This is a genomic window from Paraburkholderia atlantica (assembly GCF_000092885.1).
Classification (GTDB): domain Bacteria; phylum Pseudomonadota; class Gammaproteobacteria; order Burkholderiales; family Burkholderiaceae; genus Paraburkholderia; species Paraburkholderia atlantica.
Genome location: NC_014117.1, coordinates 1,032,202 through 1,088,067 on the forward strand (window position 1 = coordinate 1,032,202; position 55,866 = coordinate 1,088,067).

Consider the following 55,866-nt stretch of genomic DNA (forward strand, 5'->3'; position numbering starts at 1 on the left):
TAGGCGCCGAGCACGTTGACATCGAACACGCGTTTCAGACGCGCGAAGTCCATGTCGGCGAGTTGGCTCGACGGCGCGACGATGCCGGCGTTGTTGACGAGCGCGTCGATACGGCCGAAGGATTGCTGCAGCGTATCGAACATGCCGGTCACGTCCGCTTCGTTCGCGACATCGCCGGCGATCGGCAGCGCGCGGCCGCCCGCTTGTTCGACCTCGGCGACCGTCTGCTGCGCGGCGGCGAGGTCACGCACGTAGTTCACGCCGACGCACCAGCCGCGCGCGCCAAGCAGCCGCGCGGTGGCTCGGCCAATGCCGCGGCTGCCGCCGGTGATCAAAACAGCTTTCGTCATCGCAACCTCGTCGTTTGGGTGATGCGTGCGCGGCTGTCCGCGCTCGAGTTCGAGTTCGGTGGACCGTGATTCAGATCGCGTCGCTTTGCACCGCCGCCCATTTGTCGCGCGCGGGCGGCGCGTAACGTTGCAGCTTGCCGATCAACGCGAGCGGATCGGCGTCGATCTGCAGCATGTCGAGATAGGTCTTGCGCAGGAAGCCTTCGTCGACCGTGTGCTGGAGCAGGCCGATCAGCGGCTCGTAGAAGCTGCCGGTGTTCAGCAGCGCGACCGGCTTGCCGTGATAGCCGAGCTGCGCCCACGTGAAGACCTCGAACAGCTCCTCGAGCGTGCCCGCGCCGCCCGGCATCGCGACGAACGCATCGGACAGCTCGGCCATCATCTTCTTGCGATGATGCATATCGGGCACCACGTGCAGCTCGGTCAGGCCGTTATGACCCACTTCCTTGCTGACGAGCAGCTCGGGAATCACGCCGATCGCGCGGCCGCCTTCGGCCATCACGGTATCGGCGATCACGCCCATCAGTCCCACTTTGCCGCCGCCGAATACGAGCGCGAGATCGGCCTCGACGAGGGCGCGCCCGAATGCGCGCGCCGCCTGCGCATACAACGGGTTGGCTCCCATAGAGGAGCCGCAATAGACACACACCGACTTCATACTCAACTTTCCTTCGATTCGTTGCGAGGCGCGGCGCCCTCACGCGGCGGCAAGTAGTCGTAGAACTCGCGCTTGGGCAACGTGCCCGATACGAGGTCGTCGAACAGCTGCCGCGAGCGGCCGCGCAGGTAGGGCGCCATCAGCGAGACGATCTGCACACTGACCTGATGCAGTTCCTCGCGGATCGCTTCCTGCTCGTTGTATTTGCGCGGATTCATCACGAACTGATATGACAGCCAGTACGTGCCGATCACGCCGACGTTGGTCGCGATCACCTGCATTTCCTGCGGCGTCGCGACCATTTCGCCGTCGGCGACGAGCTGTTCGCAGAACTGGCTCGCGAAGCGCACCTTGTGGCTGATGATCTGCTTGAAGTGCGTCTCGAGGGTGCGGTTGCGCGCGAGCAGGTCGTTCAGGTCGCGATACAGGAAGCGGTAGCGCCACGTGAAATCGACCATGTACTGCAGATACGACCACATTTCGTCGATGGTCGCGCGATGGTCGTCGGGGAAACGCAGACGCTTCTCGATCTCCTGCTCGAACTGGCTGAAGATGCTGTTGATGATGTCGTCTTTGTTGCGGAAGTGGTAGTACAGGTTGCCTGGGCTGATCTCCATTTCCTCGGCGATCGTCGTCGTCGTGACGTTCGGCTCGCCGATTTCGTTGAACAGCTTCAACGACAGTTCGAGAATCCGTTCGCGCGTGCGGCGGGGAGGTTTGGCTTCCATGTCGTCCGGCCCTGGTTATGCCGGGCTGGGCGCGTGGCGGCGTGCCGCCGCTGCGTGTTCCACCCGGATGCGGTTGGTATATTGAGCTCTTCCGAACCCGCCGACACGCGGCGGACCCCCCGAAAGGGCAGGATGAAACGAGGCGCGGATACGTTTGCGCGAGCACTTTCCTGTCAGATCGTTAAACGATTATAAACCGAGCGTTCCAATACCCAACCGCCTGCGCGGATATTCGTCTTGTTGAACGTGGCAAGGCGTGCGCTGCAACCCGCGTCGAGACTCAAAGCCACGCGCGAACCCAGCCGACGACCAGCGGCCCGACGATCACCACCCACGTCATCACACACATGCCGAGCGCGACCATCACGGCGGCGCTGCCAAGATCCTTCGCGCGGCGCGACAACTCGTGACGTTCGAGCGAGATCCGGTCGATTGCCGCTTCGACGCTCGAATTGAGCAGCTCGACGATCAGCACGAGCAGCACCGAGCCGAGCAGCAGCACGCGCGACACGGGATCGACGGGCACTACGAGACCGCACGGAATCAGGATCGCGGCCAGCGTGAGTTCCTGACGGAACGCACTTTCCTCGCGAATCGCGACGCGAAAACCGGCCAGCGAGTTTTTCATCGCATGCCATGCGCGCGTAAGGCCGCGGTTGCCCTTGTAGGGGTTGAAGGGCAGCGGGGCGAGCGGGTCGTCGGGGCTGAGCGGTTCGTTGAGGGCGTCGTGGCTTGAGGAGTCGCGAGTTGTGTCGTGGCTGGCGTCGTGTTGTACGCCGCCCGAGACGTTGGCGCTGCCGCTCTTAATTCTCGCGCCGTTCACCCGATGCACGCTATCCGCATGCCCGGCGACACCAGGCTCGCGGACATCGTCGAACGGTTCGATGCTTGCGGTGTCGCGGCTGGACTCGACCGCGCGCAGTGCGCCGTTCGACGGGCCTTCGGCGCTGGATCGACTGCTTCGCATGGATAGCTCCGCGCGCCGCATCACGCAGCGGCGCTTTCCTCACGATACGCCGTGCCGCGCAGTGGCTTCAAATGCGCGGCGAATTGTGCGGACGCCGCTGCCCACGAGAAGCGTTCGGCCCATGCGCGCGCATGGGCTCGATCGATCTTCAGTGCCTCCAGACAGGCTTCGCGCAGATCCTCGTGCATCGCACCGGCGCCGCCGTCGCCGAGCACGTCGATCGGGCCCGTGACCGGATAGGCGGCGACCGGCGTGCCGCATGCGAGCGCTTCGAGCAGCACGAGCCCGAACGTGTCGGTGCGGCTCGGAAACACGAAGACGTCGGCGGCCGTGTAGACCTTCGCGAGTTCGGCCTGCGACAGCACGCCCAGATAGTTGACCTGCGGATAGCGCGACTTCAACTCGGCGAGCGCCGGACCTTCGCCCGCGACCCACTTCGAGCCGGGCAGATCGAGTTGCAAGAATGCCTCGACGTTTTTCTCGACCGCCACGCGTCCCACGTACAGGAAGATCGGCCGCGCGGTATTGAGCACCTTCGAGTCCATCGGACGGAAGATCTCGAGATCGACGCCGCGCGTCCACAGCACGACGTTGGTGAAGCCGAACTTTTCCAGGTCGTGTTTGACGACGGGCGTCGGCGCCATCACCGCGAGCGACGGCTTGTGGAACCAGTGCAGAAACTTGTAGGTCGCCGAGAGCGGGATGCGAAAGCGGGCCTGCACGTACTCGGGAAAGCGCGTGTGATACGCGGTCGTGAACGGCAGCTTGTGCTGCAGCGCATACGCGCGCGCGGCCATGCCGAGCGGACCTTCGGTCGCGATGTGCAACGCATCGGGCGCGAAACGGTCGATGCGCTCGCGCAGCCGGCGGCGCGGCAGCAGCGACAGGCGTATCTCCGGATAAGTCGGGCACGGAATGGTGCGGAATTCGAGCGGTGTCAGTAGATCGACCTGATGGCCGAACGCGCCAAGTTCGCGCCGGGTGTTCTTCAGCGTGCGCACGACGCCGTTGACCTGCGGCTCCCATGCGTCGGTGACGATCATGATCTTCATCGCGTTGTTCATCGCTGCGGGCCCTGTGGAAGTGGACAGTGGAAGTGCTCAGGCAGTGGCGCGGGCTTTCTGCGCGCGCGCCTGAGGGGCGCGCAGCGCGGTCCAGAAGATCACCTTGAGTTCGCCTTCATAGGTCTCGACGAGCGCCGACAGACTCTCGACCCAATCGCCGTCGTTGCAATAGAGCACGCCGTCGATCTCGCGCATCTCGGCCTTGTGGATGTGCCCGCAGACGACACCGTCGCAGCCGCGGCGACGCGCTTCGTCGGTCATCACGGTTTCGAACGACGAGATGAAATTGACCGCGTTCTTGACCTGATGCTTCAGGTATTGCGACAGCGACCAGTACGGGAAGCCGAGCTTGCTGCGAATGCGGTTGAACCAGCGGTTCAGCACCAGGATCATCGTGTACAGCGTGTCGCCGAGATAGGCGAGCCATTTCGCATGCTGGATCACGCCGTCGAACAGATCGCCGTGCACGATCCACAGCCGTTTGCCGGCGAGCGTGGTGTGGAACGCTTCGCCGCGCACGTGGATGTCGCCGAACGCGAGGTCGCAGAACTGGCGCGCGGCTTCGTCGTGGTTGCCGGGCACGTAGATGACCTGGGTGCCTTTGCGCGCTTTGCGCAGCACTTTCTGCACGACGTCGTTGTGCGCCTGCGGCCAGTACCAGCCTTTCTTCAACTGCCAGCCGTCGATGATGTCGCCGACGAGGTACAGGTACTCCGATTCGTTGTGGCGCAGGAAGTCGAGCAGATAACCCGCCTGGCAGCCGCTCGAGCCGAGATGGATATCCGACAGCCAGATCGTGCGATAGCGATGCGGATCGTCGTGACCGTCATCGGGATGATCGGCGTGGGCATCGAGTGATGGCGTCGCCGGCAGCGGCAGGCCGTGATGAGTAGAACCCGGGGCGGGCCGGAACGTGACGGGGTCGACGCTCGGTCCGGTTTGACGAAACAGGGAAGTCGCGGACGTATTGGGGTCCATGGCTCACGCGTCGAGTGGCGGTGCCCGTATTGAGCCTGGCGCGAGTGACTCTGCCGTGACAGTCACGAGAAGTTCTTATTACGGTGGGGGCCCCTGGCGGGGCGGTTTTTAGTGTTGTTCTGGCTTTCTTGGTCTTTCCTTGTTGCCTTTTCGGTCTATTGGCGTTGCCCCTGTGCGGGGCGGCACCTACTTTCTTTGCTGCTGTGTATGGACCGGACACATGGGTAACAGGTGTGCGGGGACATGGGTAACACATGATCCGCTCATCGCTGCTGGTTCAGGTTGATGGTTCCAAACCGGTGATGCGCAAAAAACAGGTCATAACAGTTCTCTTCGCCCACGCGTTCGCGAATCGCAACGGGCAGATTGTGCAAGGCGCTCGATACCTTGAAGCGCCGCTTCCTGAAGCGTAGTTCACCGTTCCAGCCCACGCGTTGCACGATATCGTTCTCACCATATTCGATCGGCGGCAGAATCTCGGGGTAGGCGCGCGGACTCGGCCGATAGCGCGTGACTGGCGTCGCCATGTCCAGCGCCTGATGCGGGCGCTGATGGTTGTAGACCGAGCGCCATGCATCGAACGCCCGCTGGGCGCTGGGCAGGTCCTTGAAGTGGTGCCCGGCGATCACCTCGGCCTTCAGTGTGCGGTGAAACCGTTCCTCCTTGCCGTTGGTCTGCGGATGGGCGACGCGACTGTGAGACAGGCTATGCCCAGCCGGATGAGCCAGATCGCCAGTTCGGTCAACTGGCCCGCCTGGCTGGGGCTGCCCCACGGTGAACCGTTGTCCGCGTTGATGCGCAGCGGCAGCCCGTAGCGGCGGAACGTGCGTTCCAGGTGATGTTGCACGGTCCGTGTATCGGTGCCGATGCAGGCATCGAGCGTGACGTTGTAGCGCGAATGATCGTCCAGCATCGTCAATGGCGAACAATGCCGTCCGTCCTGCAGGTCGAACCAGCCCTTGAAATCCATCTGCCAGAGATCGTTGGGCTGCTCGTGCTCGAAACGCTGCCACGGCGTGGCCGCCGCAGAGGCGGCGGCATCGATCAGCCCGTGGCGATGCAGGATGTCCGTCACCGTGCTGGGAGCAGGCACATCCGTATGTCCCAGATCACTCAGGCGCCGGCTGATCTTGCGCCCGCCCCATGCAGGATGGGCCTGACGCAGTTGCACTACCTGCTGCTCGACGCACGGCGCCGTGCGGGCCGGAGTCTGCCGCGGCCGACGGGAGCGATCGGCCAGAGCCATGGCTGTCGAGTCCTGCGCATGACGTGACAGCCACTTGTAGCCCGTCTTCGCACTGATGCCGAAGCGCCGGCACAGCTCACGCCGGTTGGCGCCTTCCTGCAAGGCCAGACAAACGAATTCCAGACGCAGGTTCATGGTCTCTCTCGGGTTCCAGGGCATGACCGGCTCCGGGCGATTCACTCGCCCAAAGTGTTACCCATGTCCCCGCACACCTGTTACCCATGTGTCCGGTCCATACACAGCAGCAAAGAAAGTAGGTGCCGCCCCGCACAGGGGCAACGCCAATAGACCGATAAGAAGGCAAGGAAAGGCCAACAAGGCGAGAACAACGACAGAAAAGGCCTCACCCCGTCCAAGGGGGCAACCCATTCAGCACGCGCGCTAGCGCACAACCTGGACCACCCGCGTCCCCGCGAGCCGATCATGCAAAAACTGCCGCTGCGGACCAAACCGCCCGCTCGCGGCCCACACCACGAACCAGACGCCCGCAACAACAAGCGTCTGCGGCACCCGCAACCCAAGAAGCGGATGCGCCGCCAACGGCGGCAAGAACCACAACCAGGCGAGCAAATACCGCCCAATCGCCCGTCCAATGGAAACCGGCGCGCCATCAGCGCCAACAACCCGTAACCGCCAGGTTTTCATCGGCAGCGTCTGGCCACCATGCGTCCAGAACCAGACGAAGTACACGCCAACCACGAGGCCAATCCAGCCGGCGAGCAGGTTGTGATGCGCGAGCCCGTTGCGCTGCTGCGTGAGCGTGCTGAACAGATAGCCGGCGAAAAACACGACGCCGAACAGAATGACCGCTTCGTAGAGCAGCGCCGCCAGCCGTCGCCGGACGGTGGGCGCCGTGCCGCCGGGCGCGGCGGCGGGCAGGGCGGGAGTGACGAGCGGCTGGGACACGTAAGGGGCTCGGGATTGGAATCAGGAGCCGTGGAAGATCGCCGGCGCTTCGGCCGGCGACACCGGCACCGGCGTCGCCGGCACGAAGCTGCCCGCCGCCGGAATCGCGGGCGTGGCCGGCAGCGATGCCCCAGCCGGTACGGAGGCGGCCGGCGCGGCGCTCGCCGCCGCGGCAGCGCTGGCGCCCGAGCCGTGCTCGCGCGCGTTCACGAACCGGTCGATGCCCTTGATCTCGTTGCGAGCCGACGGCGGCGCGCTGACGATGCTGGGGCGACGCTTGCGCTCACTGGCGGCGAGCCGCTCCTTCGCTTCTTCGGGCAGTTGTTGGTACGCCTTCCACGCGTTCTGGCGCGCTTCGCGCGGCAATTCCTTCGAAACCTGGTAATTCTCGCGCGCGACGCGGCGCTGATCGGGCGTCATGCGCACCCATTCGCTCATGCGCTCATGCAGACGCTTTTGCGCATCCGGTGACATCTTTGCGTATCGCGACGCGATCTTGATCCACTTCCGCTTACGCTCATCGCTAAACGAATCCCACTGCGATGCGAAGGGCGCGAGCGCGACGCGCTCAGCGGCGCTCAGACGTGACCACGCGAGCGGGCTGTTGCTGCCCGGCAGGCCGGGCAAGTCGACGGAAAGTGCGGGGGCGGGCGCGGACGCGGCGACGTTGACGCCGGGCGACGGGTGCCCCGCCGGGGACGGGCTCGGATGAAAGCGCGGATAGGTCGCGACGAACGACACCAGAGCCGCGATCGTGCATCCGAAAACAACGGCCAGGCCGCGTTTGTAACTCACCCGAGGAATCTCCCGCTCAGTGGGCGCGTGAAAGATACGCGTTGAAGCCGTGGTCGAGATAGGCATTGAGCGGCAGGTCGTCGCTAAGCATGGCGGCATCGATATCGGCGAGTTCGGCGGTGCGCTGGTGGTCTTCCCAGTACGCGATGCCGATCAGGCTCACCACCAGCGCGGCGAGCGGCCACGCGAGCGCGAAGCGGCGCAGCGACCAGCGGCGGCGCGGCTCGAAGCTTCGCTGCGGCAGCCCGGCCGGCATGCCGGCGAACGCAGGCACGAACACCGGCGCGCTGACGGCTTCGGGCTTTTTGCGCGCCAACGCGGCGCGCCGCGCGGCGGCGAGCCGGTCGACGGTGGCGGGCGGGAGGCTGGTGGTGTTTTCGTCGAGCGCGCGGCGCAGTTGACGCGCAAACTCGAGTTCTGTGTTTTCGAGGGAGCTCATAGCGTGATTCCTTTCGCCTTGAGCGCTTGCGCCAGCGTGTGGGTGGCCCGGGAGCAGTGCGTTTTCACACTGCCTTCGGAGCAGCCCATTGCGGCGGCAGTCTCGGCGACATCCATATCCTCCCAATAACGCATGAGAAACGCCTCCCGTTGACGTGCCGGTAATTTCTGGATCTCATCGTCGATCAACTGCAGGACCTGCTCGCGCTCGAGCTTCTGCTCGTTGCTTTCGGCGCCAGCCGAACCCGCCTCGGCCTCGAAGGTTTCCAGCGGATCGAATTCGTCGTCGTCGGAATTGCCGAGCGACGAGAACAAACTAACCCAAGTGTTGCGTACTTTGGCACGACGGAAATAGTCGTGTGTCGCATTCTGCAGAATACGCTGAAACAGCAGTGGTAGCTCGGCCGCCGGGCGGTCGCCGTATTTCTCGGCGAGCTTGATCATCGCGTCCTGCACGATGTCGAGGGACGCATCGTCGTCCCGCACGGCGTAGACCGTCTGCTTGAACGCGCGCCTTTCGACGCCCGCCAGAAAATCGGCGAGTTCCTTGTCTGATGCCATCCGTGTGGGGTCGGCGCAGCAAGCGTGCGCGTAATCGGTCGAAAAATGTCGTAAAACCCGCGGATGCTAACAAATTTTTGCTCAGATCGGGGTGAAACCTGCCGAACCTTGCATTTGCATAACAATCGACATTCCGTCCGATCGCGCGCTCCTACGCGCGTGCTAATGGCAATATTTTCTTGACCGCGAGCGCGTCTACAGCTATCGTCGCTGGTTCGCAACATAAGTGAGTTGTCTCAATTGAGGTGTGGCCCAAGAAGCCCGCCTGTCAACTGGACGCGCCGCTTGAACCCGAGCCACAAGCCCGGCAGAGAGCACCCGATCAATTTTTTGCCGAAAATTCGAAAGGTGAATCAATGAATATGCCCAGCGCGGAATTCTCCACGTCGGATACGACCCCCCCTCACGAAGCAGACTCTATCGGCGCCACCGTGCTCATGAAGGCACTGGCCGACGAAGACGTCGAATTCATCTGGGGCTATCCCGGCGGCTCGGTACTCTACATTTACGACGAGCTGTACAAGCAGGACAAATTCCAGCACGTGCTCGTGCGTCACGAGCAGGCGGCCGTCCATGCTGCCGACGCCTACGCGCGTTCCACCGGTAAGGTCGGCGTGTGTCTCGTGACCTCCGGCCCAGGCGTCACCAATGCGGTGACCGGCATCGCCACCGCCTATATGGATTCGATCCCGATGGTCGTGATCAGCGGCCAGGTGCCGACTGCCGCGATCGGTCAGGACGCATTCCAGGAGTGCGACACGGTCGGTATTACGCGCCCCTGCGTTAAGCACAACTTCCTCGTGAAGGACGTGCGCGATCTCGCCGCCACCGTCAAGAAAGCTTTCTACATCGCCCGTACCGGCCGTCCGGGCCCGGTGCTGATCGACATTCCGAAGGACGTGTCGAAGGCGCCGTGCCAATACGAGCCGATCAAGAGCGTGTCGCTGCGCTCATACAATCCGGTCACGAAGGGCCACTCCGGTCAGATCCGCAAGGCGGTGTCGCTGCTGTTGTCGGCGAAGCGTCCGTATATCTACACCGGCGGCGGCATCGTGCTCGCGGATGCGTCGCGTGAGCTGAACCAGTTTGCCGATCTGCTCGGCTATCCGGTCACCAATACGCTGATGGGCCTGGGCGGCTACCGCTCGAGCGACAAAAAATTCCTCGGCATGCTCGGCATGCACGGTACGTACGAAGCCAACATGGCGATGCAGCACTGCGACGTGCTGATAGCCATCGGCGCGCGCTTCGACGACCGCGTGATCGGCGATCCGAATCACTTCGCATCGCGGCCGCGCAAGATCATCCATATCGACATCGATCCTTCTTCCATTTCCAAGCGCGTCAAGGTCGACATTCCGATCGTCGGCGACGTGAAGGAAGTGTTGAAGGAACTGATCGAGCAGTTGCAGACGGCCGAGCATGGCCCCGACACCGCGGCGCTCGCCGACTGGTGGAAGGACATCGAAGGCTGGCGCGCGAAAGACTGCCTGAAGTTCGACCGCAAGAGCGACATCATCAAGCCGCAGTACGTGGTCGAAAAGGCTTGGGAACTGACCGACGGCAACGCGTTCGTGTGCTCCGACGTCGGCCAGCACCAGATGTGGGCCGCGCAGTTCTACAAGTTCAACAAGCCGCGTCACTGGATCAACTCCGGTGGCCTCGGCACGATGGGCTTCGGCTTGCCGGCCGCGATGGGCGTGAAAATGGCCCATCCGGACGACGACGTGCTGTGCATCACGGGCGAAGGCTCGATCCAGATGTGCATTCAGGAGCTGTCGACCTGCAAGCAGTACGACCTGCCGATCAAGATTATTTCGCTGAATAACCGCTATCTGGGCATGGTGCGCCAGTGGCAGCAGATCGAATATAGCAAGCGCTATTCGCATTCGTATATGGATGCGCTGCCGGACTTCGTGAAGCTCGCCGAAGCGTATGGTCACGTGGGCATGCGCATCGAGCGCACGGCCGATGTGGAACCGGCGCTGAAAGAAGCGTTGCGCCTGAAGGATCGCACGGTGTTTCTCGACTTCCAGACCGACCCGACCGAAAACGTCTGGCCGATGGTTCAGGCCGGCAAGGGCATCACCGAGATGCTCATGGGTTCGGAAGATCTTTAACGACGGGACGTTTGGTTAAATCCAGCGCCGGCTTCGTGATGCGCGCCTTCACAAAAGGCGAAAGCAGACGAAGCGGCGCCGCTCCGCTCGCAGACATCGACACTACATCTGGAAGAAGCGAAACATGAGACACATCATTTCCGTCCTGCTGGAAAACGAACCGGGCGCATTGTCGCGCGTGGTGGGTCTGTTCTCGGCACGCGGCTACAACATTGAAACCTTGACGGTGGCTCCGACCGAAGATCGTTCGCTGTCGCGCATGACCATCGTCTCCGTTGGCTCCGACGACGTGATCGAACAGATCACGAAGCATCTGAACCGCCTGATCGAGGTGGTGAAAGTGGTCGACCTTACCGAGGGCGCCCACATCGAACGCGAGCTGATGCTGATCAAGGTGAGGGCGGTCGGCAAGGAACGTGAGGAGATGAAGCGGATGTCGGACATTTTCCGCGGCCGCATCATCGACGTCACCGAAAAGACCTACACGATCGAACTGACGGGGGCGAGCGACAAGCTCGACGCCTTCATCGAGGGGCTCGACTCCACGGCGATTCTCGAGACGGTCCGCACGGGCAGCTCGGGCATCGGTCGCGGCGAGCGCATTCTGAAGGTCTGACGTCCCGATCGAAAGGCCGGGCAACGCGGCACCGCCGTCTGTAATAACAACATTCGCAGTAACTGAATTTCTCTGAATCATCGAATCTAGCCAAGGAACCGACATGAAAGTTTTCTACGACAAGGACGCCGATCTCTCCCTCATCAAGGGCAAGCAGGTCACCATCATCGGCTATGGCTCGCAAGGCCATGCGCACGCGCTGAACCTGAAGGAAAGCGGCGTGAACATCACGGTCGGTCTGCGTAAGGGCGGCGCATCGTGGAGCAAGGCTGAAAACGCCGGCCTGCAAGTCAAGGAAGTCGCGGAAGCGGTGAAGGGCGCGGACGTCGTGATGATGCTGCTGCCGGACGAGCAGATCGCCGACGTGTACGCGAAGGAAGTTCACGCGAACATCAAGCAGGGCGCAGCACTCGCATTCGCGCACGGCTTCAACGTGCACTACGGCCAGGTGATCCCGCGTGCCGACCTCGACGTGATCATGATCGCGCCGAAGGCACCGGGCCACACGGTTCGCGGCACCTATTCGCAAGGTGGCGGCGTGCCGCACCTGATCGCGGTTGCGCAAGACAAGTCGGGCGCGGCGCGCGACATCGCTTTGTCGTACGCAGCGGCTAACGGTGGCGGCCGTGCCGGCATCATCGAGACGAACTTCCGCGAAGAAACCGAAACCGACCTGTTCGGCGAGCAGGCTGTGCTGTGCGGCGGTACCGTCGACCTGATCAAGGCTGGCTTCGAAACGCTGGTCGAAGCGGGTTACGCGCCGGAAATGGCGTACTTCGAGTGCCTGCACGAACTGAAGCTGATCGTCGACCTGATCTATGAAGGCGGCATCGCGAACATGAACTACTCGATCTCGAACAACGCCGAGTACGGCGAGTACGTGACGGGTCCGCGCATCGTGACCGCTGAAACGAAGAAGGCGATGAAGGCCGTGCTGACCGACATCCAGACTGGCGAGTACGCGAAGAGCTTCATCATCGAAAACAAGGCTGGCGCACCGACGCTGCAATCGCGTCGCCGTCTGACGGCCGAGCACCAGATCGAGCAGGTCGGCTCGAAGCTGCGCGCGATGATGCCGTGGATCGCGAAGAACAAGCTCGTCGACCAGTCGAAGAACTAAGCGTCTCGACGTAACGAGGTCCGGCGCGGCGCTTGGGCGCGGCGGCCGGACCAGTCAAAAAGCCGTCCAAGGGTGCTGAACCCTGGGCGGCTTTTGCTATCCTACGGTTTTACAAAAACACAGAAGCCATCCATGAATTACCCTCATCCGATCATCGCGCGAGAAGGCTGGCCATTCATCGCCATCGCGGCCGTCGTTGCACTACTGGTTCACGCCTTCGCGGGGTTCGGCTTTGCGTGGCTCTTCTGGCTGATCCTGATCTTCGTCGTGCAGTTCTTCCGCGACCCGGCGCGTCCGATTCCGACGCAGGCCAACGCGGTGCTGTGTCCCGCCGACGGTCGCATCGTCGCGGTAGAAACCGCCCATGACCCTTATGCGAATCGCGAAGCGCTGAAGATCAGCGTCTTCATGAACGTGTTCAACGTGCACTCGCAACGCTCGCCGGTCGACGGCGCGATCTCGAAGGTCGAATACTTTCCTGGCGCGTATCTGAACGCCGCGGTCGATAAAGCCTCGCTCGAAAACGAACGCAACGCGATCGTGATCGAAATGGCCGGCGGCCAGACGGTCACCTCGGTGCAGATCGCCGGGTTGATCGCACGACGCATTCTTTGCTATGTCCGTGCCGGCGAGCCGCTGACCCGCGGCCAGCGTTACGGATTCATCCGCTTCGGTTCGCGCGTCGACGTGTATCTGCCGGTGGGCAGCCGTCCGCGCGTATCGATCGGCGAGAAGGTGTCGGCGTCGTCCACGATCCTCGCCGAGCTGTAAAGCGGCATACAGGAGGTTGTCCGAATGGCCGCATTCAAACCGCGTCGACCTCGCAGCAGCGGACCGCTGCCGCGTCCATTTCGCCGCAACAAACCGGTGGTCACGGAATCGCCGGCCGCCGACAGCCGGCGCGCGCAGCGTCAGCAGTTCCTCAGAAAACGCGGCATCTACCTGCTGCCGAACGCCTTCACCACGGCCGCGCTGTTCTGCGGTTTCTTCGCCGTCGTGCAGGCGATGAACGTGCGCTTCGAGATCGCGGCGATCGCGATCTTCGTCGCGATGGTGCTCGATGGCATGGACGGCCGCGTCGCGCGCATGACGCATACGCAAAGCGCGTTCGGCGAGCAGTTCGACAGCCTGTCGGACATGGTGTCGTTCGGTGTTGCGCCCGCGCTCGTGATGTACGAGTGGATACTGAAAGACCTCGGCCGGTGGGGCTGGCTCGCGGCGTTCGTCTATTGCTCGGGCGCGGCGCTGCGGCTCGCGCGCTTCAATACGAACATCGGCGTGGTCGACAAGCGTTTTTTCCAGGGCATGCCGAGCCCGGCCGCGGCGGCGCTGATCGCGGGTTTCGTGTGGCTCGCCACCGACAACCGCGTGCCGCTGAAGCTCGTCTGGCTGCCGTGGGTCGCCTTCGTACTGACCATCTATGCGGGCGTGACGATGGTGTCGAACGCACCGTTCTATAGCGGCAAGGCGCTCGACGTGCGGCATCGCGTGCCGTTCGGCGTGATCCTGCTGGTGGTGGTCGCGTTCGTGCTCGTGTCGTCCGACCCGCCGCTGATGCTGTTCGGTCTGTTCGTGCTGTATGGTCTGTCGGGCTACGTGTTCTGGGCGTACCAGGCGATACGCGGCCGGGCCAATCCGGCGCGTTCGATGTCGCACGACCGGTGACGAGTTGAACTTCGCTGCGTTGCAGCGACAGACGAAAAACGGCAGCCTGAGCGCTGCCGTTTTTCGTTGGCTGATGCCGTGACGAGCCCGCTTCGAACCGCGCCGCAGCCGCCTCGGCGCGCATTGCGCGGTGGCTGGAATGCCGCTATAGTCGTCGGATCAGTGCGTTGGCGTGGCCGATTTTGCCGGGTCGGCGACACCGCTCGCTGCGCCGCGTCATCATGCTTCTTTCACGCCCTTATGCGCATTTGCGTTCCGCCCGCATCGGCCGCGATCATCGCGATCGGCCTACCTTGCCGGCGGCGGCGCCCATCGTCCTATTCCAAAACCAAGTCCCACATCTGAACGACTCCCGAGGAGGCCCGACATGTCCGACAAACTGATCATTTTCGACACCACGCTGCGTGACGGCGAGCAATCGCCCGGCGCGTCGATGACGAAGGAAGAGAAGATCCGCATCGCCAAGCAACTGGAGCGGATGAAAGTCGACGTGATCGAAGCGGGCTTCGCGGCCAGCTCGAACGGCGACTTCGACGCGATCCATACGATCGCCGGCCTGGTGAAGGACAGCACGATCTGCTCGCTTGCGCGCGCGAACGACAAGGACATTCAGAAGGCTGCGGATGCGTTAAAACCGGCCGATCACTTCCGCATCCACACGTTCATCGCGACGTCGCCGCTGCACATGGAAAAGAAGCTGCGGATGACGCCCGAGCAGGTATTCGAGCAGGCCAAGCTCGCGGTGCGGTTCGCGCGCAAGTTCACCGACGACGTCGAATTCTCGCCGGAGGATGGCAGCCGCTCGGATATGGATTTCCTGTGCCGCGTGCTCGAAGCGGTGATCGCCGAAGGCGCGACCACGATCAACATCGCGGACACGGTCGGCTACGGTGTGCCGGAGCTCTATGGCCAGCTCGTGAAGACGCTGCGCGAGCGCATTCCGAACTCGCATAAGGCGGTGTTCTCCGTGCATTGCCACAACGACCTCGGCATGGCGGTCGCGAATTCGCTCGCCGGCGTGCAGATTGGCGGCGCGCGCCAGGTCGAATGCACGATCAACGGTCTCGGCGAGCGCGCGGGCAATACGTCGCTCGAAGAAATCGTGATGGCGGTGAAGACCCGCAAGGATTACTTCGGACTCGACGTTGGCCTCGATACCACGCAGATCGTACCGGCCTCCAAGCTCGTGTCGCAGATCACCGGCTTCGTGGTGCAGCCGAACAAGGCCGTGGTCGGCGCGAACGCATTCGCGCATGCGTCGGGCATCCATCAGGATGGCGTGCTGAAGGCGCGCGACACCTACGAAATCATGCGTGCGGAAGACGTGGGTTGGACCGCGAACAAGATCGTGCTCGGCAAGCTGTCGGGCCGCAATGCGTTCAAACAGCGTCTGCAGGAGCTCGGCATCGCACTCGACAGCGAAGCCGAACTGAACACCGCGTTCGCCCGCTTCAAGGAACTCGCTGATCGCAAGGCGGAGATTTTCGACGAAGACATCATCGCGATCGTCAACGAAGAATCGGCCGAAGCGCACGAGAAGGAGCACTACAAATTCCTGTCGATGTCGCAGCATTCGGAAACCGGCGAGCAGCCGCACGCGAAGGTGGTGTTCTCGGTAGAGGGTAAAGAGATCACCGGCGAAGCGCGCGGCAACGGCCCGGTCGACGCCACGCTGAACGCGATCGAAACGGAAGTGGGCAGCGGCTCCGAACTGCTGCTGTACTCGGTCAACGCGATCACGACCGGCACGCAGGCGCAGGGTGAAGTGACCGTGCGGTTGTCGAAGAGCGGACGCATCGTCAACGGCACCGGCACCGATCCGGATATCGTCGCGGCGTCCGCGAAGGCGTATTTCTCGGCGCTCAACAAACTCTATTCGAATGCGGACAAGTTGAATCCGCAGCGCTCGGAGTAACGCGAACATGGCGTGCCGGTAGCGCGCAATCTCGACGTGAATCGAAGCAGAAGCCCCGCGTTGCCTGGCATGCGGGGCTTTTTTCGCAGTCATCGCACGGGCGCGATCACCCGAGACGCGGGGACTACTCCGCCGTCGTGCGCCGCAGCGACCAGCCGCTCGTTGCGCGCGCCTGCTCGCGGACCTGATATCTGACGTCGACGGTGATCCCGCGGCGGGGCGCATCCGCGACGAATGCGTCCAGCAGTTCGCGCACATCGTGATCGACGAAATCGGCGCGTGTCGTGTCGACGATGACGGTGGCGCCATCCGGAATTTGCTGCAGATAGTGCTTGAGCGGCACCTTGCCGAGAAACGACACGTCCTTGCGAAACGACAGCAGGTAGTGATCGCCATGCTGCGCGAGCACGATCGGGCCGCGAAGGTTTGCGTATAGCGCGAACAGCATGCTGCACAGAATGCCGAGCACGATACCGATCAGCAGATCGGTGACGAGCACACCGACGACCGTGACGATAAACGGTGCAAACGGCGCGAATCCCTGTCGCGCGAGCCCGGCGAACAACGATGGCTTGGCGAGTTTGAAGCCGGTGAAGATCAGGATCGCGGCAAGGCAGGCGAGGGGGATCAGATTGATCACGCTCGTGAGCGCGAACACGCTGACGAGAAGCAACACGCCATGAACGATCGCCGAGAGCCGGCTTTTTGCGCCGGCATGCACGTTCGCGGAGCTACGCACGATCACCGCGGTGATCGGCAGCCCGCCGATCGCACCCGCAATCAGATTGCCCACGCCCTGCGCCTTCAATTCGCGATCGGGCGGTGCGCGGCGGCGTTCCGGATCGATCTGTTCGACCGCTTCGAGGCTCAGTAGCGTTTCGAGACTTGCGAGGATGGCGATCGTCATGGCAACGCGCCATATGTCGGGATTGAAGAGCTGGGCGAACCGTGGTCCGAAGTCTGCCGACGCAAGCACGGCCTGCAGTGCCGCGAACGATTCGAGCGACGGTAGCGCGACCCGCCGTTCGGCGGGCGGTGCCAGCGATGGGGCGACGAGATCGAGCGCGAGCGTCGCGCCGATGCCGAGCAGCACCACCGCGAGCGGTGCCGGCATGATGCGCACGATAGCGAAGCGGCGCAGCGCGCGGGTTTCCCAGCCGGCGAGGATCGCGAGCGACAGCAGCGTGATCAGCACGACAGTCGGCGAGATTGGGCCGAGCGGCGTTGTGACCGCCGCGGCCGAGTGGGCGGAGTGAGCGGTGCCGGACAGCCCCAGCGCAACGGGAAACTGCTTGAGGATCAACAGCAGGCCGATGGCCGCGAGCATCCCCTTGATCACCGGCGACGGCACGTAGGCGGCGAACCGGCCGGCCTTGAGCATGCCGAAGCCGAACTGGATGACGCCCGACAGCAGCACGGCCAGCAGAAAAGCGGAAAAGCCGCCAAGCCGCGCGATGCCGTCGACGACGATCACGACGAGGCCCGCGGCCGGACCGCTCACGCTCAGACGCGAGCCGCTCAGCGCGGCAACCACGAGCCCGCCAATGATGCCGGACACCAGCCCGGCAAACGGGTCGACGCCCGACGCGTGAGCAATGCCGAGACAAAGCGGCAGGGCCACGAGAAAAACGGCCGTTCCAGCGAGCACGTCACGCTGAAGCGCGGAGAGGCAGGTTTCAGTATCCATGGAGTCCAGAAGCGAGAGATGGGGCGGCGGGCGACGAACAGGGTGTGACTCGATGACGATTCCGCTGTCGACTCCGTCCGCGGTTCGAATGGGGCGCGCTACGCGCTTCGTTAGGCCGCGCTGTGCGCGGCGGTCGTGCAGGTCATCGCGTCGTCGGCGCTATAGCCGGAGGTGAGCACCTTGATGCGCCCGTCGTCGAGCGCAAAGATCCAGCCGTGCACGAGCGGCGCCGGATCCGCCTCATGCACGATCGGGCTCGCCCGTAGCTGCCGCACCTGTTCGAGCACGTTCAGCTCGGCGAGGCGGTTGACGCGATCCGATTCGGTCGCCGCGCCGCTCAGTTCCGGGCGATGCGTTTTCGCGAGCGCGCAGAGCGGCGCGATACGCCGGTTCACATGGGGCAGCGCGGGGTCGGGCGGCAGCAGCGCGGCGCGCACGCCGCCGCAGCCATAGTGGCCGCAAACGATCACATGGCCGACCTTGAGCACTCGCACTGCGTATTCGAGGACGCTCGCGACGTTGTCGTCGTCGGGATCGAACAGGTTGGCGATGTTGCGATGGACGAACAGATCGCCGGGCTCGCAATGCGTGATCGTTTCGGCGGGCACGCGGCTATCCGCGCAGCCGATCCACAGAATGTGCGGATTTTGTCCGCGCATGAGGTCGCGAAAGAATGCCGGATTGCGCGTCGCGGTTTCATGGGCCCACGCGACGTTGGCGACCAGCAGGTGTTTGGGTCGGTTCATCGTAGCAACTCCTAACAGAGGCAATTGACCTGGCACCGGACCGAACCCGCGGCTATGCGGTCGCTCGCGAGCCGGTGCCCGAACGGTGTTTACAATAACCTTTCTTTCGCGCAATGGTTGACGCAAGCAGGATAAAATCCTTCTTTATGCTAGTGGAATAAAAAAGCCGCCTATCCAAGGCGGCTTTTTTGAGATTAGTTTCTTCTCTTGAAGATGGCGCTCAGCACACTCAGAACAGGCTGCGGCGGTCGGGCTCGTGTAGCGGATCGGGGGTCTTCTGCGTGAGGCGCAAGATGCCCTGGTCGTCGAAGTAGAAGCTGTACAGCATGTACCAGACGTTGTCCTCGAGATACCGATAGGTCCAGACTTCGCGCCTCATCATCGGGAAGTACGACGTTTCGACCGGACGGCCGAAATTCACCAGCACGTCGCTGCGCGTCCATTTGCCGATCTCTGCGCGGTAGAACTCGTTGGGTTGCAACACCTGGCGCATGTTGACGATCTTGCCGGCCGCGTCGATGTCGGCGGCGGTGGTGGTTTCGCCCATCGGTTGGGTCGGCCACATCAGGCGCTTGCCGCCGTCGGGTAGATCATAGGTCTCGCGCGGCGGACCCAGCCGCGCGATCACCGTCGATGCGTCCGCTCCCTGTTGATACTGCTGCCACGGCTGGGCGCAGCCGGCGAGCGCGAGCACGCTCAGGCAAACGAAAGCGGCGCGACGCAGACTCGCGCCGGCCGGGACGGTGATAGGGGCCGCCGTGCGGTGGTGGCGGTTCGACATGTATTCCTCCGATGGCGTTTGAATAGCGGTTCTTATCATCGAGACGCACATTTTGACACGCGCGGCGGTGAATGAACGGCGCTGCCTGAACGTGCGTCGCCTCCTCGGGGAACGGATGCGTCGGCTTGCCTATTCCGTGTGCGCCGTCCTATGATCCGCGCTTCGAAGATTCAGGCAGGACGACCATGACGGGGATCTGGCAACGAGCGGCGGCGGTTGCGCTGACGGCGATTTCAATGGCGGTGGTGGCAGTTGGCGTGACTGAGGCGGCGAGTTCAGGGGCGAATCCGACCGGCAAACCCACGGGCATCCCGATCAGGTTCGCGCTGATCGAAGGCATGTCCGGCCCGTTCGCGAACGCGGGCGCGGCGGTCGAGCGCAATCTGCGCTTCGGTGTCGAGCAGGTCAACGCGCACGGCGGCGTGAAGCTTGCGGACGGCGCCCATCCGTTCGAACTCGTCGTGCTCGACAGCAAAGGCAGCACGGAGGAAGCGCTGACGCAATTGCGCGCAGCCGCGGATCGCCATATCGGCTACATCCTGCAGGGCAACAGCTCAGCGGTCGCCGCGGCGCTCGTCGGCGCGATCGACAAACAGAACAGCCGCGAGCCAAACAACCGCGAACTGTTCCTGAACTACTCGGCAGACGACCCCGCGCTCACCAACGCTACCTGCAGCTTCTGGCACTTTCGCTTCGACGCGCACGCGGGCATGCGGATGGCCGCGCTCGCTGAGGTGATCGAGCGCGATAAGACGGTGAAAAAGGTCTACCTGCTGAACCAGGATTACAGCTTCGGCCACGACGTGAGCAGCCTCGCGCGCTCGACGCTCGCGGCGAAGCGCCCCGACATCGCGGTGGTCGGCGACGAATTTCACCCGATCGGCCGCGTGAAGGACTTTGCGCCGTACATCGCGAAGATCCGTTCGAGCGGCGCGGACGCAGTGATCACCGGCAACTGGGGCAACGACCTGACGTTGCTCGTGAAGGCGGCGCGCGAGCAGGGCCTCGACACGAAGTTCTACACGTTCTACGGCAACAGCCTCGGCGCGCCGGCTGCCCTCGGTGACGCGGGCGTGGGTCACGTGATCGCGGTGGCCGAGTGGCATCCGAACGTCGGCGGCGCGGCCTCCGATGCTTGGTACGCGGCGTTCCGCGCGCGCTATCCTGCCGCGCAGGACGACTATCCGGTGCTGCGTATGCCACTGCTGATCGACACACTCGCCGCCGCCATGCACCGCGCCGGCAGCGCCGATCCGACGGCGGTCGCGAGAGCGCTTGAGGGCATCCGTTTCGACAACGGTTTTCATGCTGCGTGGATGCGCACCGATGACCACCAGCTGATCCAGCCCCTTTACGTAATGCAGATGGACAAAGCCGGCACGCCCGGCGTGCATTTCGATAACGAAGGCTCGGGCTACGGCTTTCGCACGGTGCTGGCGATACCAGCCGAGGGCACGATCTTGCCGACGGCCTGTCGGATGCGGCGTCCCTGAGCGACGCTCGATCCGCCTTGCTAGCGCGGGGTTCGCGGCAGAAGTCGGCTGTGCTACAATACGCGTCCCGTTGTTGGGCTGGGTTCTCATTCAGTTAATTCAGCCACGAACGGGGCTCAGTAAATTGTGAAACGGGTATCCCACGGCACGGCCTTTCTTCCGTGACCGCCTGTCCAGTTATCAAGGAAATTGACATGTCCGCAGTTGAAGCAAGCAAGAAGTCCGAAGTCGTCGCGCAATTCGCACGCGCAGCCAACGACACCGGCTCCCCCGAAGTTCAGGTCGCGCTGCTCACGACCCGTATCAACGAACTGACCTCCCACTTCAAGGAGCACACGAAGGACCACCACAGCCGCCGCGGTCTGCTGCGCATGGTGAGTCGCCGTCGCAAGCTGCTCGACTACCTGAAGGGTAAGGACGCGGATCGTTACCGCAGCCTGATCGAGAAGCTGGGTCTGCGTAAGTAATCGGCCAGTCGTTCAGCAAGATGCCTGTGTCAGTTTCGCTGATACAGGCATTTTGTTTTTGCGCGGCGCGCTTCGTGTAACGCGCACTGCCTGTGGTCCGCGGCGTATGCCGGTTCGCGCGGCGTCCACAGGCAAGCGTAGTAGCAGTAGCAGAGCAGCAGTAGAAGAAGCAGTAACAGGAAACAAGGCCGGGCTTCAGGGCAGAGTTTTGTGTCATTCCAGCGGTTCGCGCGCGCTCGCAGCACGTGGCTCTCTGGAATGGCATAGCACGACTCTTCCCATGCGGCGCCGGCCCCGGCGTTGCCGCGCCGCTTCCGGTCCGCGCGGCATTACGATGAGGAAAAGCAATGACTATGTTCAACAAGATCGTCAAAGAGTTTAAGTGGGGGCAGCACACCGTTCGCCTCGAAACCGGTGAAATCGCTCGCCAGGCTAGCGGCGCGGTGATCGTCGACGTCGAAGACACCGTGGTGCTCGCCACCGTCGTCGGCGCGAAGACCGCGAAGCCGGGTCAGGACTTCTTCCCCCTCACCGTCGATTACATCGAAAAGACCTACGCCGCCGGCAAGATCCCGGGTGGCTTCTTCCGCCGCGAAGGCCGTCCGTCGGAAGGCGAGACGCTGATCTCGCGCCTGATCGACCGTCCGCTGCGTCCGCTCTTCCCTGAAGGCTTCTACAACGAAGTGCAGGTCGTGATTCACGTGCTGTCGCTGAATCCGGAAATCCCCGCCGACATCCCTGCGCTGATCGGCGCGTCGGCGGCGCTCGCCGTGTCCGGTCTGCCGTTCAACGGTCCGGTCGGCGCGGCACGCGTGGCCTACATCAACAACGAATACGTGCTGAACCCGACGCGTCCGCAGATGAAGGAATCGGCGCTCGACCTCGTCGTCGCCGGCACGGAACGCGCGGTGCTGATGGTCGAATCGGAAGCGCAGCAGTTGAGCGAAGAAGTGATGCTCGGCGCCGTCGTGTTCGGTCATGAGCAGATGCAGACCGCGATCGACGCGATCCACGAACTGGTCCGCGAAGGCGGCAAGCCCGAGTGGGACTGGCAGCCGGCCGCGAAGAACGAAGCGCTGATCGCGCGCGTGGGCGAACTCGCCCAAGCCGATCTGCTCGCCGCTTACCAGATCCGCGACAAGCAGGCTCGCTCGACCAAGCTGAAGGAAGTCTACGCAGCGACCTCGGCGAAGCTCGAAGAAGAAGCGGCGGCAGCCGGTACCGTGGCGGCGGACAAGGCGTCGGTCGGCAACGTGCTGTTCGACATCGAAGCGAAGATCGTCCGTACCCAGATCCTGAATGGCGAGCCGCGTATCGACGGCCGCGACACTCGCACCGTGCGCCCGATCGAAATCCGCACCGGCGTGCTGCCGCGTACCCACGGCTCGGCGCTGTTCACACGCGGCGAGACGCAGGCGCTGGTGGTTGCGACGCTCGGCACGAAGGGCGACGAGCAGAGCATCGACGCGCTCGAAGGCGAGTACCGTGAGCGCTTCATGCTTCACTACAACATGCCTCCGTTCGCGACCGGCGAAACGGGCCGCGTCGGTTCGCCGAAGCGCCGTGAAATCGGTCACGGCCGTCTCGCGAAGCGCGCGCTCGTCGCGTGCCTGCCGAGCGCCGACGAATTCGGCTACTCGATCCGCGTCGTGTCGGAAATCACCGAGTCGAACGGTTCGTCGTCGATGGCTTCTGTGTGCGGCGGCTGCCTCGCGCTGATGGACGCCGGCGTGCCGATGAAGGCACACGTCGCCGGGATCGCGATGGGCCTGATTCTCGAAGGCAACCGCTTCGCGGTGCTGACCGACATCCTCGGCGACGAAGATCACCTCGGCGACATGGACTTCAAGGTCGCGGGGACGGAACAAGGCGTAACCGCGCTGCAGATGGACATCAAGATCCAGGGCATCACGAAGGAAATCATGCAGGTCGCGCTCGCGCAGGCGAAGGAAGGCCGCATGCACATCCTCGGCAAGATGACCTCGGCGGTGTCGGGCGCGAACACGCAGCTGTCGGAGTTCGCACCGCGCATGATCACAATCAAGATCAACCCGGAAAAGATCCGCGACGTGATCGGCAAGGGCGGCTCGGTGATCCGCGCGCTGACCGAAGAAACCGGCACGACGATCGACATCTCGGACGACGGCGTCGTCACGATCGCGAGCACGAACAGCGAAGGCATGGCCGAAGCGAAGCGTCGTATCGAAGCGATCACGATGGAGGTCGAAGTGGGCCAGGTGTACGAAGGCACCGTGCTCAAGCTGCTCGACTTCGGCGCGATCGTGAACATCCTGCCGGGTAAGGACGGTCTGCTGCATATCTCCGAGATCGCGAACGAGCGCATCAAGGACATCAACGACTATCTGAAGGATGGCCAGCAGGTGAAGGTCAAGGTCATCCAGACGGACGAGAAGGGTCGTGTGCGTCTGTCGGCCAAGGCATTGCTGAACGACGCGCCGCAAGGCGAACCGACGCCGCAGTAAGGCGGTAACGGACAAACGGCCGGCCGTGTGATGCACGCCGGCCGTTTTTCATGCAGGATGGATTGCGTTGCGTATTCGAATCGCAGCGCGGCGCCACGGCCGACGGCGGCAACGGGTGGGCAACGCAATCCAATCTTGGAGTTGACGCAGATGAAAGCGATCGAAATCACTGAATTCGGTGCCCCGGAAGTTCTCAAGCTGGCGGAGCGACCGACGCCGCAGCTCAAGGCTGGCGAGGTGCTGATCAAGGTGGCGGCATCCGGCATCAATCGTCCGGACGTGTTTCAGCGCAAGGGCGGCTATGCGCCGCCGCCGGGAGCGTCGGATCTGCCGGGCCTGGAGGTGTCGGGCGAGATCGTGGGCGGCACGATCGACGCGAAGAACAACCCGTTCGGTCTGAAGATTGGAGACCGCGTTTGCGCGCTGCTCGCGGGCGGCGGCTATGCGGAGTATGCGGCGGCGCCGCTCCTGCAATGCCTGCCTGTGCCGGCGGGATTGTCGGATGTCGAAGCGGCTTCGCTGCCCGAGACTTTTTTCACGGTGTGGAGCAACGTGTTCAATCGCGCGCAGCTCGGCCAGGGCGAGGGCGGCGCGAATGAAACGCTGCTCGTGCAGGGCGGATCGAGCGGCATCGGAGTGACGGCGATCCAGATTGCGCACGCGCTCGGCTTCCGTGTGTTCGCCACCGCGGGCTCGGACGAAAAGTGCCGCGCGTGCGAAGCGCTCGGCGCCGAACGGGCGATCAACTACAAGACTGAAGATTTCGTCGAAGTCATCAAGTCACTGACTAACGATCGTGGCGTCGACGTGATCCTCGACATGGTGGCGGGCAGCTACGTGCCACGCGAACTGTCGGCGCTCGCCGATGGTGGTCGCATCGTGCTGATTGCGCTGCTTGGCGGCGCGAAGGCGGAGCTGAACCTGAACGAAGTGCTGCGTCGCCGTCTGACGGTTACTGGTTCGACCCTCCGGCCGCGGCCGATCGAGTTCAAGGCACAGATCGCCGCGCAATTGAAGGAGCGCGTGTGGCCGCATCTCGAAGCGGGGCGCATCAAGCCGGTCGTGCATCGCGTGTTTCCGGCTGCGCAGGCTGGCGACGCGCATACGCTGATGGAAAGCAGCACCCACGTCGGCAAGATCGTGTTGACGTGGGGTCAGGAGGCTTGACACCATCGGTTTGACCCGATCCACCCCACGCAGTAAAATTGCGCGTTTTGCGCGCGCCGGATCAATCCAACGGGCGGGCCGCGAGTGCAGGGGCAGGCTGCAGCGAAGCGCGAGCGAAGTCCGCCGGCGGAGCAGGCCGGACTGGCAAGACAGGACAATACGAGACGATGTCGAATCAACAACGAGCCAAACTGGTAGTCGGTAACTGGAAGATGCATGGGCGGCTCGCCGCGAACGCCGCGTTGTTGCAGGCAGTGGTGCAGGGCGCCAATGAATTGCCGGCGGATGTGCGCGTTGGTGTCTGCGTGCCGAGCCTCTATCTCGCGCAAACGCAGTCGCTGCTCGAAGGCACCTCGGTCGTGTGGGGCGTGCAGGACGTGTCCGCGTTCACGCATGGCGCCTATACCGGCGAAGTGGCTGCGCCGATGGTGACGGACTTCGGTGCCACGTTTGCGATCGTCGGGCACTCGGAGCGCCGCGCGTATCACCGCGAAAGCGCCGAGCTGGTTGCGGTGAAAGCGCAGCGTGTGCTCGATGCGGGTTTGACGCCGATCGTGTGCGTCGGCGAAACGCTCGAAGAACGCGAAGCTGGTTCGACCGAGCAGGTCGTCGGCGGTCAGCTCGACGAAGTACTCGCGAAGCTGTCGGCTCAGGAAGCGGCTCGCCTCGTCGTCGCGTATGAGCCGGTATGGGCAATTGGTACCGGCAAGAGCGCATCGGCGGCGCAAGCGCAGGCCGTGCATGCGTTTCTACGCGCACGTCTCGCGGCGAAGGGTGCGGCGGACGTGCCGTTGCTGTACGGCGGCAGCGTGAAGCCGGACAACGCGGAAGAGCTATTCCGTCAGAACGATATCGATGGCGGCCTGATCGGTGGCGCGTCGTTGAAAGATCAGGATTTCCTGGCGATTTGCAAGGCGGCCGCTGCGACCACTGTGGCGGATTAAGCAGGGCGTCTCGGCGAGGGTGACGCTATTTCGCGCAGCACACAGTGTGCGGCGCGGTTAAATAAAGACTCAGGTGAGTGTAATGCTGTATTTGAAAACATTGATTATCGTCGTTCAGTTGTTGTCGGCGCTCGGGGTCATCGGACTCGTCTTGCTGCAGCACGGCAAAGGCGCCGACATGGGTGCGGCTTTCGGCAGTGGCGCGTCGGGTAGCCTGTTCGGTGCGACGGGTTCGGCGAACTTCCTGTCGCGTACCACCGCGGTGCTCGCGGCGCTGTTTTTTGCCACGACCTTGGCACTCACTTACCTTGGCGCGTATCACGTGAAGCCGTCGGCAGGCGTGCTGGGCGCGGCGGCTACTGCGCCGATCGCGGCTTCGCCTGCTTCTGCGCCGGCGGCGGGCTTGGCTCCGGTGGCGGCATCGCCCGCAGCGCCGGCTTCGCCTGCGTCGGTTCCGGCGACGGGCGTGCCGAAATAAATTTTCGGTAGGCGTGCTCTTGTGCGTTGAACAATCTGTTTAAACAAGTTACAATTCAAGTCTTGAAGCGATTCGCGGGTTTTACAAGTTGTTTTCCCGGATTGCATATAGTGCCGACGTGGTGAAATTGGTAGACACGCTATCTTGAGGGGGTAGTGGCGAAAGCTGTGCGAGTTCGAGTCTCGCCGTCGGCACCAAATGTTATCTAAATGCCAGCCGTTTGCTTCGCTTCGGCTGGCATTTTCACTTCTGGCGTATGGCGGGAGAGCTTGCGTCATGCGCGTTGAGGAAGTGATTTCGCGTTAGGGGTGCTATGCTCCTGACGGCACTCAGAACCAACCGATTGAGGATTGTCTTGAACCTCGCAGCCTATTTCCCCGTTTTGTTGTTCCTCATTGTGGGCACCGGTTTAGGCGTAGCACTGGTCAGTATCGGCAAGCTCCTCGGTCCCAACAAACCCGACACCGAAAAAAACGCACCGTACGAGTGCGGCTTCGAAGCATTCGAAGATGCGCGCATGAAGTTCGACGTGCGCTACTACCTCGTCGCCATTCTCTTCATCATTTTCGACCTTGAAACCGCGTTCCTGTTCCCGTGGGGCGTGGCATTGCGTGACATCGGCTGGGCTGGGTTCACGGCAATGATGATTTTCCTGCTCGAGTTCCTTCTTGGTTTTGCCTACATCTGGAAGAAGGGCGGCCTCGACTGGGAATGATGGATTAATCGCCGGTTTGCGTGGGTGGCCAGGCTCGCCGCCCCGTCTGGAGTGGAAAGCAAATGAGTATCGAAGGGGTCTTGAAAGAAGGGTTTGTCACCACTACGGCAGACAAACTGATCAACTGGACGCGCACCGGCTCGCTGTGGCCGATGACGTTCGGTCTCGCGTGCTGCGCGGTCGAGATGATGCATGCGGGCGCCGCCCGTTATGACCTCGACCGTTTCGGTGTGGTGTTCCGTCCGAGTCCGCGTCAGTCGGACGTGATGATCGTCGCCGGCACGCTGTGCAACAAGATGGCGCCCGCTCTGCGCAAGGTCTACGACCAGATGGCAGAGCCGCGCTGGGTGATCTCGATGGGCTCGTGTGCGAACGGCGGCGGCTATTACCACTACTCGTACTCGGTGGTGCGCGGCTGCGACCGGATCGTTCCGGTCGACGTGTACGTGCCGGGTTGCCCGCCCACAGCGGAGGCGCTGGTGTACGGCGTGATCCAGCTGCAAGCCAAGATTCGCCGCACCAACACCATCGCCCGTCAATAAGGCTCACGCCTCCCCACAATATGGCAAGCAAACTCGAGACCCTGAAAGCGAACCTCGAGGCGGCCTTTGGCGGCCTCCTGGTGAGCGTGACCGAGTCGGTCGGTGAATTGACGATCGTCGTCAAGGCTGGCGACTACCTCAACGTGGCAAAGCGCTTGCGCGACGACCGCTCGCTCGGTTTTGAGCAGTGTGTCGACCTGTGCGGCGTCGATTACCAGACCTATGCCGAAGGCGCTTACGACGGCCCGCGTTTTGCAGCAGTTCTGCATCTGCTGTCGGTGCAGAACAACTGGCGTCTGCGTTTGCGCGTATTCGCGCCGGACGACGACATGCCGATCCTGCCGTCCGTCGTCGATATCTGGAATTCGGTCAACTGGTACGAGCGCGAAGCGTTCGACCTGTACGGCATCGTCTTCGAAGGTCATCCGGACCTGCGCCGCATTTTGACCGACTACGGTTTTATCGGTCATCCGTTCCGCAAGGATTTCCCTGTCTCCGGCTACGTCGAGATGCGTTACGACCCGGAAGAGAAGCGCGTCGTCTATCAGCCGGTGACGATCGAGCCGCGGGAAATCACGCCGCGCGTGATCCGCGAGGATCGCTATGGCGGTCTGAAACACTAAGAGAACGTCATGGCAGAGATCAAGAACTACACGCTCAACTTCGGTCCGCAGCACCCGGCAGCGCACGGTGTGTTGCGTCTCGTGCTCGAACTCGACGGCGAAGTGATCCAGCGCGCCGATCCGCACATCGGTCTTCTGCATCGCGCGACTGAAAAGCTCGCCGAAAGCAAGACGTTTATCCAGTCGGTGCCGTACATGGACCGTCTCGACTACGTGTCGATGATGGCCAACGAGCACGGCTACGTGCTCGCCATCGAGAAGTTGCTCGGCATCGACGTGCCGCTGCGCGCGCAATACATTCGCGTACTCTTCGACGAAGTGACGCGCGTGTTGAATCACCTGATGTGGATCGGCGCGCACGCGCTCGACGTCGGTGCGATGGCGGTGTTCCTGTATGCGTTCCGCGAGCGCGAAGACCTGATGGACGTGTACGAAGCGGTGTCCGGCGCGCGGATGCACGCGGCCTACTACCGTCCGGGTGGCGTCTACCGCGATCTGCCTGACGCAATGCCGCAATACAAGGCGTCGAAGATCCGCAATGCGAAGGCGTTGTCGAAGATGAACGAGAACCGTCAGGGTTCGCTGCTCGACTTCATCGACGACTTTTTTACCCGCTTCCCCAAGTGCGTCGATGAATACGAAACGCTGCTCACCGACAACCGGATCTGGAAGCAGCGTCTGGTCGGCATCGGCGTAGTCAGCCCGGAGCGCGCGCTGCAGCTCGGCATGACCGGTGCGATGCTGCGCGGCTCGGGCGTCGAGTGGGACCTGCGCAAGAAGCAGCCGTACGAAGTCTATGACAAGCTCGACTTCGACATTCCGGTCGGCGTGAATGGCGATTGCTACGACCGCTATCTGGTACGCGTCGAAGAGATGCGTCAATCGTGCCGGATCGCGAAACAGTGCATTGAGTGGCTGCGCAAAAATCCGGGCCCCGTGATGACGGACAATCACAAGGTTGCGCCGCCGTCGCGCGTCGGCATGAAGTCGAACATGGAAGATCTGATCCATCACTTCAAGCTGTTCACCGAAGGCTTCCATGTGCCGGAAGGCGAGGCGTACGCCGCAGTCGAACATCCGAAGGGCGAGTTCGGCATCTATCTGATCTCGGACGGCGCCAACAAGCCGTATCGCCTGAAGATACGTGCGCCGGGCTATGCACATCTGTCTTCGCTCGACGAAATGGCGCGCGGTCACATGATCGCCGACGCCGTGACGATCATCGGCACGCAGGACATCGTGTTCGGCGAAGTGGATCGCTAGGACGTATTCATCGACGCGCGTCCGCAGTGGTCGCACCGCCACGCGCGTCAAGCAAAGGAACGCCGGGTCTGTCGCAGTCTCACGTGAGCGACAGGTTTTCGTTCGGTAGGAATTGAAAGAGTCGTGTCTGAAAATGATCTCAGCTGAAGGCCTGAAAGAAATCGATCGTGCGGTCGCAAAATACCCCGCCGATCAGAAACAGTCCGCCGTGATGTCGGCGTTGGCCACTGCTCAAACCGAGCATGGCTGGCTGTCGCCCGAACTCATGCAGTTCGTCGCGGATTATCTCGGCATGCCGGCAATCGCCGTGCAGGAGGTAGCAACCTTCTACACGATGTATGAGACCTCGCCGGTCGGTAAGTTCAAGATCACGCTCTGCACGAACCTGCCGTGCCAGCTCGGCCCGGACGGCGGTTCCGAAAGCGCCGCTGAATACCTGAAGCAGAAGCTCGGCATCGACTTCGGCGAAACCACGCCCGATGGCAAATTCACGCTCAAAGAGGGTGAGTGCATGGGTTCGTGCGGCGACGCGCCGGTGATGCTGGTGAACAACCAACGCATGTGCAGCTTCATGAGCCGCGAGAAGATCGACCAGCTGCTCGAGGAACTTTCGAAATGACGGCTTTACACGATCGTCACATCAAACCGCTGATTCTCGCCGGCCTGAACGGCGACAACTGGCATCTCGAAGACTACGTGGCGCGCGGCGGTTACGCCCAGTTGCGCCGCATCCTGGAAGAAAAGATCGCGCCCGAGCAGGTGATCGCCGACGTCAAGGCGTCGGGTCTGCGCGGCCGCGGCGGTGCGGGTTTCCCTACCGGTCTGAAGTGGAGCTTCATGCCGCGTCAGTTCCCGGGCCAGAAGTACCTCGTTTGTAATTCGGACGAGGGCGAGCCGGGTACGTTCAAGGACCGCGACATTCTGCGTTTCAATCCGCATTCGTTGATCGAAGGTATGGCGATCGGCGCGTACGCGATGGGCATCACGGTCGGCTACAACTATATTCACGGCGAAATCTGGGAAGTCTATAAGCGCTTCGAAGAAGCGTTGGAAGAAGCTCGCCGCGCCGGGTTCCTCGGCGACAACATCATGGGCTCGGGCTTCTCTTTCCAGCTGCATGCGCACCACGGTTACGGCGCGTATATCTGCGGCGAGGAAACCGCGCTGCTCGAATCGATCGAGGGCAAGAAGGGTCAGCCGCGCTTCAAACCGCCGTTCCCGGCGAGCTTCGGCGTGTACGGCAAGCCCACCACGATCAACAACACCGAAACGTTCGCGGCGGTGCCGTTCCTGCTCGCCATCGGCCCGCAGAACTACCTCGAAATCGGTAAGCCGAACAACGGCGGTACGAAGATTTTCTCGGTGTCGGGCGACGTCGAGCGTCCGGGCAATTACGAAATTCCGCTCGGCACGCCGTTCGCCACGCTGATGGAACTCGCCGGCGGCATGCGCGGCGGCAAGAAGATCAAGGCCGTGATTCCTGGCGGTTCATCGGCGCCGGTGATTCCGGGCGACATGATGATGCAGACAGACATGGATTACGACTCGATCGCGAAGGCCGGCTCGATGCTCGGCTCGGGCGCGGTGATCGTGATGGACGAGACGCGCTGCATGGTGCGCTCGTTGCTGCGCCTGTCGTACTTCTATTACGAAGAGTCGTGCGGTCAATGCACGCCTTGCCGTGAAGGCACGGGCTGGCTGTATCGCGTCGTGCATCGTATCGAACATGGTCTCGGCCGCCAGGAAGATCTGGATCTGCTGAACTCGGTCGCGGAAAACATCATGGGCCGCACCATCTGCGCGCTCGGCGACGCGGCAGCCATGCCGGTTCGGGGCATGCTCAAGCACTACTGGGACGAATTCGAATATCACGTCGCCCACAAGCATTGCCTCGTCGGCGGCCATGCAGGCACGGCGGCGCGCGAAACAGTGGCAGCCTGAGCCGCGCCGACAGATTTGGCTGACGAATAACTACCAGACGAACACCTCAACCGCAGGATTCATCGCCCGAAGCGGGCGATGAACAGGCGAACGATTGAGCGGTAACAGGTTAAGGAAGATTGACCATCATGGTTGAACTGGAAATAGACGGCAAGAAAGTCGAGGTGCCTGAAGGCAGCATGGTGATCCAGGCTGCACATAAGGTCGACACCTACATTCCTCACTTCTGCTATCACAAGAAGCTGTCGATTGCGGCCAATTGCCGGATGTGTCTGGTCGATGTCGAGAAGATGCCGAAGGCCGTGCCTGCGTGCGCGACCCCTGTGTCGGCCGGCATGATCGTGCGCACCAAGTCGGACAAGGCGGTGAAGGGCCAACAAGCTGTGATGGAATTCCTGCTGATCAACCATCCGCTCGACTGCCCGATCTGCGACCAGGGCGGCGAATGCCAACTGCAGGATCTGGCTGTCGGTTACGGCAAGTCGTCGTCGCGCTATAGCGAAGAAAAGCGCGTGGTGTTCCACAAGAACGTGGGCCCGCTGATCTCGATGGAAGAGATGTCGCGCTGCATTCACTGCACGCGTTGTGTTCGTTTCGGCCAGGAAATCGCCGGTGTGATGGAACTCGGGATGCTGGGCCGCGGCGAGCATTCGGAAATCACGTCGTTTGTCGGCAAGACGGTCGACTCCGAACTGTCGGGCAACATGATCGACCTGTGCCCGGTCGGCGCGCTCACCAGCAAGCCGTTCCGCTACAGCGCCCGTACATGGGAGCTGTCACGCCGCAAGTCGGTGAGCCCGCATGATTCCGTCGGCGCGAACCTCATCGTGCAGGTGAAGAACAATCGCGTGATGCGCGTTCTGCCGTTCGAAAACGAAGCGATCAACGAGTGCTGGATTTCGGACAAGGACCGCTTCTCGTACGAAGGCCTCAACAGCCCCGAGCGTCTTACCAAACCGATGCTCAAGCAGGGCGGCCAGTGGGTCGAAACCGACTGGCAGACCGCGCTCGATTACGTGGTCAAGGGTCTTAAGGGCATCGCGGGCGACCACGGCGCGAACGCGCTTGCGGCGCTGTCGAGCGCGCACAGCACGGTCGAAGAACTGTTCCTGCTGAAGCAGATTGCGCAAGCGGTCGGCACGCCGAACATCGACTTCCGTCTGCGTCAGTCGGATTTTTCGGCGCCCGTTACCGGCGCGCCGTGGCTCGGCGGCACGATCGCAGATCTGTCGAACGTCGACGCGGCGCTCGTGATCGGCTCGGATCTGCGCCGTGATCATCCGCTGTTCGCGGCGCGTCTGCGCCAGGTCGCACGCGGCGGCTCGGCGCTCACGCTGATCCAGGCCACCAACGACGACGCGATGATCCCGCAGGCGCATCGTGTGGTCGCGGCACCGTCGGCATGGCTCGACGCACTCGCGGGAATCGCCGGCGCGGTGGGCGAAGCGAAGGGCGTCGCGCTACCGGAAGCATTCGCCGGCACGCAGCCGTCGGACTCACACAAGCAGATCGCGAAATCGCTGACCAACGGCGCACTGCGCGTCGTGCTGCTCGGCAACGAAGCGGTCCGTCACCCGGACTTCGCGGCGATTCATGCCGCGGCGCAATGGATTGCCGACGCAACCGGCGCTACGCTCGGTTTCCTGACCGAAGCGGCCAACACGGTCGGCGCGCACCTCGTGAACGCGCTGCCGGGCGAAGGCGGTCTGAATGCACGCGAAGTGTTCGAGCAGCCACGCAAGGGCTATCTGCTGTTGAACCTCGAACCCGAATTCGACACGGCCAATCCGGCGCAGGCGCTTGCCGCGCTGAAGCAGGCCGAAATGGTCGTCGTGATGTCGCCGTTCCAAGCCGGCGCAGACTACGCCGACGTGTTGCTGCCGATTGCACCGTTCACCGAAACAGGCGGTTCGTTCGTCAACGCGGAAGGCACGGTGCAGGCTTTCAACGGTGTCGTGCGTCCGCTCGGCGACACGCGTCCGGCGTGGAAGGTATTGCGCGTGCTGGGCAGCTTGCTCGGCGCGCCGGGCTTCGAATACGACACGGTTGAAGAAGTGCGCACGGCTGCGCTCGGCGACGGCGAACTCAGTTCGCGTCTGTCGAACCGTACCGGCGTCGCGCCGACGCGCGGCAAGGCCGTGAAGGCGGCGGAAGGCAAGTTCGAGCGTCTCGCGAACGTGCCGATCTATCATGCCGACGCGCTGGTGCGTCGCGCGGAGTCGCTGCATCTGACCGCGGCGGCCCGTACGGCGAATTCGGTCGGTCTGCCGGCTGCGCTGTTCGATAAACTGGGTTTGAAAGAGGGCGACGCGGTGCGCGTTCGTCAGGGCGAGCAAGCGGTGCAGTTGCCGGCCGTGCGCGACGCGAATCTTGCGGAGACGGTCGTCCGCGTATCGGCGGCTACGCCTGCCGGCGCAGCGCTGGGCAGCCTGTTCGGTGAACTGGTGGTGGAGAAGGCGTAAATGAGCTTGTTCGATACGATCAACTCGGGCGGCGCCCAGCTTCTCGGTGTGGCATGGCCCACGGTGTGGGCGCTCGTGCGCATCCTGGTGGTGGCCGTCGTGATCCTGCTGTGCGTCGCTTACCTGATCCTCTGGGAGCGCAAGCTGATCGGCTGGATGCACGTGCGTCTCGGTCCTAACCGCGTCGGCCCCGGCGGCCTTTTGCAGCCAATCGCCGACGTCCTGAAACTGCTGCTCAAGGAAGTGATCCAGCCCGCCCAGGCGAGCCGCTGGATTTATGTCATCGCGCCGATCATGGTGGTGGTGCCGGCGTTCGCGGTGTGGGCGGTGATTCCGTTCCAGGCAGGCGCGGTGCTCGGCGACATTAACGCGGGCCTGCTGTACGCGATGGCGATTTCGTCGATCGGCGTGTACGGCGTGATTCTGGCCGGCTGGGCGTCGAACTCGAAATACGCGTTCCTCGGTGCGATGCGCGCCGCCGCGCAGATGGTCTCGTACGAAATCTCGATGGGCTTCGCGCTGGTGGTCGTGCTGATGACGGCCGGTACGCTGAACCTGTCGGGCATCGTCGGCTCGCAGGAGCAGGGCTTCTTCGCCTCGCACGGCCTGAATTTCCTGTCGTGGAACTGGCTGCCGCTGCTGCCGATGTTCGTCGTGTACTTCATCTCGGGCATCGCCGAAACGAACCGTCACCCGTTCGACGTGGTGGAAGGCGAATCGGAAATCGTCGCGGGCCACATGATCGATTACTCGGGTATGGCGTTCGCGCTGTTCTTCCTCGCCGAGTACATCAACATGATCGTGATCTCGGCGTTGGCTGCAACACTGTTCCTCGGCGGCTGGAGCGCACCGTTCGGGTTCCTGTCGTTCATCCCGGGCATCGTCTGGCTCGTCGCCAAGGTTTTCTTCCTGTTGTCGGTGTTCATCTGGGCGCGTGCCACGTTCCCGCGCTATCGCTATGACCAGATCATGCGTCTCGGCTGGAAGGTCTTCATTCCCGTTTGCGTGGTGTGGCTCGTGGTGGTCGGCTTCTGGATCATGTCGCCGTTGAACATCTGGAAATAAAGGGCGGACGAACCTATGACCGCAATCCAAAACTTCTTCAAGACTTTCTTCCTCACGGAACTGCTGAAAGGCCTCGCGCTGACCGGACGCTACACGTTCCAGCGCAAGGTCACCGTACAGTTCCCCGAAGAAAAGACCCCGATCTCGCCGCGTTTCCGCGGTCTGCATGCGCTGCGCCGCTATGAAAACGGCGAAGAGCGCTGCATCGCCTGCAAGCTGTGCGAAGCAGTGTGCCCGGCGCTCGCGATCACGATCGAATCGGAAACGCGCGCGGACAACACGCGCCGCACGACGCGCTACGACATCGACCTGACCAAGTGCATCTTCTGCGGTTTCTGCGAAGAGAGCTGCCCAGTCGACTCGATCGTCGAGACGCACATTCTCGAGTATCACGGCGAGAAACGCGGCGACCTGTACTTCACGAAGGAAATGCTGCTGGCCGTCGGCGACCGCTACGAAGCACAAATCGCCGCCAACAAGGCGGCCGACGCACCGTATCGTTGAAGCGCTTTCCCGCTGATGCAGTAAATGCGGCAGTAAACGCAGTAACACGGCCTGCTGTCGGGCCGACCGCCGCGGCCTGAACGCCGCGGCACGGCGCACCTGTGTGGCGGCACTGACGGTTTGGTCCGCTTTTGCCAATCACGCGTGCCAAAGAACAATGCCTGACGATGGCCTAACGATGAACCGGTAATCATGGAATTCACGACCGTACTGTTCTACATCTTCGCGCTGCTCCTCGTGGTTTCAGGGCTGAAGGTGATCACCTCGCGCAACCCGGTGGCGTGCGCACTGTTTCTGGTGCTGGCGTTCTTCAACGCAGCCGCGATCTGGATGCTGCTCGAGGCCGAGTTCCTTGCGATCCTGCTGGTGCTGGTCTACGTCGGCGCGGTGATGGTGCTGTTCCTGTTCGTCGTGATGATGCTGGACATCAATCTCGACGTGCTGCGCAAGGACTTCAAACGCTTCGTGCCGATGGCATCGGCGGTGGGCGCGATCATCGTGATCGAAACCGCGCTGATCCTGTGGCATGGCTACGGCGCGACCGCCACCGCGCTGCACGACACGGCCTCGGCCGCCGCCGGGATGGGCGACTGGTCGAACACGCGCCTGATCGGCAAGGTCATTTACACCAACTACATCTTCGCGTTCGAAATCGCGGGCCTGATTCTGCTGGTCGCCATCATCGCGGCGATCGCGCTCACCACGAGCCACAAGAAGGACAGCAAGCGTCAGAACGTCAGCGCGCAGGTCAAGGTGCGTGCCCAGGACCGCGTGCGCGTCGTGAAGATGCCGTCGGAGAAAACCGCGGCGACCATCGCGGCGGAACAAGCGGCTGCCGCGGCAGCCGCAGCAGCAGCCGACTCGGCAGCAGCCAAGAACAGCTGAGCGGACAGGAGATAGAAATCATGTTGACCCTTGCTCATTACCTTGTCCTCGGCGCGATCCTGTTTGCGATCAGCATCGTCGGCATTTTCCTGAACCGTCGCAACGTCATCATCATCCTGATGGCGATCGAACTGATGCTGCTCGCGGTGAATACCAATTTCGTCGCGTTCTCGCACTACCTGGGCGACGTGCACGGCCAGATTTTCGTTTTCTTCGTGCTGACGGTTGCGGCAGCCGAAGCGGCGATCGGTCTCGCAATTCTGGTGACCCTGTTCCGTAGTCTCGACACGATCAATGTCGAGGATCTCGATCAGCTCAAAGGTTAATTTCAGGAAAAGCGGTTATGTCCACGATACTCAATGAAAACCTGCTGTTGGCAATTCCGCTGGCACCGCTCGCCGGTTCCCTGGTTGCAGGGCTGTTCGGCAAGGCGATAGGACGGGCGGGTGCGCATTCGGTCACGATCCTCGGCGTCGCGATTTCGTTCATCCTGTCGGTCATGGTCTTCTTGCAGGTGATGGACGGCGCGAGCTTCAACGCGACCGTTTATCAATGGATGTCGATCGGCAAGACACAGCTGGAAGTCGGTTTCCTGGTCGACTCGCTGACCGCGATGATGATCGTCGTGGTCAACTTCGTGTCGCTGATGGTGCACATCTACACGATCGGCTACATGGCCGACGACGACGGCTACCAGCGCTTCTTCTCATACATCTCGCTGTTCACGTTCTCGATGTTGATGCTCGTGATGAGCAACAACTTCCTGCAGCTGTTCTTCGGCTGGGAAGCGGTGGGTCTCGTTTCGTACCTGCTGATCGGCTTCTACTTCAAGCGTGAAAGCGCGATCTACGCGAACATGAAGGCGTTCATCGTGAACCGCGTCGGCGACTTCGGTTTCCTGCTCGGCATCGGTCTGCTGTTCGCGTTCGCCGGTTCGATGAACTACGGCGAAGTCTTCGCAAAGCGTACGGAACTCGCGGCGCTGAACTTCCCAGGTACCGACTGGGGCCTGCTGACGGTGGCCTGCATTTGCCTTTTCATCGGCGCGATGGGTAAGTCGGCGCAGTTCCCGCTGCACGTGTGGCTGCCGGACTCGATGGAAGGCCCGACGCCGATCTCCGCACTGATTCACGCGGCGACCATGGTGACGGCCGGTATCTTCATGGTCACGCGCATGTCGCCGCTGTTCGAACTGTCGGATACGGCGTTGTCGTTCGTCATGGTCATCGGTGCGATTACCGCGCTGTTCATGGGTTTCCTCGGCATCGTCCAGAACGACATCAAGCGGGTGGTCGCTTATTCCACGCTGTCGCAACTCGGCTACATGACGGTCGCGCTCGGCGCGTCGGCGTACTCGGTTGCCGTGTTCCACCTGATGACGCACGCGTTCTTCAAGGCGCTGCTGTTCCTCGGCGCGGGTTCGGTGATCATCGGCATGCATCACGATCAGGACATGCGCAACATGGGCGGTCTGCGCAAGTACATGCCGATCACGTGGATCACGTCGCTGATCGGTTCGCTCGCGCTGATCGGCACGCCGTTCTTCTCGGGCTTCTACTCGAAAGACTCGATCATCGATGCGGTGAAGCTGTCGCATCTGCCGGGCTCGGGTTTCGCGTACTTCGCGGTGGTCGCAAGCGTGTTCGTGACCGCGTTGTATTCGTTCCGTATGTATTTCATGGTGTTCCACGGCGAGGAGCGTTTCCGCAATCCGAAGCACCCGGAATCGCCGATGGGCGCAGAAGCCGCGTCGCATGCACATGGCGCGCACGGCCACGACGACCATGGTCATGGTCACGACGACCACGCTCACGAGCCGCACGAAACGCCGTGGGTCGTGTGGGTGCCGCTCGTGCTGCTGGCGATTCCGTCGATCGTGATCGGCGCGATCGGTGTCGGTCCGATGCTGTTCGGCGACTTCTTCCAGCACGGCGTCGCGTTCGACAAGGTGATCTACATCAGCGAGAACCATCCGGCGCTGCGTGAGATGGCCGAAGAGTTCCAGGGCTGGGCGTCGATGGGCCTGCACTCGGTGTCGGGTCTGCCGGTTTGGCTCGCGCTCGCTGGCGTGGTCGTCGCATGGTTCCTGTATCTGGTCCGTCCGGATCTGCCCGCTGTCATCAAGCGCGCATTCGGCCCGATCTACACGTTGCTCGATAACAAGTACTACATGGACAAGATCAACGAAGTCGTGTTTGCGCGGGGTGCGGTGGCCATTGGCCGGGGTTTGTGGAAGGAAGGCGACGTGGTCGTGATCGACGGCATCGTCAACGGCAGCGCACGCTTTATCGGCTGGTTCGCTAGCGTGATCCGCTTCCTCCAATCCGGCTACATCTACCACTACGCGTTCGCCATGATCATCGGCATGCTGGGGCTCCTGACCCTGTTTGTAACGCTCGGCGGCAAATAAGGCGAGGGACACTCATGCACGCTTATCCGATTCTTAGCATCGCGATCTGGTTGCCGATCTTCTTCGGCCTGCTGGTCCTCGCGATCGGCAACGACGAGAACCCCGCTCCCGCGCGCTGGATCTCGTTGATCGGCTCGGTCCTGAGCTTTCTCGTCACGCTGCCGCTGATCACCAGCTTCGATTCGAGCACCGCCGACCTGCAGTTCGTCGAGCAGGCGAACTGGATCCAGCGCTTCCACATCATGTATCACCTCGGCGTGGACGGCATTTCGATGTGGTTCGTCTCGTTGACCGCGTTGATCACGGTGATCGTCGTGATCGCAGGGTGGGAAGTGATCACGAAGAACGTCGGCCAGTACCTCGCGGCCTTCCTGATCCTGTCGGGCATCATGGTCGGCGTGTTCAGCGCGGCCGACGGCATGCTGTTCTACGTGTTCTTCGAAGCGACGCTGATTCCGATGTACATCATCATCGGTGTGTGGGGCGGGGCGAACCGTGTGTACGCGGCGTTCAAGTTCTTCCTGTACACGCTGGCGGGCTCGCTGCTGATGCTGGTTGCGCTGATCTATCTGTACAACGAGACCGGCTCGTTCGACATCGCCACGTGGCAGCACGCGCAGATCGCGATGACGCCGCAGGTGCTGCTGTTTATCGCGTTCTTCCTGGCCTTCGCGGTGAAGGTGCCGATGTGGCCGGTGCACACGTGGTTGCCGGACGCACACGTGGAAGCGCCTACCGGCGGTTCGGTCGTGCTGGCCGCGATCATGCTGAAGCTCGGTGCGTATGGTTTCCTGCGCTTCTCGCTGCCGATCACGCCTGATGCGAGCCATTTCCTCGCACCGGTCATCATCACGCTGTCGCTGATCGCCGTGATCTATATCGGTCTCGTTGCGATGGTGCAGGCTGACATGAAGAAGCTGGTCGCGTATTCGTCGATCGCGCACATGGGCTTTGTCACGCTCGGCTTCTTTATCTTCAATCAGCTGGGCGCGGAAGGCGCGATCGTGCAGATGATCTCGCACGGCTTCGTGTCGGGCGCAATGTTCCTATGCATCGGCGTGCTGTACGACCGCATGCACTCGCGTCAGATCGCTGATTACGGCGGTGTCGTCAACGTGATGCCGAAGTTCGCGGCGTTCGTAATGCTGTTCGCGATGGCGAATTGCGGCTTGCCGGGCACGTCCGGTTTCGTCGGCGAATTCATGGTGATTCTGGCTTCCGTCCAGTACAACTTCTGGATCGCGAGCGGCGCGGCTGTCACGCTGATTCTCGGCGCGGCCTACACACTGTGGATGTACAAGCGTGTCTACTTCGGCGCGGTCGCGAACGACCACGTGAAGAGCCTGGTCGACATCGACCGTCGCGAATTTTTCATGCTGGCAGTGCTCGCCGCACTGACGCTGTTCATGGGCCTGTATCCGAAGCCCTTTACCGATGTGATGCACGTATCCGTGGATAACCTCCTCTCCCACGTTGCGCAATCGAAGCTGCCGTTGCCTCAGTAACGACGAGCGGAGGAACTTAAGACCATGCAAAACGCCCCTATGACTGCTCTGTTGCCTGACGCACTGGTGATGTTCGCCATTGTCATCGCGTGGCTCAACGACACGTTCGTCGGCCCAGAGGGTCGCCGTACCACGTATTTCATCGCGTTCTTCTCGACGCTCGTCGCCGGGATCTGGTTCGCGATCAATGCGTTCGACCCGCAAGTGCATTACTTCTTCGATCACATGTACGTGGTCGATCCGTTCGCCAACGTGATGAAGGCGGTGGTGTCGCTCGGCTATGCGGTGACGATCGTTTATTCGCGTCGCTATCTCGAAGACCGTAGCCTGTTCCGCGGCGACTTCTTCCTGCTCGGCATGTTCTCGCTGCTCGGCCAGATCGTGATGATCTCGGGCAACAACTTCCTGACGCTTTATCTCGGTCTCGAACTGATGTCGTTGTCGCTGTACGCGGTGATCGCGCTGCGCCGCGAAGTTGCGTCGTCGAACGAAGCAGCGATGAAGTACTACGTGCTCGGCGCGCTGGCTTCCGGTTTCCTGCTGTACGGCGTTTCGATGCTGTACGGCGCGACCGGCTCGCTGGACCTGAACGAAGTGTTCAAGGCGATTAACACGAGCCACTACGATCCGACCGTGCTGCTGTTCGGCGTGATCTTCATCGTGGCGGGCGTGGCGTTCAAGATGGGCGCGGTGCCGTTCCATATGTGGGTGCCTGACGTGTACCAGGGCGCACCGACGGCGATGACGCTCATCGTCGGTGGCGGTCCGAAGGTCGCGGCGTTCGCGTGGGGTCTGCGTTTCCTCGTGATGGGCTTGCTGCCGCTCGCGGTCGAATGGCAACAGATGCTGGTGATTCTGGCGGCGCTGTCGCTGATCGTCGGCAACATCACCGGTATCGTGCAGCGCAACGTCAAGCGGATGCTCGCGTATTCGGCGATCTCGAATATGGGCTTCGTGCTGCTGGGCCTGCTTGCCGGCGTGGTCGATCAGAAGACCACGGGCGCCGCGAGCGCGTACGGCTCGGCGATGTTCTACAGCATCGTCTACCTGATCACGACGCTCGGCACCTTCGGCGTCATCATGCTGCTCGCGCGCCGCGACTTCGAAGCGGACACGCTGGAGGACTTCAAGGGCCTGAATCAGCGCAGCGCGGTCTTCGCGTTCGTGATGATGATCATGATGTTCTCGCTCGCGGGTATTCCGCCGGCAGTCGGCTTCTACGCGAAGCTCGCCGTGCTGCAAGCGACGATGAATGCCGGCCTGACCTGGCTCACCGTGCTTGCCGTGATCACGTCGCTGTTCGGCGCGTTCTACTACCTGCGTATCGTCAAGCTGATGTACTTCGACGAACCGCAAGACAAGTCGGTGATCGTGGCGGACACGAGCACGCGTGCGTTGCTCGCGTTGAACGGCGTTGCCGTGCTGGTGCTCGGTATCGTGCCTGATCCGCTGCTGCGCGCCTGCCTGCAGGCTATTCAGCACACGCTGCTGCTCTAATGTCAGCTGCGGGCTGGTTTATCGTGCTGTTGGCGCTAGTCGGCGCCAACCTGCCGTTCCTGAATCAGCGACTCTTCGCCGCGGTGCCGTTGAAAGCGGCGAAAAAAAGCGCCTGGCTCCGGATTGCCGAATTGATCGTGCTGTATTTCGTGGTCGGAACGCTGGGTTTTCTGCTCGAAGCGCGCGCGGGAAATCGCTTCGAGCAGGGCTGGCAGTTCTACGCGATCACGTTCGCGCTGTTCGTCGTGTTCGCGTTTCCCGGCTTTACCTTCCAATATCTCGTCAAACGCCGCTGACGGCGTCCCGCCGTCGCGCGCCTGGCTGTTCTGAGGTCCGCACATGGCTGAACTTCCCAATCACGACGCCGCGCTAACCGAGACTTGTATCGACAGCAAAACGGTCCATCAAGGACCGTTCATGACGGTCAAGTACGATACGGTCCGACTGCCGGACGGCAAACACGCGACGCGCGAATACGTTCAGCATCCGGGCGCCGTCATGGTGATTCCCTTGTTCGACGACGGTCGCGTGCTGCTGGAAAGTCAGTATCGCTATCCGATGGGCAAGGTGATGGTCGAATATCCGGCCGGCAAGCTCGACCCGAACGAGGGCGCGCTGGCGTGCGCGGTGCGGGAACTGCGCGAGGAAACTGGCTATACCGCGCGCGAGTACGTGTACCTGACACGGATTCACCCGATCATTTCCTACTCGACCGAATTCATCGATATCTATCTCGCGCGGGGCTTGACCGCTGGCGAGCGCAAACTGGACGAAGGCGAGTTTCTCGAACTGTTCACCGCGACCGTGGAGCAAGTGTCCGAGTGGGTGCGCACTGGCAAGATCACGGATGTGAAGACGATCATCGGTACCTTCTGGCTCGAGAAAGTGCTGTCGGGTACGTGGCCGACTGAGGCGCCCGAGACGGTATAAGCTCGCGTCTTCCCGATAGCTGATCCGCGTTGCGGTTTAACGAAGCCCCTGTTGGTCGATGACCGGCAGGGGCTTTGTCATTGGCTGCGCGGTTTCTTTCTGGCTGAACAATAGGCCGCCTCCTATGCCGTCTAGCTGGCTCGTCGTGGCCCCGGCGGCCGGCTAGTATGAACCCTCCGGTCACCGAGTCCGTCGTCGATTTTTGTTTTGGGTAACCGACGCTAGTCATCGGAGTGATCTGATTTCACCTCAATCCAAGGTTGTCAATTGACAACTCAAGATTGAGCGACTACATTGGAGGTGTCGATGGTTCGACGAAGGCACACGAAGAAGGAGATCGAGGCCGCATTGGCATACGCGGAGCAGCACGGCTGGCGCGTTCAGGACGGCGGAAGAGGTCATGCGTGGGGAAAAATCTATTGCCCGTACCAAGACGCCGAATGTCGTTGCGGAGAGTTCTGTATATCGAGCGTCTGGAGTACGCCGAAAAATCCCGGCAATCACGCCAGACACTTGCGGCGCATCGTCGGCAACTGCGCGGCACGGCGCTAGTGGCTTCGTAGGTAGCAAACCGGAATCGCAATAACCTGGGCTCAATAAAGACAGGAGTAACGTATGGAATATGTGTTCACGTTGAAGTACCGCCTTTCCGCGGAAGATTGCGATGCAGACGCAATTGTCGAGCGGTTGGGCGAAGCGGGGTGCGACGACGCCACGATTGGCGTCGGGCAACCAGGCCGCCTCGCGCTGATTTTCACCCGTGAAGGCGCGAGCGCATTCGAGGCTCTCACCAGCGCGCTCAAGGACGTAAAGCGCGCAGTGCCGTCCGCGCAGCTGGCCGAGGCAGGACCTGACTTTGTGGGGCTGACCGACGTGGCCGAAATGGCGGGCGTGTCGCGGCAAAACATGCGCAAGCTGATGCTGAACAACGCCATCGACTTCCCGCCGCCGGTCCACGAAGGCAGTGCGTCGGTATGGCATCTGACGGATGTGCTCGAATGGCTGACCGCGCGCGGCGGGTACGAGATTGAGATCGGTGTGGCGGACGTCGCAAAACTGGCGAAGCAGATCAATCTGACGAAGGAGGCCCGTCAGATCGAACCGCGTGTGAGCCGTCGACTCGGCAACCTCGTGGCGTGACGGGGCGCCACAAGCGGGCTGGAGAACCGAGCGAATGCGGCACCGTTAACCGCTCGGGCCGCCTTCGGCAGCGCATGCTGTAAAGCGTTAAAATCGCGCACCCGCGTGATATTCCCTTGCGGCAGCTGGCGGCTGCGCGTCGGCCTTAAAGTTTTACGAACGATCGTTCACAAATTTCCATTTTGCGCTAAACTGGCACGCAAGCCCTGATTCCACATGAAGGTCCTCGATTTACAGTGTCCGCATGGCCATCGGTTCGAAGGCTGGTTCGCTTCGGCTGATGACTTCGAGTCGCAGCAGTCCCGCAAGCTCGTCGAGTGTCCGATCTGCGGTGCGCACGAGGTGAGCCGTTTGCCGTCGGCACCGCGTTTGAATCTGTCGGGCGCGACCGACTCGAAAGCGCCGGCGGGCATGGAGCAAATGCAGGCGCACATGATTCGGGCGCTGCGCGAGGTACTGGAGAAGACCGAGAACGTGGGCGACCGCTTCGCCGAGGAAGCGCGGCGCATTCACTACAACGAAGCGCCCGCGCGCAGTATTCGCGGTGTCACGACACCGGAGGATGCGCGTGCCTTGGTCGAGGAAGGCATCGAAGTGATGCCGCTACCGGTTCCGGCTGCGCTGAAGGAACCACTGCAGTAGCGCAGTGGCTCCAGGCGGCTGGGTGGTGGCGGCCAGGAGACACTACGCATGAATCTGGACTATTCCCCCGCTGAAGACGCGTTCCGCGCCGACATCCGCGCCTGGCTCGAAGCGAATCTACCTCGCGAGCTGAGCAGCAAGGTTCTCAATCACAAACGTCTTTCCCGCGAAGACTTCGCAAGCTGGCACAGGCTGCTCGGCACGCGAGGCTGGTCGGCGGTCGCGTGGCCGCGCGAATATGGCGGCCCCGGCTGGGACGCGACGCAACGACATATCTGGGAAGAAGAGTGCGCGCGTATTGGCGCACCTACCGTGCTGCCTTTCGGCGTGTCGATGGTTGCGCCAGTGCTGATGAAATACGGTGACGAGGCGCAGAAGCGCCGCTATCTGCCGCGTATTCTCGACGGCACTGACTGGTGGTGTCAGGGCTATTCGGAGCCGGGATCGGGTTCCGACCTGGCGTCGCTGCGCACCCGCGCTGAGCGCGTCGGTGATCATTACGTGGTCAATGGTCAGAAGACCTGGACCACACTCGGCCAGCACGCCGACATGATGTTCTGCCTCGTGCGTACCGACAGCGGCGCCAAAAAGCAGGAGGGCATCTCGTTCCTTCTGATCGACATGAAAACGCCGGGCATCACGGTGCGGCCCATCATCACGCTCGACGAAGATCACGAAGTCAATGAAGTGTTCTTCGAGGACGTCAAAGTGCCGGTCGACAATCTGGTCGGCGAAGAAAATCGCGGCTGGACTTATGCGAAATATCTGCTCGGGCACGAGCGAACCGGCATCGCGCGAGTCGGTGCATCGAAGCGTGAACTGGTGTTTCTCAAGCGTGTCGCGCTGAATCAGAAAAAGAACGGCAAGCCGCTGCTGCACGACCCGGTATTTGCGGCAAAGGTCGCGAGTCTCGAAATCGAGTTAATGGCGCTCGAAGTCACCGTACAGCGCGTGGTGGCCAACGAGGCGGGCGGTCGCGGCCCGGGCCCGGAAGCGTCGATGCTGAAGATCAAGGGCACGGAAGTGCAACAGGGGCTCACCGAACTGATGTTCGAAGCGATCGGTCCGCTGGCCGCACCGTTCGACGTACCGTTCCTCGAAGGCGAACGCGAGCACAGTCTTGCCGGCGACGACGATGCCGCGCCGCTTGCCGCGTACTACTTCAACTTCCGCAAGACGTCGATTTATGGCGGCTCGAACGAAATTCAAAAGAACATCATCGCGCAGATGATTCTCGGACTTTGAGGAGCGGCGCATGGACTTCACTTTCAACGACGAACAGCAGCAATTTGCCGATGCGCTGCGACGCTATCTCGAGAAGAGCTACGGCTTCGAAGCGCGCCAGGCGATCGTGCGCTCGGAGGCCGGCGTATCGGCTGCGCACTGGGCTGCGTTCACCGAGTTGGGGCTGACCGCGTTGCCGGTGCCGGAAGCGCAGGGCGGCTTCAACGGCGGCCCGATCGACATGCTCGTGGTCATGCAGGAGCTCGGTCGCGCGCTCGTCGTCGAGCCGTATTGGGCGACCGCGGTCGGCATCGAAGCGTTGCGGCTCGCCGGCACCGGCGACGGCGAAGATGCCGTCCTGCTCGAACGGGCGGCCCAGGGCGAAGGCAAGCTGGCCGTGGCGTTTCATGAGCCGCATGCCCGCTACGATCTGTTCGACGTCGCGACGATCGCGAGCGGGCAGGGTGCGCAGCACACGCTGAGCGGCACAAAATCTGTCGTGCTGCACGGCGCGCAGGCGGACCACTGGATCGTGCCGGCGCGCCTCGATGGCGAGATCGCACTCTTTGTCGTTGCGCGCGACGCGGCCGGTGTCACGCTCACCGAATACCGCACGATCGATGGTCAACGCGCCGCAACGCTCGAATTCAACGGCACGCCCGCGCGCCGGCTCGCCGGCGAACATGCGGGGGCGGCAACGCTCGAGCAGATCGCCGACTACGGCACGCTGCTGCTGTGCGCGGAGGCGATCGGCGCGCTCGACGCGCTCAATCACGCCACCGTCGAGTACACGAAAACGCGCCGGCAGTTCGGCCAGCCGATCGCGCGTTTCCAGGCGCTACAGCATCGCATGGTCGAGATGCTGATCCACGCGGAGCAGGCGCGTTCGATCACGTATCTGGCGGCGATGCGCTACGCAACTGAAGACGCGATCGAGCGCCGCCGCGCGATCTCCGCGGCCAAGGTTCGGGTCGGCCAGGCCGCCCGTTTCGTCGGTCAACAGGCGGTGCAGTTGCACGGCGGCATGGGCGTCACGAATGAAGTGGCGGCCGCGCATCTGTTCAAACGCCTCGCGATCATCGAGACCACGCTCGGCGACGTCGATCATCATCTCGCGCGATTTGCCTCACTACCCGGATTTGCGGTCGCCGAAGTCTGATCGGGCCGTTCCACCGAACAAAGGAGGTGCACGATGAAAATCAGTTTCGAAGACATGGAAGTGGGTACGAGCCACGAAATCGGCAAGCACACTTTCACCCGCGAGGAAATTGTCGACTTCGCGCAGAAGTTCGATCCGCAGCCGTTTCATCTCGACGAAGCCGCCGCGGCCGAATCGCCGTTCCGCGGCCTCGTCGCGAGCGGCTGGCACACCTGCTCGGTGATGATGGGCATGCTCGTGCGCAAGGTGCTGGCGGATTCGACGTCGATGGGTTCACCCGGCATCGACGAAGTCCGCTGGCTGAAGCCGGTGCGAGTCGGCGACACGATCACGATGATCAACGTCATCGTCGATAAGCGGGTGTCGCAGAGCAAGCCCGATCGCGGCATCGTGTCGACGCGCTGGGAGGGCATCAATCAGCACGGCGACACGGTGATCACAGTGCGCTCGAACGGCATGTTCGGTCTGCGCAATCCGCGAGCGGCGGGATGACGGCGGGTGCGGCGACGATCGCCGCTTTCGATAATGCGGACGCTTTGCGCGCGCTCATCGGCGCGGAGCCGCTGGTCAGCGAATGGCTGAGCGTCGATCAGGACAGGGTCGACCGTTTCGCCGAGGCGACCGGCGATCATCAGTGGATTCACATCGATCCCGAGCGGGCCAAACGGGAATCGCCGTTTGGCGGGCCGATCGCGCATGGGTTTCTGACGCTGTCGCTGATTCCGGCTTTGCTCGGCGCAACGGTGAAGATCGAGCAGCGTATGGGCGTCAACTACGGCTTGAACCGTGTGCGTTTCGTGTCGCCGGTGCTCGTGGGGTCGTCGCTGCGCGGGAAGTTCGTCGTCGAGTCGGTGACCGACGTAGACAACAACGGCGTGCAAGTCGCGTGGAACGTCACGCTGGAGTGTCAGGGCGGCGAACGACCGGTGTGCGTCGCGGAGTTCATCACGCGGCATTACTTCTAGCGTTTGCACTTCGCGGAGGAAATGAACAAGCGCGAGCCGGCAGGGATGCCGCTCGCGCTTTCTGTTTGTGTCGAGCCGCGTCAGCGAGACAGCCCGCAACTAGTGTTTCGCGTACTGCGTCGCGCCAAACAGAATTTCTTTCGCCTTGTCGTCCATCAGCGGCGCGCGCGCGGATGCGAGCACGTCGACGCCGCGCACCACCGCCGGCCGCGCGGCGATCTCTTCATGCCAGCGCTTCACGTTCGGCAACGTATCGAGGTCGACGCCCTGATTTTTCCACGAACGGGTCCACGGAAACGCGGCGATGTCCGCGATCGTATAGTCGTTGCCCGCGAGGTAACGCGTCTTGCCGAGTTGCGTGTCCATCACGCCGTACAGGCGTCGTGCCTCGTTGGTGTAGCGGTTGACCGCATATTCGATCTGCTCGGGTGCATACACGCGGAAGTGATGCGTTTGGCCGAGCATCGGACCGAGGCCGCCCATCTGGAACATCAGCCATTGCAGTGCCGCGTAGCGCGCGGCCGGGTCGGCCGGAAGAAACTTGCCGGTTTTCTCGGCGAGATAAATCAGAATTGCACCCGATTCGAATAGCGCGAACGGCCGTCCGTCGGCGCCTTTCGGACCTTCGGAATCGACCAGCGCGGGAATCTTGTTGTTGGGACTGATGGCAAGAAATTCGGGCTTGAACTGGTCACCGGCACCGATGTTCACGGCATGCACGTTGTAGGGTAGGCCCGTCTCTTCCAGCATGATATGAATCTTGTGGCCGTTCGGGGTCGCCCAGCTATAGACATCGATCATCCTGGCTCCTTGTTCGTCAAAGCGGCGCCGCAAAGATGGCGCCGCCGTTGTCGAAAATTAGAGCATAGATCGCGCGATGCTGCTTGCAGTGACCTCAACGGCCGCACCCACTTTGGGCCGAAGCGCTCAAACGCGCGTGACCGGCATCTCCACGCGGCCCGCCGCGCCCGCATCCATATGACGCGCGAGTTCGAGTTTGGCGATCGCGTTGCGGTGCACTTCGTCGGGGCCGTCGGCGAAACGCAGTGTGCGCGCCGACGCATATGCATACGCGAGCGGGAAATCGTCACTGACACCGCCGCCGCCGTGCGCCTGAATCGCCCAGTCGATCACCTGACACGCCATGTTCGGCGCGACCACCTTGATCATCGCGATCTCGCCGCGCGCGCCCTTGTTGCCGACGGTGTCCATCATGTATGCGGTCTTCAACGTAAGCAGACGCGCCTGCTCGATCATGCAGCGCGCTTCGGCGAGACGCTCCTGCGTGACGCCTTGCAACGCAACCGGCTTGCCGAACGCGACACGTTGCAGCGAGCGCTTCGCCATCAGTTCGAGCGCGCGTTCGGCGAGACCGATCAGGCGCATGCAGTGATGGATGCGCCCCGGGCCGAGACGGCCTTGCGCGATTTCGAAGCCGCGGCCTTCGCCGAGCAGCAGGTTGGTGGCGGGCACGCGCACGTTGTCGAGCGTGATCTCCATGTGGCCGTGCGGCGCGTCGTCGTAACCGAACACCGTGAGCGGACGATGCACGGTGATGCCTGCTGCGTCGGCGGGCACGAGGATCATCGACTGCTGCTGGTGACGCGGCGCGTCGGGATCGGTCTTGCCCATCACGATATAGATCGCGCAGCGCGGGTCGCCCGCACCCGACGACCACCACTTATGGCCATTGATCACATAATGGTCGCCATCGCGCACGATGCTAGTCTGGATGTTCGTCGCATCCGACGACGCGACCTCCGGCTCCGTCATCAGAAACGCCGAACGGATCTGACCTTGCAGCAGCGGTTCGAGCCACTCGCGCTTGTTGTCTTCGCTGCCGTAGCGCTCGATCGTCTCCATGTTGCCGGTGTCCGGCGCGTTGCAGTTGAATACCTCGGGCGCCCAGGGCACGCGGCCCATGATCTCGCACAGCGGCGCGTATTCAAGATTCGTCAGGCCGGCGCCGCGCTCCGATTGCGGCAGGAACAGATTCCACAGGCCGGCATCGCGCGCCTTCTGCTTCAATTGCTCGATCAGTTCGGTGGGCACCCATGCATTGCCGTTCTGGCGATTGCGCGCGATCTCCACATAGAACGCCTGCTCGTTCGGATAAATGTGCTCGTCGAAAAAGGCGAGCAGTTTTTCGCGCAACGCCTGGACCTTCGGGGTGTAATCGAAATTCATCTGGGACCTCGCGGGTAACGGACTGCGAATGATGGAGAGCGGGGCGAGCCCTCGTGTCTAGAGAACCTTCTGCGCGTAATGCCAGGCCAGTTCGGCCATCGGCCTCGCGCGCCGGCCGGCGTCGAGCGCTTGCGCGCTGGACGCGGTACCGTCGACGGCGCGCTTCATGATTCCTTGCAGGATGGCGGCGATACGGAACATGTTGTAGGCCAGATAGAAGTTCCAGTCGCCACGAATCTCGAAGCCGGTGCGTTGGCAATAACGCTCGACGTACCGCGCCTCATCGGGAATGCCGAGCGCGGCCCAATCGAGCCCCGCGATGCCGCGGAACTGCGCCGGGTCCACATGCCACGCCATGCAGTGATACGCGAAGTCGGCGAGCGGATCGCCGAGCGTCGACAGTTCCCAGTCGAGCACCGCGAGCACGCGCGGCTCGTTGCGATCGAAGATCAGGTTGTCGAGCCGGTAGTCGCCGTGCACGACCGACACGCGCTCGTTCGTGTCGGCCGGCATATGCTGCGGCAGCCATTCGATCAGCCGATGCATCGCGTCGATCGGTTCGGTCTCGGACGCCAGATACTGCTTGCTCCAGCGGCCGATCTGGCGGACGAAGTAATTGCCTGGCTTGCCGTAGTCGGCGAGGCCGGCGGCGGTGACGTCGACGCTGTGCAACGCCGCGATCACGCGATTCATTTCGTCGTAGATCGCCGCGCGCTCGGCGGGCGTCATGCCGGGCAGCGATTGATCCCACAGCACGCGGCCTTCGACGAACTCCATTACGTAGAACGCGCGTCCGATCGCGCTTTCGTCCTCGCAGAGCGCGAGCATCCGTGCGACCGGCACGTCGGTGTCGGCGAGCGCATGCATTACGCGATATTCGCGTTCGATCGCGTGCGCGGACGGCAGCAGCTTCGCCGCGGGTCCGGGCTTTGCGCGCATCACGTACGAGCGTGACGGCGTGATCAGCTTGAACGTGGGATTGGATTGCCCGCCCGCGAATTGCTCGAGCGTCAGCGGTCCCGCGAAGCCGTCGACATGGCTAGCCAGCCACGCGGCGAGCGCATCGGTGTCGAAGCGTTGCCGCTCGTTGACCGGGCGGGTGCCCTCGAAAGCCGAGTAGTCCTGTTTGCCTGCGGGTTCGCCGGTCTGCGTGGCTTGCGCCATGTGTCTCCTCCAGTTCGGTGTCAGCTACGCTGGAATCGGATGAATTGTGCGTAGAGGATTTCCATCGTGGTGTTGCGAACGTCGCGATGCAGCGGCGACGGCGGTGAATAGTTGAGCATGCGCAGCACCCAGTCGCGCGGCGCGGCGCCGACGTCGAGCGCATTGATGCAGCCGGTCGCCTGTGACAGATGACCGAAGAACGTGCGGCCGCCCGCCGTCAGCGCGTGCGACAGGATCGCGCGATTGACGCCGCCGTGCAGCACCAGCAGCACGGTGTCCCACGACGTGTCTTCGCGCAGCGCCGCGACGGCCGGCAGTACGCGATCGAACAGTTCGCCGATCGTTTCGCCGTCGAGAAAGCGCATGCTCTCCGGCACGATGCCGTCGAACACACCGAGAAACGCCGCCTCGATATCGCTCGGCGGAATGCTGCCGAGCCGCCCGCCGCGAATCTCCTGCAATGCGGGCTCGATCTCCGGTTCGATCTGCTGACCCGTTTCGACGAGCACGCGCCGCGCGGTTTCGATCGTGCGCGGCAAGCCGCTGACGATCACGCGGTCGAAGCGCACCTGCTGCTCGGCGAACACACGGCCCGCCGCGCTCGCCTGCTCGCGGCCGTTCGCGTTCAGCGGCACGGATTCGGGATCGATTGCGCGGCCGGAGTCGTCGAAGTAGGTGACGTCGCCGTGACGCATCAGGAAGATACGGCGCCGTTTCGGTAGTTGGTAGTCGGGCATGTCGGACGGCTCTCTCGTCGCTTATTTATAGATCGGTGCGCGCTTTTCGAGGAACGCGCTGATGCCTTCGAGACCGTCGCGATGATGCAGCGACGCGACGAAGTTATCGCGCTCGGCGACCAGATGATCCGCGAGCGGCTGCGTGCCGGCCGCGGCGATCAACCCTTTGATGCGCGCGACCGAATTGGGTGAGATCGCGCCGATCTCGTCGGCCCACGCGAGCGCGTTATCGAGCGCGGCGCCGGCCTTGGTGAGCCGATTGACCACGCCGAGTTCGTGCAGACGCGTGGCGCCGATCGGTTTGGCTTCGATCAGTACCTCGGTGGCCAGCTGACGCGGCAGTGATTGCGCGAGGAACCACGAGCCGCCGCCGTCGGGCGTCAAGCCGACGCGCGCGTACGACATCGCGAACTTTGCGTTGTCCGCGGCGACGATCAGATCGCAGGCGAGCGCGAGCGAAAATCCTGCGCCGGCCGCAGCGCCTTCGACCGCGGCAATGACCGGCTTCGACGACAGCCGCAGCGCCGAAATCCATTGAGCGAGCATGTCGATGCTATCGGCCTGCACGGACGGGTCTTTCGCGCGATTTTCAAGCAGCCGGTTCAGGTTGCCGCCCGCGCAGAAGAAGTCGTCGGCGCCGGTGATCACGACGGCACGAATCGACGGATCGCGCTCGACGGTATCGAATGCCTCGATGCCCGCCGCGTACATATCGGGATGCAGCGCGTTGCGCGCACCGGGATTCGAGAGCGTGAGGACCAGCGTGGATTCGCTGCTGGCGGGGCGTGAAGCGAGCAGGGCGGCGCTCATGATGGGGTCTCCGTTTGAATGTCGGCGGCGTCTCGCTGGGTGAGCGAGAGGCCGAGTTGCGCGCGTCTTGCGAGCCACGGCGACGGCCGATAGCGCGGCTCGCCGAGCACGCTGTGCATGTTGCGCAGGATCGTGAGAATGGTGGGGGCGCCGAGCGCATCGCCGAGCGCGAGCGGTCCGCGCGGATAGCCGAGACCGAGCATCACGGCGAGGTCGATGTCCTGCGGCGTCGCGATCTGCTTTTGCGCAATCTCGCAGCCGATATTGACGATCGTCGCGACCACCCGCTGCGCGACGAAGCCGGTCGAATCGCGGATCACGGTCACGGGGATGCCGTCGGCGGCGAACAGCGCATGCGCGCTATCGCGCGCGGCGCGTGTCGTGGCCGGCGTGGTCATCAGCGTGCGGCGTTGCGCGCCGACGAGCGGGAACAGTCCGTCGACGGCGACGACGCGGCTCGCGTCGAGCGCTTCGTCGACCGCGGCGGTGGTCGCGTCGTGGCCGAACGGCGTGACGACGATCAGTGAACCGGCGGCGGGCCTCGCGCCTTCGTCGAGCTTCACGCCCGCTTTGCGGACCAGTTGCACGACTGCCTGATACGCGTCGCGATAGCGTTGGCTGACCCACACGCTTTGCGGCAGCGTGGTCGGCGCGGGCGCTTCGGCGGGAACCTGCTGCTTGCCGTCCACGTAGCGGTAAAAACCTTCGCCGCTCTTGCGGCCGAGCAGTCCGCCCGACAGCCGCGTGCCCGTAATCGGCGACGGCGTATAGCGCGGTTCCTCGTAGAACTGGTGATAGATCGACTCCATCACCGGATGCGACACATCGAGCGCGGTCAGGTCCAGCAGCTCGAACGGCCCGAGGCGAAAGCCGGCCTGCTCGCGCATGATGCGGTCGATGTCCGCAAAGCTCGCGACACCTTCGCTCGCCACGCGCAAGCCCTCGGTATTCATGCCGCGGCCCGCGTGATTGACGATGAAGCCGGGCATGTCCTTCGCGCGCACCGGCGTGTGACCCATGCGGCGCGCGAGATCCATTAGCGCGTCGCCGGCCTCGGGGGCGCTGCGCAGGCCGTCGATCACTTCGACGACCTTCATCAGCGGCACCGGATTGAAGAAGTGATAGCCGACCACGCGCGACGGATCGGTGCAGCCCGCGGCAATCGCGGTGATGGACAGCGACGACGTGTTCGACGCGAGGATGCAGCGGCCGCTGACCACGGTTTCGAGCTCACGAAACAGCGCCTGCTTCGCGTCGAGCTTTTCGACGATCGCCTCGACGATCAGATCGCAGCCGACCAGTTCGCTCACTGCCTGCACGCCGCTGACGTTCGCGAGCGCGGCGAGCGAGCGCGATTGCTCGAGCTTGCCTTTGGCCGTCAATTTGGCGAAAGTCTCCGCGAGATAGTCGCGCGCGGCGCCCACGGCGGCCGCGTTGGTGTCGTAGAGCCGCACACGCAGGCCAGCGAGCGCCGCGATCTGCGCGATCCCTCGGCCCATCGCGCCAGTGCCGACGATGCCGATGGTCTCGATGCTGAAATTGCGAGAGTTCATTGAGATGCCCGACTCCATGGTAATTTTAGAATAGCACGCTCGTGCAGTTTCTTGGATGATTCGATGGAAAGCCGCTGCTTCAACCTCGACGCGCGGTCTCACACACCATGACACAAGGAGACACCCGATGATCAAGCTGTGCGGTTTTGCCCTTTCCAACTACTACAACAAGGTCAAGTTCGTGCTGCTCGAACACGGCATCGACTTCGAGGAGCATCTCGTGAAGCCGAGTCAGGACGAAGCGCTGCTCGAGCATTCGCCGCTCGGCAAGGTGCCATACCTGCAGACCGAGCACGGCGACCTGTGCGAGTCGCAGTGCATCGTCGAATATCTGGCCGCGCGTTTTCCCGACAAGCGGATCTTCTCCGCCGATTCGTGGCAGGCCGCCAAGGAACGCGAAATGATCTTCTTCGTCGATGTGCATCTCGAGCTGACGGTGCGCAATCTGTACAAGGAAGCGTTTTTCGGCGGCACGGTCAGCGACGCGACGAAAGGGCGCGTCGAAAAGCTGCTCACGCACCACATCGCCGGCTTCAAGCGGATCGCGAAGTTGGCGCCGTACCTGTGCGGCGAGAACTTCAGCGTCGCGGATACCGCCGGCTACGTGAACCTGCCGCTCGTCGGTATGGCGACGCAGACCATTTACGGCCGCGATTTTCTGCTCGAAGCGGGGATCGACTGGAAGAGCTACGTGAAGACGATCAACGCGCGGCCGGCTGCGCAGCGCGTGACCGAGGATCGCAAGGCCTATGTCGCGGCGTCGCGTGCGTCCTGAGGGGATGACGGCAGTGCGGTGAAGCGCGCATGGGTGTGAAGGGCAAACCCATGCCGCAAAGCGCGATGGCAAGGAACGTAGGTTCGTTCGTGGCATCGCGCAAGGCATCCTAGAGCCGCGCGAGCCGTTCGAGCGCGGTAGCGAGTGTGCCTTCCTGCTTGGCGAAGCAGAAGCGCACCACGCCCGACTCATGCGCCTCGTGATAGAACGCCGAGACCGGAATTGCCGCGACGCCGATCTCGCCGGTCAGCCATTGCGCGAATTCCGCCTCAGGCAGGTTGCTGATTGCCGAATAGTCGACGCATTGAAAATACGTGCCCGTGCACGGCAGTAACCTGAAGCGCGAATTCGCGAGGCCCGCGCGGAAGAAGTCGCGCTTGCGCTGATAGAACGCCGGTAGCTCCAGATACGGCGCCGGGTCCAACATGTAATCGGCGAGGCCGATCTGCATCGGCGTGTTGACGGTGAACACGTTGAACTGGTGCACCTTGCGGAACTCTGCGGTCAGCGCGGCGGGTGCGGCCACATAGCCGACTTTCCAGCCGGTCACGTGGTAGGTCTTGCCGAAGCTCGACACGACGAAGCTGCGCTGCGCGAGCTCCGGATAGCGCGCGACGCTTTCATGCGGCGCGCCGTCGTAGACCATGTGCTCGTACACCTCGTCGGACAGGATCAGCACGTTGGTGCCGCGCACGATCTCCTCGAGCTTGCGCATGTCCTGTTCGCGCCATACCGTGCCGGTCGGATTGTGCGGCGTGTTGATCATGATGAGCCGCGTCTTCGGCGTAATCGCGG

56 protein-coding genes, 1 tRNA gene and 1 pseudogene (2 of these 58 cut by a window edge) are annotated in these 55,866 nt (G+C 62.7%); 37 read left to right on the plus strand and 21 right to left on the minus strand.

The features are described 5' to 3' along the window. From BC1002_RS04600 to BC1002_RS04650, 11 genes and pseudogenes are all read right to left on the minus strand, one after another. A protein-coding gene (locus BC1002_RS04600) for an SDR family oxidoreductase (RefSeq protein WP_013088913.1) crosses the window boundary here: on the minus strand, positions 1–350 show its start. The gene continues 397 nt to the left of window position 1, outside the view; the window shows 350 of its 747 coding nt (coding positions 1–350); its start codon is at positions 348–350; its stop codon lies beyond the left edge, outside the window. A 70-nt stretch (positions 351–420) separates the two neighbouring features. After that, on the minus strand, positions 421–1,008 hold the full coding sequence (locus tag BC1002_RS04605; protein WP_013088914.1) for an LOG family protein: 588 nt from the start codon (positions 1,006–1,008) through the stop codon (positions 421–423). Positions 1,009–1,010: 2 nt separating this feature from the next. After that, positions 1,011–1,736 carry a TetR/AcrR family transcriptional regulator gene (locus tag BC1002_RS04610; protein ID WP_013088915.1) on the minus strand — a complete coding sequence of 242 codons (726 nt, stop codon included), beginning with the start codon at positions 1,734–1,736 and terminating at the stop codon, positions 1,011–1,013. 280 nt (positions 1,737–2,016) lie between these two features. Beyond that, positions 2,017–2,703, minus strand: coding sequence for a diacylglycerol kinase (locus BC1002_RS04615; protein ID WP_013088916.1), 687 nt, complete (start codon positions 2,701–2,703; stop codon positions 2,017–2,019). A gap of 20 nt (positions 2,704–2,723) precedes the next feature. Beyond that, positions 2,724–3,755, minus strand: a complete 1,032-nt coding sequence (locus BC1002_RS04620) for a glycosyltransferase family 4 protein (protein ID WP_041734592.1) — start codon at positions 3,753–3,755, stop codon at positions 2,724–2,726. Between the two features lie 48 nt (positions 3,756–3,803). After that, positions 3,804–4,745 carry a UDP-2,3-diacylglucosamine diphosphatase gene (locus BC1002_RS04625; RefSeq protein WP_013088918.1) on the minus strand — a complete coding sequence of 314 codons (942 nt, stop codon included), beginning with the start codon at positions 4,743–4,745 and terminating at the stop codon, positions 3,804–3,806. 263 nt (positions 4,746–5,008) lie between these two features. Continuing rightward, positions 5,009–6,150, minus strand: a pseudogene (locus tag BC1002_RS04630) (IS481 family transposase). 222 nt (positions 6,151–6,372) lie between these two features. Beyond that, on the minus strand, positions 6,373–6,897 hold the full coding sequence (locus tag BC1002_RS04635; protein ID WP_013088919.1) for an RDD family protein: 525 nt from the start codon (positions 6,895–6,897) through the stop codon (positions 6,373–6,375). Between the two features lie 21 nt (positions 6,898–6,918). Continuing rightward, positions 6,919–7,692 (minus strand): DUF3106 domain-containing protein, encoded by a 774-nt coding sequence (locus BC1002_RS04640; protein WP_013088920.1) that lies wholly within the window; start codon positions 7,690–7,692, stop codon positions 6,919–6,921. Between the two features lie 16 nt (positions 7,693–7,708). Further along, a complete protein-coding gene (locus BC1002_RS04645) occupies positions 7,709–8,131 on the minus strand; it encodes a DUF3619 family protein (protein WP_013088921.1) in 423 nt (140 codons plus the stop codon). Further along, entirely contained in the window at positions 8,128–8,691 is a 564-nt protein-coding gene (locus BC1002_RS04650) for an RNA polymerase sigma factor (RefSeq protein ID WP_013088922.1), read from the minus strand. Before BC1002_RS04650 ends, BC1002_RS04645 begins: the two co-directional genes overlap by 4 nt. Positions 8,692–9,047: 356 nt before the next feature. Here BC1002_RS04650 and BC1002_RS04655 point away from each other — a divergent pair, with 356 nt between their 5' ends. From BC1002_RS04655 to BC1002_RS04680, 6 genes are all read left to right on the plus strand, one after another. Beyond that, positions 9,048–10,811, plus strand: coding sequence for an acetolactate synthase 3 catalytic subunit (locus BC1002_RS04655; protein ID WP_013088923.1), 1,764 nt, complete (start codon positions 9,048–9,050; stop codon positions 10,809–10,811). Positions 10,812–10,935: 124 nt separating this feature from the next. Then, a complete protein-coding gene (ilvN, locus tag BC1002_RS04660) occupies positions 10,936–11,427 on the plus strand; it encodes an acetolactate synthase small subunit (protein WP_008920618.1) in 492 nt (163 codons plus the stop codon). Positions 11,428–11,530: 103 nt separating this feature from the next. Further along, positions 11,531–12,547, plus strand: coding sequence for a ketol-acid reductoisomerase (ilvC, locus tag BC1002_RS04665; RefSeq protein ID WP_008920617.1), 1,017 nt, complete (start codon positions 11,531–11,533; stop codon positions 12,545–12,547). 132 nt (positions 12,548–12,679) lie between these two features. Further along, positions 12,680–13,318 carry a phosphatidylserine decarboxylase gene (locus tag BC1002_RS04670; RefSeq protein WP_013088924.1) on the plus strand — a complete coding sequence of 213 codons (639 nt, stop codon included), beginning with the start codon at positions 12,680–12,682 and terminating at the stop codon, positions 13,316–13,318. Between the two features lie 24 nt (positions 13,319–13,342). Further along, positions 13,343–14,212: a CDP-diacylglycerol--serine O-phosphatidyltransferase gene (gene pssA / locus BC1002_RS04675; protein ID WP_013088925.1), complete on the plus strand. Its 870-nt coding sequence runs from the start codon at positions 13,343–13,345 to the stop codon at positions 14,210–14,212. Positions 14,213–14,579: 367 nt separating this feature from the next. Continuing rightward, a complete protein-coding gene (locus BC1002_RS04680; protein ID WP_013088926.1) occupies positions 14,580–16,127 on the plus strand; it encodes a 2-isopropylmalate synthase in 1,548 nt (515 codons plus the stop codon). A gap of 124 nt (positions 16,128–16,251) precedes the next feature. Here the strand turns inward: BC1002_RS04680 and BC1002_RS04685 are convergent, their stop codons facing one another. From BC1002_RS04685 to BC1002_RS04695, 3 genes are all read right to left on the minus strand, one after another. Continuing rightward, positions 16,252–17,814, minus strand: coding sequence for a SulP family inorganic anion transporter (locus tag BC1002_RS04685; RefSeq protein WP_013088927.1), 1,563 nt, complete (start codon positions 17,812–17,814; stop codon positions 16,252–16,254). Between the two features lie 110 nt (positions 17,815–17,924). Next, a complete protein-coding gene (locus BC1002_RS04690) occupies positions 17,925–18,560 on the minus strand; it encodes a carbonic anhydrase (RefSeq protein ID WP_013088928.1) in 636 nt (211 codons plus the stop codon). 229 nt (positions 18,561–18,789) lie between these two features. After that, positions 18,790–19,341 carry a hypothetical protein gene (locus BC1002_RS04695; RefSeq protein ID WP_013088929.1) on the minus strand — a complete coding sequence of 184 codons (552 nt, stop codon included), beginning with the start codon at positions 19,339–19,341 and terminating at the stop codon, positions 18,790–18,792. 185 nt (positions 19,342–19,526) lie between these two features. Between BC1002_RS04695 and BC1002_RS04700 the strand changes: the two genes are divergently transcribed. From BC1002_RS04700 to BC1002_RS04840, 30 genes are all read left to right on the plus strand, one after another. Then, positions 19,527–20,834, plus strand: a complete 1,308-nt coding sequence (locus tag BC1002_RS04700; protein WP_013088930.1) for a branched-chain amino acid ABC transporter substrate-binding protein — start codon at positions 19,527–19,529, stop codon at positions 20,832–20,834. A 194-nt stretch (positions 20,835–21,028) separates the two neighbouring features. Continuing rightward, a complete protein-coding gene (rpsO, locus tag BC1002_RS04705; RefSeq protein ID WP_008920609.1) occupies positions 21,029–21,301 on the plus strand; it encodes a 30S ribosomal protein S15 in 273 nt (90 codons plus the stop codon). A 347-nt stretch (positions 21,302–21,648) separates the two neighbouring features. Next, positions 21,649–23,784 carry a polyribonucleotide nucleotidyltransferase gene (gene pnp, locus BC1002_RS04710; protein ID WP_013088931.1) on the plus strand — a complete coding sequence of 712 codons (2,136 nt, stop codon included), beginning with the start codon at positions 21,649–21,651 and terminating at the stop codon, positions 23,782–23,784. 150 nt (positions 23,785–23,934) lie between these two features. Continuing rightward, complete coding sequence (locus tag BC1002_RS04715; protein WP_013088932.1) at positions 23,935–24,951, plus strand: NAD(P)H-quinone oxidoreductase; 1,017 nt, start codon at positions 23,935–23,937, stop codon at positions 24,949–24,951. Positions 24,952–25,118: 167 nt separating this feature from the next. Further along, complete coding sequence (tpiA, locus tag BC1002_RS04720) at positions 25,119–25,895, plus strand: triose-phosphate isomerase (RefSeq protein ID WP_013088933.1); 777 nt, start codon at positions 25,119–25,121, stop codon at positions 25,893–25,895. A gap of 82 nt (positions 25,896–25,977) precedes the next feature. Next, a complete protein-coding gene (gene secG / locus BC1002_RS04725; RefSeq protein ID WP_013088934.1) occupies positions 25,978–26,373 on the plus strand; it encodes a preprotein translocase subunit SecG in 396 nt (131 codons plus the stop codon). Positions 26,374–26,485: 112 nt separating this feature from the next. Continuing rightward, a tRNA-Leu gene (locus tag BC1002_RS04730) sits at positions 26,486–26,570 on the plus strand. A 158-nt stretch (positions 26,571–26,728) separates the two neighbouring features. Beyond that, positions 26,729–27,088, plus strand: a complete 360-nt coding sequence (locus BC1002_RS04735) for an NADH-quinone oxidoreductase subunit A (RefSeq protein ID WP_018420012.1) — start codon at positions 26,729–26,731, stop codon at positions 27,086–27,088. A 62-nt stretch (positions 27,089–27,150) separates the two neighbouring features. Then, positions 27,151–27,630: a NuoB/complex I 20 kDa subunit family protein gene (locus BC1002_RS04740; protein WP_006052903.1), complete on the plus strand. Its 480-nt coding sequence runs from the start codon at positions 27,151–27,153 to the stop codon at positions 27,628–27,630. A gap of 20 nt (positions 27,631–27,650) precedes the next feature. Beyond that, entirely contained in the window at positions 27,651–28,253 is a 603-nt protein-coding gene (locus tag BC1002_RS04745) for an NADH-quinone oxidoreductase subunit C (protein WP_013088936.1), read from the plus strand. Positions 28,254–28,262: 9 nt separating this feature from the next. After that, a complete protein-coding gene (locus BC1002_RS04750; protein WP_013088937.1) occupies positions 28,263–29,516 on the plus strand; it encodes an NADH-quinone oxidoreductase subunit D in 1,254 nt (417 codons plus the stop codon). A gap of 133 nt (positions 29,517–29,649) precedes the next feature. After that, complete coding sequence (gene nuoE / locus BC1002_RS04755) at positions 29,650–30,135, plus strand: NADH-quinone oxidoreductase subunit NuoE (protein ID WP_013088938.1); 486 nt, start codon at positions 29,650–29,652, stop codon at positions 30,133–30,135. Beyond that, positions 30,132–31,457: an NADH-quinone oxidoreductase subunit NuoF gene (gene nuoF / locus BC1002_RS04760; protein WP_013088939.1), complete on the plus strand. Its 1,326-nt coding sequence runs from the start codon at positions 30,132–30,134 to the stop codon at positions 31,455–31,457. Before nuoE ends, nuoF begins: the two co-directional genes overlap by 4 nt. Positions 31,458–31,585: 128 nt before the next feature. Next, positions 31,586–33,919 carry an NADH-quinone oxidoreductase subunit NuoG gene (gene nuoG, locus BC1002_RS04765; RefSeq protein WP_013088940.1) on the plus strand — a complete coding sequence of 778 codons (2,334 nt, stop codon included), beginning with the start codon at positions 31,586–31,588 and terminating at the stop codon, positions 33,917–33,919. Beyond that, positions 33,920–34,984, plus strand: coding sequence for an NADH-quinone oxidoreductase subunit NuoH (gene nuoH / locus BC1002_RS04770; protein WP_013088941.1), 1,065 nt, complete (start codon positions 33,920–33,922; stop codon positions 34,982–34,984). Between the two features lie 15 nt (positions 34,985–34,999). Beyond that, positions 35,000–35,488, plus strand: coding sequence for an NADH-quinone oxidoreductase subunit NuoI (gene nuoI, locus BC1002_RS04775; RefSeq protein ID WP_013088942.1), 489 nt, complete (start codon positions 35,000–35,002; stop codon positions 35,486–35,488). Positions 35,489–35,680: 192 nt separating this feature from the next. Next, the gene (locus BC1002_RS04780) at positions 35,681–36,373 is read left to right on the plus strand and encodes an NADH-quinone oxidoreductase subunit J (RefSeq protein ID WP_013088943.1); all 693 of its coding nucleotides are present in this window, start codon (positions 35,681–35,683) and stop codon (positions 36,371–36,373) included. Between the two features lie 20 nt (positions 36,374–36,393). Then, positions 36,394–36,699 carry an NADH-quinone oxidoreductase subunit NuoK gene (gene nuoK, locus BC1002_RS04785; RefSeq protein WP_006052894.1) on the plus strand — a complete coding sequence of 102 codons (306 nt, stop codon included), beginning with the start codon at positions 36,394–36,396 and terminating at the stop codon, positions 36,697–36,699. A gap of 17 nt (positions 36,700–36,716) precedes the next feature. Then, entirely contained in the window at positions 36,717–38,783 is a 2,067-nt protein-coding gene (gene nuoL, locus BC1002_RS04790; protein WP_013088944.1) for an NADH-quinone oxidoreductase subunit L, read from the plus strand. A gap of 14 nt (positions 38,784–38,797) precedes the next feature. Further along, positions 38,798–40,288 (plus strand): NADH-quinone oxidoreductase subunit M, encoded by a 1,491-nt coding sequence (locus BC1002_RS04795; protein ID WP_013088945.1) that lies wholly within the window; start codon positions 38,798–38,800, stop codon positions 40,286–40,288. A 24-nt stretch (positions 40,289–40,312) separates the two neighbouring features. Beyond that, positions 40,313–41,785, plus strand: coding sequence for an NADH-quinone oxidoreductase subunit NuoN (gene nuoN / locus BC1002_RS04800; RefSeq protein WP_013088946.1), 1,473 nt, complete (start codon positions 40,313–40,315; stop codon positions 41,783–41,785). Further along, a complete protein-coding gene (locus BC1002_RS04805) occupies positions 41,785–42,081 on the plus strand; it encodes a DUF2818 family protein (RefSeq protein WP_013088947.1) in 297 nt (98 codons plus the stop codon). The genes nuoN and BC1002_RS04805 overlap by 1 nt, the downstream gene beginning before the upstream one ends. Before the next feature lie 43 nt (positions 42,082–42,124). Further along, entirely contained in the window at positions 42,125–42,715 is a 591-nt protein-coding gene (locus BC1002_RS04810) for an NUDIX domain-containing protein (protein WP_013088948.1), read from the plus strand. Positions 42,716–43,021: 306 nt separating this feature from the next. Beyond that, a complete protein-coding gene (locus tag BC1002_RS38740; RefSeq protein ID WP_013088949.1) occupies positions 43,022–43,267 on the plus strand; it encodes a hypothetical protein in 246 nt (81 codons plus the stop codon). A 63-nt stretch (positions 43,268–43,330) separates the two neighbouring features. Next, positions 43,331–43,855 carry a helix-turn-helix transcriptional regulator gene (locus BC1002_RS04815; RefSeq protein WP_013088950.1) on the plus strand — a complete coding sequence of 175 codons (525 nt, stop codon included), beginning with the start codon at positions 43,331–43,333 and terminating at the stop codon, positions 43,853–43,855. 216 nt (positions 43,856–44,071) lie between these two features. Further along, complete coding sequence (locus BC1002_RS04820; RefSeq protein ID WP_013088951.1) at positions 44,072–44,497, plus strand: DUF1178 family protein; 426 nt, start codon at positions 44,072–44,074, stop codon at positions 44,495–44,497. Positions 44,498–44,545: 48 nt separating this feature from the next. After that, entirely contained in the window at positions 44,546–45,742 is a 1,197-nt protein-coding gene (locus BC1002_RS04825; RefSeq protein ID WP_013088952.1) for an acyl-CoA dehydrogenase family protein, read from the plus strand. Between the two features lie 10 nt (positions 45,743–45,752). Then, positions 45,753–46,880 carry an acyl-CoA dehydrogenase family protein gene (locus BC1002_RS04830; RefSeq protein WP_013088953.1) on the plus strand — a complete coding sequence of 376 codons (1,128 nt, stop codon included), beginning with the start codon at positions 45,753–45,755 and terminating at the stop codon, positions 46,878–46,880. Positions 46,881–46,913: 33 nt separating this feature from the next. Beyond that, on the plus strand, positions 46,914–47,372 hold the full coding sequence (locus BC1002_RS04835; protein WP_013088954.1) for a MaoC family dehydratase: 459 nt from the start codon (positions 46,914–46,916) through the stop codon (positions 47,370–47,372). Then, positions 47,369–47,845 (plus strand): MaoC family dehydratase, encoded by a 477-nt coding sequence (locus BC1002_RS04840; protein WP_013088955.1) that lies wholly within the window; start codon positions 47,369–47,371, stop codon positions 47,843–47,845. Before BC1002_RS04835 ends, BC1002_RS04840 begins: the two co-directional genes overlap by 4 nt. Positions 47,846–47,944: 99 nt before the next feature. On the opposite strand, the gene BC1002_RS04845 is transcribed toward BC1002_RS04840, so the two are convergent. The 6 genes from BC1002_RS04845 to BC1002_RS04870 all read right to left on the minus strand — a co-directional run bounded on the left by BC1002_RS04845 (position 47,945) and on the right by BC1002_RS04870 (position 54,296). Continuing rightward, positions 47,945–48,646, minus strand: a complete 702-nt coding sequence (locus BC1002_RS04845) for a glutathione binding-like protein (protein WP_013088956.1) — start codon at positions 48,644–48,646, stop codon at positions 47,945–47,947. 126 nt (positions 48,647–48,772) lie between these two features. After that, positions 48,773–50,032, minus strand: a complete 1,260-nt coding sequence (locus BC1002_RS04850) for an acyl-CoA dehydrogenase family protein (protein WP_013088957.1) — start codon at positions 50,030–50,032, stop codon at positions 48,773–48,775. A 57-nt stretch (positions 50,033–50,089) separates the two neighbouring features. Next, positions 50,090–51,196, minus strand: coding sequence for a phosphotransferase (locus BC1002_RS04855; protein ID WP_013088958.1), 1,107 nt, complete (start codon positions 51,194–51,196; stop codon positions 50,090–50,092). 20 nt (positions 51,197–51,216) lie between these two features. After that, the gene (locus BC1002_RS04860; protein ID WP_013088959.1) at positions 51,217–51,933 is read right to left on the minus strand and encodes a histidine phosphatase family protein; all 717 of its coding nucleotides are present in this window, start codon (positions 51,931–51,933) and stop codon (positions 51,217–51,219) included. Positions 51,934–51,954: 21 nt separating this feature from the next. Next, positions 51,955–52,743 (minus strand): oxepin-CoA hydrolase, alternative type, encoded by a 789-nt coding sequence (locus BC1002_RS04865; protein WP_013088960.1) that lies wholly within the window; start codon positions 52,741–52,743, stop codon positions 51,955–51,957. After that, positions 52,740–54,296, minus strand: coding sequence for a 3-hydroxyacyl-CoA dehydrogenase (locus BC1002_RS04870; RefSeq protein ID WP_013088961.1), 1,557 nt, complete (start codon positions 54,294–54,296; stop codon positions 52,740–52,742). Before BC1002_RS04870 ends, BC1002_RS04865 begins: the two co-directional genes overlap by 4 nt. Positions 54,297–54,423: 127 nt before the next feature. On the opposite strand from BC1002_RS04870, the gene BC1002_RS04875 reads away from it, so the two are divergent. Further along, positions 54,424–55,071, plus strand: coding sequence for a glutathione S-transferase family protein (locus BC1002_RS04875; RefSeq protein ID WP_013088962.1), 648 nt, complete (start codon positions 54,424–54,426; stop codon positions 55,069–55,071). 109 nt (positions 55,072–55,180) lie between these two features. On the opposite strand, the gene BC1002_RS04880 is transcribed toward BC1002_RS04875, so the two are convergent. Beyond that, a protein-coding gene (locus BC1002_RS04880) for a pyridoxal phosphate-dependent aminotransferase (protein ID WP_013088963.1) crosses the window boundary here: on the minus strand, positions 55,181–55,866 show its 3' portion. It continues 487 nt past the right edge of the window; 686 of the gene's 1,173 nt are visible here — the last part of the coding sequence; its start codon lies beyond the right edge, outside the window; its stop codon occupies positions 55,181–55,183.

What these genes read in the sequence shown, in the direction of transcription:
- BC1002_RS04605 (WP_013088914.1), bottom strand. Translation starts at nt 1,008, where the DNA reads ATGAAGTCGGTGTGTGTCTATTGCGGCTCCTCTATGGGAGCCAACCCG.
- BC1002_RS04610 (WP_013088915.1), bottom strand. Translation starts at nt 1,736, where the DNA reads ATGGAAGCCAAACCTCCCCGCCGCACGCGCGAACGGATTCTCGAACTG.
- BC1002_RS04615 (WP_013088916.1), bottom strand. Translation starts at nt 2,703, where the DNA reads ATGCGAAGCAGTCGATCCAGCGCCGAAGGCCCGTCGAACGGCGCACTG.
- BC1002_RS04620 (WP_041734592.1), bottom strand. Translation starts at nt 3,755, where the DNA reads ATGAAGATCATGATCGTCACCGACGCATGGGAGCCGCAGGTCAACGGC.
- BC1002_RS04625 (WP_013088918.1), bottom strand. Translation starts at nt 4,745, where the DNA reads ATGGACCCCAATACGTCCGCGACTTCCCTGTTTCGTCAAACCGGACCG.
- BC1002_RS04645 (WP_013088921.1), bottom strand. Translation starts at nt 8,131, where the DNA reads ATGAGCTCCCTCGAAAACACAGAACTCGAGTTTGCGCGTCAACTGCGC.
- BC1002_RS04650 (WP_013088922.1), bottom strand. Translation starts at nt 8,691, where the DNA reads ATGGCATCAGACAAGGAACTCGCCGATTTTCTGGCGGGCGTCGAAAGG.
- BC1002_RS04655 (WP_013088923.1), top strand. Translation starts at nt 9,048, where the DNA reads ATGAATATGCCCAGCGCGGAATTCTCCACGTCGGATACGACCCCCCCT.
- ilvN (WP_008920618.1), top strand. Translation starts at nt 10,936, where the DNA reads ATGAGACACATCATTTCCGTCCTGCTGGAAAACGAACCGGGCGCATTG.
- ilvC (WP_008920617.1), top strand. Translation starts at nt 11,531, where the DNA reads ATGAAAGTTTTCTACGACAAGGACGCCGATCTCTCCCTCATCAAGGGC.
- BC1002_RS04670 (WP_013088924.1), top strand. Translation starts at nt 12,680, where the DNA reads ATGAATTACCCTCATCCGATCATCGCGCGAGAAGGCTGGCCATTCATC.
- pssA (WP_013088925.1), top strand. Translation starts at nt 13,343, where the DNA reads ATGGCCGCATTCAAACCGCGTCGACCTCGCAGCAGCGGACCGCTGCCG.
- BC1002_RS04680 (WP_013088926.1), top strand. Translation starts at nt 14,580, where the DNA reads ATGTCCGACAAACTGATCATTTTCGACACCACGCTGCGTGACGGCGAG.
- BC1002_RS04685 (WP_013088927.1), bottom strand. Translation starts at nt 17,814, where the DNA reads ATGGATACTGAAACCTGCCTCTCCGCGCTTCAGCGTGACGTGCTCGCT.
- BC1002_RS04690 (WP_013088928.1), bottom strand. Translation starts at nt 18,560, where the DNA reads ATGAACCGACCCAAACACCTGCTGGTCGCCAACGTCGCGTGGGCCCAT.
- BC1002_RS04695 (WP_013088929.1), bottom strand. Translation starts at nt 19,341, where the DNA reads ATGTCGAACCGCCACCACCGCACGGCGGCCCCTATCACCGTCCCGGCC.
- BC1002_RS04700 (WP_013088930.1), top strand. Translation starts at nt 19,527, where the DNA reads ATGACGGGGATCTGGCAACGAGCGGCGGCGGTTGCGCTGACGGCGATT.
- rpsO (WP_008920609.1), top strand. Translation starts at nt 21,029, where the DNA reads ATGTCCGCAGTTGAAGCAAGCAAGAAGTCCGAAGTCGTCGCGCAATTC.
- pnp (WP_013088931.1), top strand. Translation starts at nt 21,649, where the DNA reads ATGACTATGTTCAACAAGATCGTCAAAGAGTTTAAGTGGGGGCAGCAC.
- BC1002_RS04715 (WP_013088932.1), top strand. Translation starts at nt 23,935, where the DNA reads ATGAAAGCGATCGAAATCACTGAATTCGGTGCCCCGGAAGTTCTCAAG.
- tpiA (WP_013088933.1), top strand. Translation starts at nt 25,119, where the DNA reads ATGTCGAATCAACAACGAGCCAAACTGGTAGTCGGTAACTGGAAGATG.
- secG (WP_013088934.1), top strand. Translation starts at nt 25,978, where the DNA reads ATGCTGTATTTGAAAACATTGATTATCGTCGTTCAGTTGTTGTCGGCG.
- BC1002_RS04740 (WP_006052903.1), top strand. Translation starts at nt 27,151, where the DNA reads ATGAGTATCGAAGGGGTCTTGAAAGAAGGGTTTGTCACCACTACGGCA.
- BC1002_RS04745 (WP_013088936.1), top strand. Translation starts at nt 27,651, where the DNA reads ATGGCAAGCAAACTCGAGACCCTGAAAGCGAACCTCGAGGCGGCCTTT.
- BC1002_RS04750 (WP_013088937.1), top strand. Translation starts at nt 28,263, where the DNA reads ATGGCAGAGATCAAGAACTACACGCTCAACTTCGGTCCGCAGCACCCG.
- nuoE (WP_013088938.1), top strand. Translation starts at nt 29,650, where the DNA reads ATGATCTCAGCTGAAGGCCTGAAAGAAATCGATCGTGCGGTCGCAAAA.
- nuoF (WP_013088939.1), top strand. Translation starts at nt 30,132, where the DNA reads ATGACGGCTTTACACGATCGTCACATCAAACCGCTGATTCTCGCCGGC.
- nuoG (WP_013088940.1), top strand. Translation starts at nt 31,586, where the DNA reads ATGGTTGAACTGGAAATAGACGGCAAGAAAGTCGAGGTGCCTGAAGGC.
- nuoH (WP_013088941.1), top strand. Translation starts at nt 33,920, where the DNA reads ATGAGCTTGTTCGATACGATCAACTCGGGCGGCGCCCAGCTTCTCGGT.
- nuoI (WP_013088942.1), top strand. Translation starts at nt 35,000, where the DNA reads ATGACCGCAATCCAAAACTTCTTCAAGACTTTCTTCCTCACGGAACTG.
- BC1002_RS04780 (WP_013088943.1), top strand. Translation starts at nt 35,681, where the DNA reads ATGGAATTCACGACCGTACTGTTCTACATCTTCGCGCTGCTCCTCGTG.
- nuoK (WP_006052894.1), top strand. Translation starts at nt 36,394, where the DNA reads ATGTTGACCCTTGCTCATTACCTTGTCCTCGGCGCGATCCTGTTTGCG.
- nuoL (WP_013088944.1), top strand. Translation starts at nt 36,717, where the DNA reads ATGTCCACGATACTCAATGAAAACCTGCTGTTGGCAATTCCGCTGGCA.
- BC1002_RS04795 (WP_013088945.1), top strand. Translation starts at nt 38,798, where the DNA reads ATGCACGCTTATCCGATTCTTAGCATCGCGATCTGGTTGCCGATCTTC.
- nuoN (WP_013088946.1), top strand. Translation starts at nt 40,313, where the DNA reads ATGCAAAACGCCCCTATGACTGCTCTGTTGCCTGACGCACTGGTGATG.
- BC1002_RS04805 (WP_013088947.1), top strand. Translation starts at nt 41,785, where the DNA reads ATGTCAGCTGCGGGCTGGTTTATCGTGCTGTTGGCGCTAGTCGGCGCC.
- BC1002_RS04810 (WP_013088948.1), top strand. Translation starts at nt 42,125, where the DNA reads ATGGCTGAACTTCCCAATCACGACGCCGCGCTAACCGAGACTTGTATC.
- BC1002_RS38740 (WP_013088949.1), top strand. Translation starts at nt 43,022, where the DNA reads ATGGTTCGACGAAGGCACACGAAGAAGGAGATCGAGGCCGCATTGGCA.
- BC1002_RS04815 (WP_013088950.1), top strand. Translation starts at nt 43,331, where the DNA reads ATGGAATATGTGTTCACGTTGAAGTACCGCCTTTCCGCGGAAGATTGC.
- BC1002_RS04820 (WP_013088951.1), top strand. Translation starts at nt 44,072, where the DNA reads ATGAAGGTCCTCGATTTACAGTGTCCGCATGGCCATCGGTTCGAAGGC.
- BC1002_RS04825 (WP_013088952.1), top strand. Translation starts at nt 44,546, where the DNA reads ATGAATCTGGACTATTCCCCCGCTGAAGACGCGTTCCGCGCCGACATC.
- BC1002_RS04830 (WP_013088953.1), top strand. Translation starts at nt 45,753, where the DNA reads ATGGACTTCACTTTCAACGACGAACAGCAGCAATTTGCCGATGCGCTG.
- BC1002_RS04835 (WP_013088954.1), top strand. Translation starts at nt 46,914, where the DNA reads ATGAAAATCAGTTTCGAAGACATGGAAGTGGGTACGAGCCACGAAATC.
- BC1002_RS04840 (WP_013088955.1), top strand. Translation starts at nt 47,369, where the DNA reads ATGACGGCGGGTGCGGCGACGATCGCCGCTTTCGATAATGCGGACGCT.
- BC1002_RS04845 (WP_013088956.1), bottom strand. Translation starts at nt 48,646, where the DNA reads ATGATCGATGTCTATAGCTGGGCGACCCCGAACGGCCACAAGATTCAT.
- BC1002_RS04850 (WP_013088957.1), bottom strand. Translation starts at nt 50,032, where the DNA reads ATGAATTTCGATTACACCCCGAAGGTCCAGGCGTTGCGCGAAAAACTG.
- BC1002_RS04855 (WP_013088958.1), bottom strand. Translation starts at nt 51,196, where the DNA reads ATGGCGCAAGCCACGCAGACCGGCGAACCCGCAGGCAAACAGGACTAC.
- BC1002_RS04860 (WP_013088959.1), bottom strand. Translation starts at nt 51,933, where the DNA reads ATGCCCGACTACCAACTACCGAAACGGCGCCGTATCTTCCTGATGCGT.
- BC1002_RS04865 (WP_013088960.1), bottom strand. Translation starts at nt 52,743, where the DNA reads ATGAGCGCCGCCCTGCTCGCTTCACGCCCCGCCAGCAGCGAATCCACG.
- BC1002_RS04870 (WP_013088961.1), bottom strand. Translation starts at nt 54,296, where the DNA reads ATGAACTCTCGCAATTTCAGCATCGAGACCATCGGCATCGTCGGCACT.
- BC1002_RS04875 (WP_013088962.1), top strand. Translation starts at nt 54,424, where the DNA reads ATGATCAAGCTGTGCGGTTTTGCCCTTTCCAACTACTACAACAAGGTC.